This window comes from Noviherbaspirillum malthae (assembly GCF_015352985.1).
Taxonomy (GTDB): Bacteria; Pseudomonadota; Gammaproteobacteria; order Burkholderiales; family Burkholderiaceae_D; genus Noviherbaspirillum; species Noviherbaspirillum malthae.
In genome coordinates this window covers 115074-171600 of sequence record NZ_JACYXF010000004.1, presented here as the reverse complement: position 1 = coordinate 171600, position 56527 = coordinate 115074, and the positions used below count along the sequence as shown (strand labels likewise).

The 56527-nt window shown below is 60.7% G+C and carries 54 protein-coding genes and 2 tRNA genes (2 of these 56 only partly in view); 44 read left to right on the top strand and 12 right to left on the bottom strand.

Annotated elements, in window-relative coordinates:
* The 4 genes from IGW03_RS08860 to IGW03_RS08845 all read left to right on the top strand — a co-directional run.
* Nucleotides 1-1531, top strand: the 3' portion of a protein-coding gene (locus IGW03_RS08860; protein ID WP_194722175.1) for an AMP-dependent synthetase/ligase. It extends 281 nt beyond the left edge of the window; the window shows 1531 of its 1812 coding nt (coding positions 282-1812); its start codon lies beyond the left edge, outside the window; the stop codon is at nucleotides 1529-1531.
* Between the two features lie 26 nt (nucleotides 1532-1557).
* Complete coding sequence (locus tag IGW03_RS08855; protein ID WP_194722174.1) at nucleotides 1558-2310, top strand: TetR/AcrR family transcriptional regulator; 753 nt, start codon at nucleotides 1558-1560, stop codon at nucleotides 2308-2310.
* Nucleotides 2311-2336: 26 nt separating this feature from the next.
* Nucleotides 2337-3122: an enoyl-CoA hydratase/isomerase family protein gene (locus IGW03_RS08850; RefSeq protein WP_194722173.1), complete on the top strand. Its 786-nt coding sequence runs from the start codon at nucleotides 2337-2339 to the stop codon at nucleotides 3120-3122.
* A 290-nt stretch (nucleotides 3123-3412) separates the two neighbouring features.
* Entirely contained in the window at nucleotides 3413-4594 is a 1182-nt protein-coding gene (locus IGW03_RS08845) for an acetyl-CoA C-acetyltransferase (protein ID WP_194722172.1), read from the top strand.
* 44 nt (nucleotides 4595-4638) lie between these two features.
* On the opposite strand, the gene IGW03_RS08840 is transcribed toward IGW03_RS08845, so the two are convergent.
* Nucleotides 4639-5556 carry a LysR family transcriptional regulator gene (locus IGW03_RS08840; RefSeq protein WP_228535253.1) on the bottom strand — a complete coding sequence of 306 codons (918 nt, stop codon included), beginning with the start codon at nucleotides 5554-5556 and terminating at the stop codon, nucleotides 4639-4641.
* 187 nt (nucleotides 5557-5743) lie between these two features.
* Between IGW03_RS08840 and IGW03_RS08835 the strand changes: the two genes are divergently transcribed.
* The 12 genes from IGW03_RS08835 to IGW03_RS08780 all read left to right on the top strand — a co-directional run bounded on the left by IGW03_RS08835 (nucleotide 5744) and on the right by IGW03_RS08780 (nucleotide 18897).
* Entirely contained in the window at nucleotides 5744-6715 is a 972-nt protein-coding gene (locus tag IGW03_RS08835) for a Bug family tripartite tricarboxylate transporter substrate binding protein (protein WP_194722171.1), read from the top strand.
* A gap of 58 nt (nucleotides 6716-6773) precedes the next feature.
* The gene (locus tag IGW03_RS08830) at nucleotides 6774-7475 is read left to right on the top strand and encodes an RraA family protein (protein WP_194722170.1); all 702 of its coding nucleotides are present in this window, start codon (nucleotides 6774-6776) and stop codon (nucleotides 7473-7475) included.
* A complete protein-coding gene (locus IGW03_RS08825; protein WP_194722169.1) occupies nucleotides 7472-8410 on the top strand; it encodes a hydroxyacid dehydrogenase in 939 nt (312 codons plus the stop codon). The genes IGW03_RS08830 and IGW03_RS08825 overlap by 4 nt, the downstream gene beginning before the upstream one ends.
* Nucleotides 8411-8483: 73 nt before the next feature.
* A complete protein-coding gene (locus tag IGW03_RS08820; protein WP_194722168.1) occupies nucleotides 8484-9446 on the top strand; it encodes a Bug family tripartite tricarboxylate transporter substrate binding protein in 963 nt (320 codons plus the stop codon).
* 9 nt (nucleotides 9447-9455) lie between these two features.
* On the top strand, nucleotides 9456-10385 hold the full coding sequence (locus IGW03_RS08815) for an SMP-30/gluconolactonase/LRE family protein (RefSeq protein ID WP_194722167.1): 930 nt from the start codon (nucleotides 9456-9458) through the stop codon (nucleotides 10383-10385).
* Nucleotides 10386-10556: 171 nt separating this feature from the next.
* Nucleotides 10557-11627, top strand: a complete 1071-nt coding sequence (locus tag IGW03_RS08810) for a porin (protein WP_194722166.1) — start codon at nucleotides 10557-10559, stop codon at nucleotides 11625-11627.
* Nucleotides 11628-11750: 123 nt separating this feature from the next.
* Nucleotides 11751-12650, top strand: a complete 900-nt coding sequence (locus IGW03_RS08805; protein WP_194722165.1) for an amidohydrolase family protein — start codon at nucleotides 11751-11753, stop codon at nucleotides 12648-12650.
* 87 nt (nucleotides 12651-12737) lie between these two features.
* The gene (locus IGW03_RS08800) at nucleotides 12738-13724 is read left to right on the top strand and encodes a Bug family tripartite tricarboxylate transporter substrate binding protein (protein WP_194722164.1); all 987 of its coding nucleotides are present in this window, start codon (nucleotides 12738-12740) and stop codon (nucleotides 13722-13724) included.
* 232 nt (nucleotides 13725-13956) lie between these two features.
* On the top strand, nucleotides 13957-15285 hold the full coding sequence (gene fahA / locus IGW03_RS08795) for a fumarylacetoacetase (protein ID WP_194722337.1): 1329 nt from the start codon (nucleotides 13957-13959) through the stop codon (nucleotides 15283-15285).
* Between the two features lie 153 nt (nucleotides 15286-15438).
* Entirely contained in the window at nucleotides 15439-16365 is a 927-nt protein-coding gene (locus IGW03_RS08790; RefSeq protein ID WP_194722163.1) for a LysR family transcriptional regulator, read from the top strand.
* A 324-nt stretch (nucleotides 16366-16689) separates the two neighbouring features.
* On the top strand, nucleotides 16690-17661 hold the full coding sequence (locus tag IGW03_RS08785) for a Bug family tripartite tricarboxylate transporter substrate binding protein (protein ID WP_194722162.1): 972 nt from the start codon (nucleotides 16690-16692) through the stop codon (nucleotides 17659-17661).
* 78 nt (nucleotides 17662-17739) lie between these two features.
* Nucleotides 17740-18897 (top strand): L-talarate/galactarate dehydratase, encoded by a 1158-nt coding sequence (locus IGW03_RS08780; RefSeq protein ID WP_194722161.1) that lies wholly within the window; start codon nucleotides 17740-17742, stop codon nucleotides 18895-18897.
* Between the two features lie 135 nt (nucleotides 18898-19032).
* Here the strand turns inward: IGW03_RS08780 and IGW03_RS08775 are convergent, their stop codons facing one another.
* Nucleotides 19033-19596, bottom strand: a complete 564-nt coding sequence (locus IGW03_RS08775) for a hypothetical protein (protein ID WP_194722160.1) — start codon at nucleotides 19594-19596, stop codon at nucleotides 19033-19035.
* Nucleotides 19597-19669: 73 nt separating this feature from the next.
* The gene (locus IGW03_RS08770) at nucleotides 19670-19975 is read right to left on the bottom strand and encodes a hypothetical protein (RefSeq protein ID WP_228535251.1); all 306 of its coding nucleotides are present in this window, start codon (nucleotides 19973-19975) and stop codon (nucleotides 19670-19672) included.
* Nucleotides 19976-20381: 406 nt separating this feature from the next.
* Between IGW03_RS08770 and IGW03_RS08765 the strand changes: the two genes are divergently transcribed.
* From IGW03_RS08765 to IGW03_RS08755, 3 genes are all read left to right on the top strand, one after another.
* Nucleotides 20382-20675, top strand: coding sequence for a hypothetical protein (locus IGW03_RS08765; protein WP_194722158.1), 294 nt, complete (start codon nucleotides 20382-20384; stop codon nucleotides 20673-20675).
* Nucleotides 20676-20767: 92 nt separating this feature from the next.
* Nucleotides 20768-20843: transfer RNA gene (locus tag IGW03_RS08760), tRNA-Asn, on the top strand.
* 3 nt (nucleotides 20844-20846) lie between these two features.
* Nucleotides 20847-20922: transfer RNA gene (locus IGW03_RS08755), tRNA-Thr, on the top strand.
* A gap of 198 nt (nucleotides 20923-21120) precedes the next feature.
* Here the strand turns inward: IGW03_RS08755 and IGW03_RS08750 are convergent.
* The gene (locus tag IGW03_RS08750) at nucleotides 21121-21312 is read right to left on the bottom strand and encodes a hypothetical protein (RefSeq protein WP_194722157.1); all 192 of its coding nucleotides are present in this window, start codon (nucleotides 21310-21312) and stop codon (nucleotides 21121-21123) included.
* Between the two features lie 77 nt (nucleotides 21313-21389).
* Nucleotides 21390-22901 (bottom strand): alpha/beta hydrolase, encoded by a 1512-nt coding sequence (locus tag IGW03_RS08745; RefSeq protein WP_228535249.1) that lies wholly within the window; start codon nucleotides 22899-22901, stop codon nucleotides 21390-21392.
* A 356-nt stretch (nucleotides 22902-23257) separates the two neighbouring features.
* Between IGW03_RS08745 and IGW03_RS08740 the strand changes: the two genes are divergently transcribed.
* The 9 genes from IGW03_RS08740 to IGW03_RS08700 all read left to right on the top strand — a co-directional run bounded on the left by IGW03_RS08740 (nucleotide 23258) and on the right by IGW03_RS08700 (nucleotide 32871).
* Nucleotides 23258-23863, top strand: coding sequence for a TetR/AcrR family transcriptional regulator (locus IGW03_RS08740; RefSeq protein WP_194722156.1), 606 nt, complete (start codon nucleotides 23258-23260; stop codon nucleotides 23861-23863).
* Between the two features lie 138 nt (nucleotides 23864-24001).
* Nucleotides 24002-24697 (top strand): SDR family oxidoreductase, encoded by a 696-nt coding sequence (locus IGW03_RS08735; RefSeq protein ID WP_194722155.1) that lies wholly within the window; start codon nucleotides 24002-24004, stop codon nucleotides 24695-24697.
* A 19-nt stretch (nucleotides 24698-24716) separates the two neighbouring features.
* Nucleotides 24717-26168: an MFS transporter gene (locus tag IGW03_RS08730; RefSeq protein ID WP_194722154.1), complete on the top strand. Its 1452-nt coding sequence runs from the start codon at nucleotides 24717-24719 to the stop codon at nucleotides 26166-26168.
* 815 nt (nucleotides 26169-26983) lie between these two features.
* Entirely contained in the window at nucleotides 26984-27163 is a 180-nt protein-coding gene (locus IGW03_RS08725) for a hypothetical protein (protein ID WP_194722153.1), read from the top strand.
* A 379-nt stretch (nucleotides 27164-27542) separates the two neighbouring features.
* Nucleotides 27543-28532, top strand: a complete 990-nt coding sequence (locus IGW03_RS08720) for a tripartite tricarboxylate transporter substrate binding protein (protein ID WP_228535247.1) — start codon at nucleotides 27543-27545, stop codon at nucleotides 28530-28532.
* A gap of 48 nt (nucleotides 28533-28580) precedes the next feature.
* Nucleotides 28581-29744, top strand: coding sequence for a Gfo/Idh/MocA family protein (locus tag IGW03_RS08715; RefSeq protein WP_194722152.1), 1164 nt, complete (start codon nucleotides 28581-28583; stop codon nucleotides 29742-29744).
* A 224-nt stretch (nucleotides 29745-29968) separates the two neighbouring features.
* A complete protein-coding gene (locus IGW03_RS08710) occupies nucleotides 29969-31156 on the top strand; it encodes a dihydrodipicolinate synthase family protein (RefSeq protein WP_194722151.1) in 1188 nt (395 codons plus the stop codon).
* Between the two features lies 1 nt (nucleotide 31157).
* Nucleotides 31158-32024: a sugar phosphate isomerase/epimerase family protein gene (locus IGW03_RS08705; protein ID WP_194722150.1), complete on the top strand. Its 867-nt coding sequence runs from the start codon at nucleotides 31158-31160 to the stop codon at nucleotides 32022-32024.
* A gap of 157 nt (nucleotides 32025-32181) precedes the next feature.
* Nucleotides 32182-32871, top strand: a complete 690-nt coding sequence (locus IGW03_RS08700; protein WP_438943629.1) for a TetR/AcrR family transcriptional regulator — start codon at nucleotides 32182-32184, stop codon at nucleotides 32869-32871.
* Nucleotides 32872-32945: 74 nt separating this feature from the next.
* On the opposite strand, the gene IGW03_RS08695 is transcribed toward IGW03_RS08700, so the two are convergent.
* From IGW03_RS08695 to IGW03_RS08685, 3 genes are all read right to left on the bottom strand, one after another.
* Complete coding sequence (locus tag IGW03_RS08695) at nucleotides 32946-33305, bottom strand: DUF4148 domain-containing protein (RefSeq protein WP_194722149.1); 360 nt, start codon at nucleotides 33303-33305, stop codon at nucleotides 32946-32948.
* 394 nt (nucleotides 33306-33699) lie between these two features.
* Nucleotides 33700-34668, bottom strand: coding sequence for a hypothetical protein (locus tag IGW03_RS08690; RefSeq protein WP_194722148.1), 969 nt, complete (start codon nucleotides 34666-34668; stop codon nucleotides 33700-33702).
* A gap of 211 nt (nucleotides 34669-34879) precedes the next feature.
* Nucleotides 34880-35773 (bottom strand): LysR family transcriptional regulator, encoded by an 894-nt coding sequence (locus tag IGW03_RS08685; RefSeq protein ID WP_194722147.1) that lies wholly within the window; start codon nucleotides 35771-35773, stop codon nucleotides 34880-34882.
* 509 nt (nucleotides 35774-36282) lie between these two features.
* On the opposite strand from IGW03_RS08685, the gene paoA reads away from it, so the two are divergent.
* From paoA to IGW03_RS08660, 5 genes are all read left to right on the top strand, one after another.
* Complete coding sequence (paoA, locus tag IGW03_RS08680) at nucleotides 36283-36978, top strand: aldehyde dehydrogenase iron-sulfur subunit PaoA (protein WP_323744951.1); 696 nt, start codon at nucleotides 36283-36285, stop codon at nucleotides 36976-36978.
* A complete protein-coding gene (locus tag IGW03_RS08675; protein ID WP_194722145.1) occupies nucleotides 36975-37919 on the top strand; it encodes an FAD binding domain-containing protein in 945 nt (314 codons plus the stop codon). Before paoA ends, IGW03_RS08675 begins: the two co-directional genes overlap by 4 nt.
* Before the next feature lie 9 nt (nucleotides 37920-37928).
* Nucleotides 37929-40208, top strand: coding sequence for a xanthine dehydrogenase family protein molybdopterin-binding subunit (locus tag IGW03_RS08670; RefSeq protein WP_194722144.1), 2280 nt, complete (start codon nucleotides 37929-37931; stop codon nucleotides 40206-40208).
* A gap of 139 nt (nucleotides 40209-40347) precedes the next feature.
* Complete coding sequence (locus IGW03_RS08665; protein WP_194722143.1) at nucleotides 40348-40851, top strand: (R)-mandelonitrile lyase; 504 nt, start codon at nucleotides 40348-40350, stop codon at nucleotides 40849-40851.
* A gap of 43 nt (nucleotides 40852-40894) precedes the next feature.
* Nucleotides 40895-41677, top strand: a complete 783-nt coding sequence (locus IGW03_RS08660; RefSeq protein ID WP_194722142.1) for a carboxymuconolactone decarboxylase family protein — start codon at nucleotides 40895-40897, stop codon at nucleotides 41675-41677.
* 147 nt (nucleotides 41678-41824) lie between these two features.
* Here IGW03_RS08660 and IGW03_RS08655 read toward each other — a convergent pair whose 3' ends face one another.
* The gene (locus tag IGW03_RS08655) at nucleotides 41825-42904 is read right to left on the bottom strand and encodes a porin (protein ID WP_194722141.1); all 1080 of its coding nucleotides are present in this window, start codon (nucleotides 42902-42904) and stop codon (nucleotides 41825-41827) included.
* Between the two features lie 738 nt (nucleotides 42905-43642).
* On the opposite strand from IGW03_RS08655, the gene IGW03_RS08650 reads away from it, so the two are divergent.
* Together IGW03_RS08650 and IGW03_RS08645 are read left to right on the top strand one after the other, a co-directional pair.
* Entirely contained in the window at nucleotides 43643-44335 is a 693-nt protein-coding gene (locus IGW03_RS08650) for a hypothetical protein (RefSeq protein WP_194722140.1), read from the top strand.
* 468 nt (nucleotides 44336-44803) lie between these two features.
* Nucleotides 44804-45751, top strand: a complete 948-nt coding sequence (locus IGW03_RS08645; RefSeq protein WP_194722139.1) for a homocysteine S-methyltransferase family protein — start codon at nucleotides 44804-44806, stop codon at nucleotides 45749-45751.
* Between the two features lie 106 nt (nucleotides 45752-45857).
* Here the strand turns inward: IGW03_RS08645 and IGW03_RS08640 are convergent, their stop codons facing one another.
* A complete protein-coding gene (locus IGW03_RS08640) occupies nucleotides 45858-46187 on the bottom strand; it encodes a DMT family transporter (protein ID WP_194722138.1) in 330 nt (109 codons plus the stop codon).
* 61 nt (nucleotides 46188-46248) lie between these two features.
* Between IGW03_RS08640 and IGW03_RS08635 the strand changes: the two genes are divergently transcribed.
* The 5 genes from IGW03_RS08635 (at nucleotide 46249) to IGW03_RS08615 (ending at nucleotide 52192) form a co-directional block, all read left to right on the top strand.
* Complete coding sequence (locus tag IGW03_RS08635; protein WP_194722137.1) at nucleotides 46249-46623, top strand: hypothetical protein; 375 nt, start codon at nucleotides 46249-46251, stop codon at nucleotides 46621-46623.
* A 59-nt stretch (nucleotides 46624-46682) separates the two neighbouring features.
* Nucleotides 46683-47723, top strand: a complete 1041-nt coding sequence (locus IGW03_RS08630) for a methionine ABC transporter ATP-binding protein (protein ID WP_194722136.1) — start codon at nucleotides 46683-46685, stop codon at nucleotides 47721-47723.
* On the top strand, nucleotides 47716-48381 hold the full coding sequence (locus IGW03_RS08625) for a methionine ABC transporter permease (RefSeq protein ID WP_194722135.1): 666 nt from the start codon (nucleotides 47716-47718) through the stop codon (nucleotides 48379-48381). The genes IGW03_RS08630 and IGW03_RS08625 overlap by 8 nt, the downstream gene beginning before the upstream one ends.
* Before the next feature lie 39 nt (nucleotides 48382-48420).
* The gene (locus IGW03_RS08620; RefSeq protein WP_194722134.1) at nucleotides 48421-49212 is read left to right on the top strand and encodes a MetQ/NlpA family ABC transporter substrate-binding protein; all 792 of its coding nucleotides are present in this window, start codon (nucleotides 48421-48423) and stop codon (nucleotides 49210-49212) included.
* A gap of 304 nt (nucleotides 49213-49516) precedes the next feature.
* Nucleotides 49517-52192 (top strand): bifunctional diguanylate cyclase/phosphodiesterase, encoded by a 2676-nt coding sequence (locus IGW03_RS08615; protein WP_194722133.1) that lies wholly within the window; start codon nucleotides 49517-49519, stop codon nucleotides 52190-52192.
* Between the two features lie 39 nt (nucleotides 52193-52231).
* On the opposite strand, the gene IGW03_RS08610 is transcribed toward IGW03_RS08615, so the two are convergent.
* Nucleotides 52232-53221 carry an isopenicillin N synthase family dioxygenase gene (locus IGW03_RS08610; RefSeq protein WP_194722132.1) on the bottom strand — a complete coding sequence of 330 codons (990 nt, stop codon included), beginning with the start codon at nucleotides 53219-53221 and terminating at the stop codon, nucleotides 52232-52234.
* A 241-nt stretch (nucleotides 53222-53462) separates the two neighbouring features.
* On the opposite strand from IGW03_RS08610, the gene IGW03_RS08605 reads away from it, so the two are divergent.
* The 4 genes from IGW03_RS08605 to IGW03_RS08590 all read left to right on the top strand — a co-directional run bounded on the left by IGW03_RS08605 (nucleotide 53463) and on the right by IGW03_RS08590 (nucleotide 55178).
* Complete coding sequence (locus tag IGW03_RS08605) at nucleotides 53463-53654, top strand: hypothetical protein (protein WP_194722131.1); 192 nt, start codon at nucleotides 53463-53465, stop codon at nucleotides 53652-53654.
* A 303-nt stretch (nucleotides 53655-53957) separates the two neighbouring features.
* Nucleotides 53958-54167 carry a dodecin gene (locus IGW03_RS08600; RefSeq protein ID WP_194722130.1) on the top strand — a complete coding sequence of 70 codons (210 nt, stop codon included), beginning with the start codon at nucleotides 53958-53960 and terminating at the stop codon, nucleotides 54165-54167.
* Nucleotides 54168-54261: 94 nt separating this feature from the next.
* The gene (locus IGW03_RS08595; RefSeq protein WP_194722129.1) at nucleotides 54262-54660 is read left to right on the top strand and encodes a hypothetical protein; all 399 of its coding nucleotides are present in this window, start codon (nucleotides 54262-54264) and stop codon (nucleotides 54658-54660) included.
* Nucleotides 54661-54953: 293 nt separating this feature from the next.
* Nucleotides 54954-55178 carry a hypothetical protein gene (locus IGW03_RS08590; protein WP_194722128.1) on the top strand — a complete coding sequence of 75 codons (225 nt, stop codon included), beginning with the start codon at nucleotides 54954-54956 and terminating at the stop codon, nucleotides 55176-55178.
* Nucleotides 55179-55209: 31 nt separating this feature from the next.
* Here the strand turns inward: IGW03_RS08590 and IGW03_RS08585 are convergent, their stop codons facing one another.
* A protein-coding gene (locus tag IGW03_RS08585) for a methyl-accepting chemotaxis protein (RefSeq protein WP_194722127.1) crosses the window boundary here: on the bottom strand, nucleotides 55210-56527 show its 3' portion. 308 nt of this gene lie beyond the right edge of the window; 1318 of the gene's 1626 nt are visible here — the last part of the coding sequence; its start codon lies beyond the right edge, outside the window — the gene reads right to left on this strand; its stop codon occupies nucleotides 55210-55212.

Below are 56527 nucleotides of genomic sequence, written 5' to 3'. Positions count from 1 at the left end.
GACCAGCCCGGTCAACGAGATCGCCTATGTGCTGAACCATTCCGATGCGCAGATCATCATCTGCGAAGACCAGGAACAGGCCGACAAGGTGCTGGAAGCCAGCGACCAGCTGCCCATGCTGAAAACCATCGTGGTGATCGAGAAGAAAGGCTTCGCCGACACGCAGGCGCGCGATCCGCATCGAGTCATCAGCTTTGCCGAGCTGGAAAAGCGCGGCGCGGCCCATGAGCGCGAGCAGGTGGGTTTGGTCGATCAATGCCTGGACGGCCAAACCATGGAAGACACCGCGCTGATCATCTATACCTCGGGCTCGACCGGCAAGCCCAAGGGCGCGATGATCAGCTATGCCAACATCGCCGCGATGGCACCCGGCGTGATCGAACGTCTCGGACTTCGTCCGGATACCACCCATCTTTCCTATCTCCCGCTTTGCCATGTGGCGGAGCAGATGCTGACTGCCTTCGTGCCGCTGTATCTCGGTTCCAGGGTCGATTTCGGCGAGTCAATCCGCACGGTGCAGGAAGACTTGCGCGAAGTCGCGCCCAGCATGTTCCTCGGCGTGCCGCGCATTTGGGAAAAACTGCATTCGGCCATTTCCATCAAGATGCAGGAGTCCGGCGCCTTGCAGCAATGGCTGTTCACCCAGGCGATGCGTCATTGCATGCCCTTCGCGGAAAAGGCTGCACACCAGCGCACTGCAAGCGAACGCATGCTGTATGGCATGTATTACCTGCTGATCTTCCGCGCGCTGCAGAATTTCATCGGCCTGCGCCGGGCCCGCATTGCGCTCACTGGCGCCGCGCCGATTTCCCCCGCCATCGTGCAGTTCTTCCGCACCATGGGCGTGCCGCTGATCGAGGTGTACGGCATGACCGAGTCGAGCGGCATGGTGCTTGGACAAAAGTCGGATGCGGTGAAGGTGGGCAATGTCGGCGTGCCGACCGTGGGCGTCGAAGTCCGGCTGTCGGCGCAGGGCGAGTTGCAATTGCGCGGCCCGGTGGTCTTCAAGGGCTATTACAAGAACCCGGAAGCCACGGCTGCCGCCATCATCGACGGCTGGCTGCATACCGGCGACGTGGTGCGAGACGAAGGCGGCGTGCTTAAGATCGTCGACCGCCTGAAAGACATCATGATCACCGCCGGCGGCAAGAACCTGACGCCGTCCGAGATCGAGAACACCATGAAGGCTAGCCGCTACATCAAGGAATGCATCGTGGTCGCCGATGCCCGCAAGTTCGTCTCGGCGCTGATCCAGATCGATTATGATGCGGTGGCCCAGTGGGCGGAAGCACGCAATATTGCCTTCACCCATTTCCGTTCGCTGGCCGAGGCGCCGGAAGTGCGAGAGCTGATCCAGTCGGAAATCGATGCCGGCAATGCACGTCTGGCGCAGGTGTCGCATGTGCGGCGCTTTCATCTGCTGACCAAGGAACTCGACCACGACGACGGTGAAGTCACGGCCACCATGAAGGTGCGGCGCGCCAGCATCTACAAAACCTATGTGCAGGAGATCGAGGCGATGTACGCCTGATGCCTGCATCAAACGAAACGGGATTGATGGCTACAAGGAAAACAGCGGCCGCCAGAACCGGCACTGCAGCAACGGCAGGCGCAGCGGCGCCGGAGTCGCCATGGAAGAAGACCCGGGACATTGCAAAGGAGCGGGAGGCCAAGCGCGATGCCGTACTGCGTACGGCCGCGCAGATGTTCAACGAGAAAGGCTTCCATGCGACGTCACTGGACGACGTGGCCGAGCGCCTGCATATCACCAAGCCGACGCTCTACTACTACGTGAAGAACAAGGACGACATCCTGTTCCAGTGCGTCAGCCGCGGGCTGGTTCTGCTGCAGGAAGCGATACGCGGAGTCGGGCAATCCGGCGGCACCGCGAAGGACAAGCTGTTTGCCGCGATGCGCCAGTATGCCGAAATCGTGACCATGGATTTCGGCATGTGCGTCATCCGCGTCGGCGAGGATCCATTGCCGCTGGAGAGCCGCAAGAAGCTGCGCGCCATCAAGCGCGAGCTCGACATGGAATTCCGGCAGCTGATCCAGCAGGGCATCGAGGAGGGTTCGATGGCGCCCTGCGATCCGAAGATGGCGGCCTTCACCATCGCCGGCGCGCTCAGCTGGATAGGGCGCTGGTACTCCCCGGACGGACCGCTGAGCGCGGACGACATCGCGCGCCAGATGATAGAACTGCTGTCTCTCGGCGTCTGCCGCAACGAGGCGACGCAGACAGCCAGCAAAGAAAAGGGCAAGCAGGCTGCGCAGGCGCCGGTACGCAAGCGTGCGGGAAAGGCCGCCTGAAAATCAATTTCAATGAGGAGAAGATCATGGCTCATGCAGACAGTCCCGTGTTACTGCGGCGCGAAGGCGCTGTTGCCTGGCTGGTGCTGAACCGGCCGGGCAGCCACAACGCGCTGGACGTGCCCACGGCGCAAGCCTTCCATGCCTGCTGCAGCGAACTGTCCGCCGATCCGGGCGTGCGGGCGGTGGTCGTGAAAGGCGAGGGCAAGTCCTTCGGCGTCGGCGGCGACCTTGCCTCGATGCGCAGCGATGCACCCGCGACCGCCATGGCGCTGATCGAGCCCCTGCATGCATCGATCAGAATGCTCGCCGCGCTGGATGCACCCGTCATTGCCAGCCTGCGCGGCAATGTCGCCGGCGGCAGCATGAGCCTGGCGATGGCCTGCGATCTTGCCATTGCTGCCGACGATGCGCGTTTCAATCTTGCGTATATCAACGTTGGAGCCAGCTGCGATCTGTCCGGTTCCTGGCATCTGCCGCGCCTGGTCGGCCTGCGCAATGCGATGGCGATCTCGCTGCTGGGCGACAGTCTCGATGCGCAGGAAGCACTGCGGCTGGGACTGGTGAATCGCGTGGTGCCGGCTGCGGAGCTGGACGCGGCCACCGATGAACTGGCCAGCCGGCTTGCGGCCGGCCCGACGCTGGCGTACGGCAGGATGAAGCGGCTCATGCGGCAATCGTTCGATAATGAGTTGCCGGCGCAGCTGGATGCGGAACGCGACAACTTCCGCGCGAGCGCGGCGACTGAGGATTTTCGCGAGGCGCTGGAAGCGTTTTTCGGAAAACGGAAGCCGCGGTTTGTGGGGCGGTAATACTAAGGAATGACAGTATTGGCAAAAAGGAACCCCTCTCCCGCAGGCGGGAGAGGGGCAGGGGTGAGGGCGTTTGGCAAGACCGCATGAGGTGGTGCAATTGCCCTCATCCCCGACCCTCGCTCCGCGCCCCACGATTCGGCTTGCAAGCCGAATCGGCTACGGCAGCGCAAACCGATGGTTTGCGAAACCCTGCCTACGCCCCGCTTGCAGGAGAAGGGAGCGAGGCGCATCGGCCAAATACCGGAAAATTTGATTTCTTAAATTAACACACGAAACAAGGAACCAACATGCCCGAAGCCTACATCGTAGCCGCTGTCAGAACCGCCGGCGGAAAACGCGGCGGCCGACTCTCCGGCTGGCATCCCGTCGATCTCGCCGCCAAGGTGCTCGATGAACTCGTCGACCGCAGCGGCATCGACCCCGCGCAGATCGAGGACGTGATCATGGGCTGCGTCAGCCAGGTCGGCGAGCAGTCCACCAACGTCGCCCGCAATGCCGTGCTGGCATCGAAGCTGCCGGAATCGGTACCCGGCACCTCGGTCGACCGCCAATGCGGCTCCTCGCAGCAGGCGCTGCATTTCGCGGCGCAGGCAGTCATGTCGGGCACCATGGACGTCGTCATCGCCGCCGGCGTGGAAAGCATGAGCCGCGTGCCCATGGGTTCGCCGTCCATCCTGCCGAAGAAGAACGGCATGGGCTACTACATGAGCCCGAACATTCGCCAGCGCTATGCCGAAGTGCCGGATTTCAGCCAGTTCATGGGCGCGGAAATGGTGGCGAAGAAATACGGCCTGGCCAAGGACGTACTTGACGAATATGCATACCGCAGCCACCAGCGCGCCATTGCCGCCACCCGCGACGGCAATTTCAGCGACGAGATCCTGCCGGTGGAAGTGCGTGCCGCCGACGGCAGCGCCGGCGCAGACATGCATGCGGTCGACGAAGGCATCCGCTTCGATGCGACAATCGAGGGCATACAGGGCGTGAAACTGCTGCAGGAAGGCGGCGTGATCACTGCTGCCAATGCCAGCCAGATCTGCGACGGCGCCACCGGCGTGATGGTGGTCAGCGAGAAGGCATTGAAGACGCATGGCCTCAAACCGCTTGCGCGCATCCACCACTTGAGCCTGCTGGGGCATGATCCGGTGATCATGCTGGAAGCACCGATCCCGGCAACGCTGCGTGCGCTGCAGAAGGCCGGCATGAAGATCGACGACATCGACCTGTTCGAAGTCAATGAAGCCTTCGCGCCGATTCCCCTGGCTTGGCTGCAGGCGACAGGCGCCGATCCCGACAGGCTCAATGTCAATGGCGGCGCAATCGCACTCGGCCATCCGCTCGGTGCGTCCGGCACCAAGCTGATGACCACGCTGGTGCATGCGCTGAAGAAACGCAACAAACGCTACGGTTTGCAGACCATGTGCGAAGGCGGCGGCATGGCCAATGTGACGATTGTCGAACGACTGTAAATTCGAATCGGCCTGGCGCCTGGTTGACAGGCGCCAGGCCGATGTCATTCTCCCCACACGCTGTCCCGGCTCCTTGCCGTTTCCTCGAAGAGCTGGATCAATCTCTTCGCGGCCGGAGGCAGGTAGCCGTCCTTCCGGTATGTCACAACCAGCCGCCGGCGCATCGTCGTTTCCCTCAGCTCGACTTCTTTCAATGCCGTGTTGGTGCCGGCACTCAGATGATGCCGCGAGATAAAACTGAGCAGGCCCGTTTCCGCGATCAGCGCTGGCAAGGTCAGCAGCATGCTGGCTTCCACCTGGACATTCGGCCGCGGCAGGCGCTTTCGTTCAAAAGCGTAGTCAAGCCAGTCGCGTGTTGGCGCTCCGGGCGGCTGCAGTGCCCACCTGTATTTCGTGAGGTCGGCGAGCTTCGGCTTGGTTCGGAATAATTCATGCCTTGCATGCGCCGCGACCACAATCTGGTCTTCGGATAACACCTTGGAAACGAACTGCGGATCGGGGCTGCTTTCCGTGCCGACCACAACGTCAAGCTCTCCGGCGCGCAACAAGGGCTTCATGGTATCCACCAGGCCGACCACTGTTTTCAACGTCACCTCCGGTGCTTCCCCCAGCAGCTGCCTGGCGACGGCCGGGAGCAGGAATTGCGATGCGGTGGGAACGATGCCGATGCGCACCTGCCCGGAAAGCCCCTTGCCCAGGTCCGCAATCTCCCGCTGCGCATCTTCGATGTCGAAGCGCATGCGCTGAGCCCATCTCAAGAGAACTTCCCCGGCAGGCGCCAGGCGGATTCCGCGCCCCGACTTTTCAAACAGCGGCGCTCCGCACACGTCTTCAAGACGCCGCACCGCGCTCGTCAGGGCGGGTTGCGTCCGGTGCAGTTGCTGGGCTGCCCGGCCAACGTGCTGCAGCTTGGCAATGGTTTCGAAATAGCGCAGATCCCGCAGGTCGATATCAAAAGCCATATTTATCAATCTGAAAAAATTATCGATTAGATGTTTCGGATTATGTCACACATAATTCATTCCACTTGCTGCTTGTCGAACCGACTTCCCGCCCCTTACGTAGTTGCCTTTCGGCTCGGGAAGAAAGAGGTCCGGAGTCGAACAGACCGCGTCACCCGCAGCACATACAACATGGAGACACTTAGCGATGAAAACCCTTCCCCGCCTCTTGCTTGCCGCGACCCTCGGCGCCTGCGTCATGAGCGCATCGGCAGAGCAGCCCTATCCGAACAAGCCCATCCGCCTGATCGTCCCATTTCCCCCAGGCGGAGGCACCGACATCGTGGCGCGCCTTGTCGGCAACAAGCTGCAGGAAAACCTGAAGTGGACGGTTATCGTCGACAACCGGCCCGGAGCGGGCGGCAATATCGGCGTCGACCTTGCCGCGAAATCTCCGGCCGACGGCTATACCGTGGTAATGGGCCAGACCAGCAATCTTGCCGTCAATCCCACCCTGTACACGAAGCTGCCGTACAACCCGCTCAAGGATTTCGTGCCGGTCACGACCGTGGCGACCGCTCCGCTGGTACTGGTTGTCGCCGCGAACTCGCCGTATAAAACGCTTGCCGACGTGGTCAGCGCGGCGAAGGCGAAGCCGGGAGACCTTACCTTCGCATCGCCGGGAAATGGCACGGTCGCGCATCTGACCGGCGAACTGCTTCAGAAAGCAGCCGGCATCAAGCTGCAGCATGTGCCCTATAAAGGTTCGACGCAGGCCATCACCGACCTGATGGGCGGCTCGGTGCAGCTCTACATGTCGTCGGTGCCTTCGGCGATGTCCCAGATCAAGAGCGGCAAGCTGCGTCCGCTGGCGGTGACCTCCGACAAGCGCTCGGACGATCTGCCTCAGGTGCCGACGATCAACGAGTCGGGCTACAAGGGCTTCAACGCGATTACCTGGTTCGGATTGCTGGTGCCTGCCGGAACGCCTGCGCCAATCGTCGCCCGCCTCAACACCGAAGTCAACAAAGCCCTGCAGTCGAAGGACGTGCAGCAGAAGATCGGCGCCGAAGGCGGCGATGCCCACGGCAGCACGCCCGAGGAATTCGCCAGCCTGCTCAAGACCGACATCGTCAAGTGGGGCCAGATCGTCAAGGAGTCCGGCGCAAAGATCGATTAAACATTGCGCCGGCAACCTGCCCTCCTTATTTAGTTACTCAATCGCATAGAGAAGCAAAATGACTCAAGACACAAACCAGCTCCCGGATGTCATCCGCGACATCGAACGCGTTCCCGCAGACATCGCCGCGCAGGCCGGCAAATTCCAGGCTGCCATCCTGGCCGACGTCAACGGCCGCCGCGGCGCCTTGCACGGCCGCATTTCCCCGGTTGCGCCGACGATGAAGGTTGCAGGTCCGGCGATCACGGTCGACGTCCGTCCCGGCGACAACCTGATGATCCACGCCGCCATCGCAATCGCCCAGCCGGGCGACGTGCTGGTGATTGACGGCAAGGGCGATCAGACTTCCGCGCTGATGGGCGCCATCATGATGAACCAGTGCAAGGTCATGGGCCTGGCCGGTGTCATCGTGGATGGCGCCATTCGCGATGTGGAGGAACTGCGTGAACTCGGCTTCCCGGTATTCTCCTTCGGCACCAACCCGAATGGTCCGACCAAGGCCGTTTCCGGCCGCGTGAACTGGCCGGTGACTGTCGGCGGCGTGGCCGTCAAGCCGGGCGACCTGGTGGTCGGCGATGCAGATGGCGTGGTCGTCATCGAACGCGAAAAGGCAGCCTCCCTGCTTGCGCCGGCGGCCAAGAAGCTCGACGATGAAACCAAGCGCATCCAGGGCATCCTGGACCGCAAGCAGCTGCGCCCGAGCTGGCTCGATGGCGCGCTGCGCACTGCCGGCGTACTTAAGGAAGGTGAAACACTATGACGACCGCATCCAAAGACGTCATCCTCGTCACCGGAGCCGACCTCGCACCTGAAGCCGTTGCCATGCTTAAAGACTTCGAGCTGGTCTATGCGGGCAAGACGCCTGACGAAGACAGCCTGGTCGCATTGTGCGAGAAGCATCAGCCGGTCGGCATCATCGTGCGATACGGAAAAATTCCTGCGCGCGTCATGGATGCGAGCAAGAAGCTGCGCGTCATTTCCAAGCACGGCACCGGCATCGACACGATCGATTCCAAGGCGGCGCAGGAGCGCGGTATCGCAGTCAAGGCGGCCGTAGGGGCGAATGCCCCGGCCGTGGCTGAGCATACTTGGGCGCTGATCTTCGCCTGCGCCAAGGATGTCGTTCATCTCGACCAGCGCATGCATGCCGGGCATTGGGACAAGGCGACCCACAAGAGCCTCGAGCTGAAGGGAAAGACGCTTGGGCTGGTCGGCCTGGGAGCGATCGGATCGCGTGTCGCCGAGGCAGGAAACGTGTTCGGCATGAAGGTGATTGCCTATGATCCGTACGCGAAGGCTGCTCCTGCCGGCGTCACCCTGTGCTCGCTCGAAGAGCTCTACCGCGACGCGCATATCGTTTCGCTGCACTGCCCGCTCACCGCGGACAATAGGAACATGATCAACCGCGACAGCATCGCATTGATGCGCGACGGCGCCATCATCGTCAATACCGCCCGCGGCGGGCTGATCGACGAAGCGGCTCTTCTCGAAGCGCTGAACTCCGGCAAGCTGCGTTCCGCCGGCCTCGACAGCTTCCAGACCGAACCGCTGGCGGCCGGACATGTTTTCGCCAACGTGCGCAACGCCATCCTTTCGCCCCATATCGGCGGCGTGACGGGCGATGCCTATATCGGCATGGGCACAGGGGCCGCTGCCAACGTGCTCGCCGTGCTGGGTGCAGCCGCAACGGCCTGAGCCCGGATTCCCCTGATGAAGCGCGCACGAAAAGCGCGCTCAATTCCATCGATTCCTCACCGCAGGAGACATCATGTTCATTCGCACATTCGCCGCAGCCGCGCTGGCTGCGCTTGCATCACTCCATGCCCACGCCGCAGGCTACCCGGAAAAGCCGGTACGGATCATCGTTCCCTATTCGCCCGGCGGTGCGGTCGACGTGGTGGCGCGCAAGGTCGCGCAGAAGCTGCAGGAACAGATGGGGCAGCCGTTCGTCATCGAAAACAAGCCCGGCGCGACCGGCACCATCGGCACGCAACAGGTCGCCCGCTCCGACGCGGATGGCTACACCCTGCTCGCCATCGACAATACCTACTCGGTGCTGCCTTACGTATTCAAGAAGCTGCCCTGGGACCATGCGAAGGCGCTGACGCCCATTACTGTCGCAGCTTTCACGCCGGTAGTGATCGCAGTGCGCAGCGAGTCGCCCTACAAGGATCTGAAGTCGCTGGTAGCCGAAGCACGATCCAATCCAGACAAGCTCACCTACGGCACCGGCGGCAGCGGCAGCGCGCCGCACTTCTCCGCCGAAGCGTTCGCCATGGCGGCCAACGTGCAGCTCATGCATGTGCCGTACAAGGGCGCAGGTGAAGCGATGACCGGCCTGATCTCGAACCAGGTCGACATGCTGTTCGTTTCGACACCTTCCGCAAGCTCGCAGATCAAGGGCGGGAAGGTAAGAGCGCTTGCCGTCAGCGGCAGCAAGCGGCTGGAATCCTTCCCGGACATTCCCACATTCGCGGAAGCCGGGGTTCCCGCATTCGGCGTAGTCAACTGGTCGGGCCTTGCCGCGCCGGCAGGCACCCCGGATGCCGTCATCACGCGCCTGCATGCCGAAGTGAAGAAGGCGCTGAATACGCCCGACATGAAGCAGTTCCTCGCATCGATGAGCGCGGAACCGGGCGGCATGGAACCTGCGGCTTTCAGCAAGCTGATCAGGGAAGAGACGGCGCGCTGGGAACCGGTGTCGAAGAAGGCCAACGTCGAACGTCAATAAGAGGGCGCCATGTTTCTGCTGCAACAACCGATCGTCCGGACTGCGGAAATCTTCAGCCCGATGCCGGACGCGTTCCGGAAGAAAGATACGGCATCGGTGTGGGCCGATGCCAACCGCGGTGGCGTCCGCATCGATTCCTTTCTCGAAGGTCCGGTATTTGACAACGAGGGCAATCTCTTCGTCACCGACATACCTTTCGGACGCATCTTCCGCATCGATCCGCAAGGGCAGTGGACGCTGATCGCAGAGTATGACGGCGAACCCAACGGCATGAAGTTCCTGTCGCGTTCACATCTGCTGATCGCCGATTACAGGAACGGGCTGGTCAGGCTCGATATCGCAACCGGCAAGGTCGAACCTTTTCTTGAGCGGCGCAACACGGAGCGCTTCAAAGGCATCAACGATCTGGTCTTCGACTCAACGGGCAACCTGTACTTTACGGATCAGGGACAGACCGGAATGAGCGATCCGACCGGCAGGGTCTTTCGTCTCAGTCCTTCCGGACGGCTCGACGCATTGATTACCAACGGCCCCAGCCCCAACGGGCTCGTCCTGTCTCCCGATGAAAAAGTGCTGTATGTCGCCATGACGCGCGCCAACAGCGTCTGGCGCATTCCGCTCTTTGCGGACGGCTCGGTCGGAAAAGTGGGTCAGTTCTTCACTTCCTACGGCCCCAGCGGACCGGACGGGCTGGCGATGGATGCGGAGGGACGGCTCATCGTCGCCAATCCAGGGCTCGGCCATGCCTGGGTATTGAATCACCGGGGAGAACCGGTTGAAGTCATCCGCAGCCCACTGGGCGCATCGCTGACTAATGTCGCTTTCGGCGGCGCAAACCGCACGACCGCATTCTTTACCGAATCCGTTTCGGGCACCGTTTTGCGGGCAGACATGTCTGCGCCGGGCTGTCCGATTCATCGACTGAAGCAGGCTGCATAAGCAGGCGGCTTCGCACTACCGAACTTCTTGCATCGCAAGTCGTACCACGTCGTACATGCGGCTGGAGGCTTCTTCGTCTGCGAGACATCTATGACGACAGGAGCATCCGCCGCGTGCGTCGTGCCGTGACATCGGCACAACTTTTAATAATTTCAACAAGGGAGAGGCAATATGAAAAAGAATCTGGCCGCCGCAATCGGTGTAATCGGTGCATTTGGAGCAATGGCAGCAGCAAGTGCATCGGCGCAAACCAACGTGCAGATCTACGGCATCGCCGACGTCGGCATCGAATATCTAACCAATGCCGGCGGAACGCCGGCCAACAGCGAGAACCTAGTGCGCATGGCAAGCGGCAACCTGTCCGGTTCGCGTATCGGTTTCCGCGGCACTGAAGATCTGGGATCGGGACTCAAGGCGATTTTCACGCTGGAAAACGGATTCGAGATCGACACCGGTGCGCTGGCGCAGGGCGGCCGCCTGTTCGGACGCAATGCATTCGTCGGTCTGCAATCCGAGCTGGGCGCGCTGACCTTCGGCCGTCAGCAGAATGCGCTCTACGACCTGATGATCAAGTACGACCCGATGACGTTTTCCGCACGCTATTCGGCGCTCATGCATGATGCGAACTTCACCGGCCGCATCGACAACACCGTCAAGTACACCGGCAATGTCGGCGGCTTCACTGCAACCGCCCTGTACAGCTTCGGCCGCAACCAGGATGGCGAAGTTCCGGGCAACTCCAGGGTATCCCGCAACATCGGCGCCGGGCTGAACTATGCCGGCGGACCGATCGGCGTCGGCATCGCTTATGACCAGTTCCAGGGCAACACCATTGCCACCGCAGGGCAAAGCTCCAAGCGAATCATGGCCGGCGCCAGCTATGATCTCGGTGCCGTCAAGCTGTTCGGCGCCTATCGCTGGCTGAAGGATGAAATCGTTGCGGCGGGAACACCGGCAGTTCGTGCGGACGTCTACTGGCTCGGTGCATCCTACAAGGCTGCGCCGTCGGTCGTGATCAATGGCGCGGTGTACCGGACTGACCGCAAGGGGTCGCAGGCTGACCCGACAAGCTTCGTGCTGTCGACAGTCTATTCGCTGTCCAAGCGCACCGATGTGTATGGCAATCTCGGCCTGGCACGCAACAAGGCGGGCTCCAACCTCGGCTTGAGCGGCGTCGGCTCGTCTATCGTGGCGGGCGAGAACCAGACCGGCGTGCTCGTCGGCGTGCGCCACCGTTTCTGATAACCAGAAGGGTGAGGCGGGCATTCTGCCTGCAAGACCGTTCGATGCATGGACGGTAAGCTTGGCAGGATGCCCGCCGCGACATGCCGTCGCGGTGTGGGCACTTGAGTAAAAGGATGAAACATGTCACACCCTGTCCTGGCCGTTCAGGCAAATAACAATCCGTCGGCAGTGCCGTTCAGTGCCGGATCCGGACTGCCGACGCTCCTGGCGCCGGAGAATGCCTGCGACTGCCACATGCATGTGTACGATCGCCGCTGCCCGGTTGCCCCGGGCGCAACCCTGACGCCGCCGGATGCCTCAGTGGAAGATTACCGGCGCTTGCAGCGCCGCCTGGGAACCAGCCGCGTCGTCGTGGTGACGCCTTCCACCTACGGCACCGACAACAGCCTGATGCTGGACGCAGTGGCCCAGTTGGGCGAGTGCGCCCGGGGCATCGCGGTCGTCGATCAAACGGTTTCCGACAATGAACTTGCACGCCTGCATCAGGGCGGGGTTCGCGGTCTGCGCTTCAACCTTGCAAGAGGCAATTCATCCGCGGCGGCCGACATGGAGCCGCTGGCCGCGCGGATTGCGGCCCTGGGCTGGCATATCCAGCTCCTGATGCCTCCTGCCCGCCTGGTGGAGTGCGAAGCGTTGCTGAAGCGCCTGCCCGTTCACATCGTGTTCGATCACTTCGGGCGTATCGATGTCGCATCCGGCACCGCTCATCCCGCCTGCAACATCATTCGAGACCTGCTCGACTCCGGAAAGGCATGGGTAAAGCTGAGCGGCGCCTATCTCCTGAGCCAGGAAGGGGCGCCTGACTATGGCGACATCAAGGAGCTGGCCAAGGCATACATCCATGCGGCGCCGGACCGCATCGTCTGGGGCTCCGACTGGCCGCACGCCGTTGCCTCCATGGGCGAACGTCCGATGCCCGATGATGCACGTCTGCTTGATCTACTGCTTGACTGGACGGAGGGCGAGGCGGCAAGAACACGAATCCTCGTCGACAATCCCGCCGCGCTTTATGGATTTTAGGACGTATGGAACCTGTTGCATCGTCTGTCAGACGGAGGTGAAACGGGTTCCGCAACAGAAGCAACCTGTGCTTTAAAGGAGGACCCCATGTTCAGCACACGCTTTCTCAGGCCGGCCGCCTGTGTCGCCGCCGTACTCGCTCTTGCAGCGCAGATTCCCGCCGGTGCGCAGGACGCATGGCCGAGCAAGACCATCACCTACGTTGTTCCCTATCCGCCCGGCGGCACCACCGACATCGTCGGCCGCCTGATCGCGCAGCGCCTGGGTGCGATCCTGCCGGGCACGGTGATCATCGATAACAAGCCCGGTGCGACGGGCGCCATCGGGTCGGCCTTTGTCGCCCGCTCGGCGCCGGACGGCTACACCATTCTCGGCACTTCCATCGGGCCGCAGGCCATCGTTCCCAACCTGGTGCCGAAGCTGACCTACGATCCGGTCAAATCATTCCAGCCGGTGGCCCTTGTCGGCACGGTGCCGCATGTTGCGGTAGTCGCCGGCAGCAGCTCGTATCGCAGCCTGGGAGAATTGATCGCCGACGCGCGCAAGCGGCCGGGGCAACTCGTCTTCGCCTCCGGCGGAAACGGCACCATCCTGCAAATGCAGGGCGAACTCCTCAAGATGCAGGCCAGGATCGACATGCTGCATGTGCCCTACAAGGGAGATATTCCCGCATTGCAGGATGTGCTGGCAGGACACGCGACCATGATGTTCGCGCCGATTGCTGCGGCACTGCCTCATATTCAATCCGGCAAGCTGAAGGCGCTGGCAGTGACGTCGAAGGAGCGGCTCAAGCCCCTGCCTGCGGTACCGACCATGGCGGAGGCCGGGGTACCGGACTTCGTGGCGGAGCAGTGGCAGGCGGTCTATCTGCCCGCAGGCACTCCCGATGCAATCACGCGGCGCCTGTCCACCGAAGTCAAGCGCATTCTGGCCGAACCTGCGGTGACGGCCAAGCTGGAAGGGCTGGGCATCACGCCGGTGGCCGGCGGACCGCAGGAACTGGCTGAAATACAGAAGGCCGATACCCTCAAATGGGGCAAAGTCATCAAGGAAGCCGGAATCAAGGCGGAGTAACTTGCTGCTTCCCGGCTTGTGCAAATGCAATCGGCGGCATCGTGTGCATTATTGACATGCTAAATAGAGGGAATTTGCGTATTTGCATGTTAATCCATTCGCCAAACTCCTATAGTCTTGGCTGCCATAGTCTAACGTTATCTTCCCGCCGCTTGCCGTTTGCACCGGAGCAATGCCCGGCATATCCTGCTCTAATGGCAATCGGCGACAGTAACCAGTAAGGATATTGATGATGCATACGCTTAATGAGACACACGATCTGCAGCTGCGCAGTTGGGTTGCTTCGGCGAACACGGTCGGCACGGATTTCCCGATCCAGAACCTCCCTTTTGCGGTCTTCCGCCGCCGCAACACGGGTGAGCCGTTCCGCTGCGGCGTGGCGATCGGCGACCAGATCCTCGATCTTCGTCTCGCAGCCGAAGTGCCATCATTCAGCGAAGACATCAGAAAGCTGCTGCAGGCCGGTGCCCAGGACAAGCTGAATGCGCTCATGGCCCTGGGTGCGCAGGCGTGGAGCGCGCTTCGGCTGGCGCTGTCGAGGGCGCTGCGGGAAGGCGCGAAGGAAGAGAAGGACTTGCAGTCCTGCCTCGTCGCCCAGACCGACGTCGAATACGACGTGCCGGCGCGCATCGGTGATTACACCGACTTCTACACCTCCGTCTATCACGCAACCAACATCGGCAAGCAGTTCCGGCCGGACAATCCCCTGCTGCCGAATTACAAGTGGGTGCCGATTGGCTACCACGGCCGCTCGTCGAGCATCGTCGTTTCCGGCCGTGAATTCCACAGGCCGGTAGGTCAGACCATGCCGCCGGGCGCTTCCGCACCGTCTTTCGGCCCCAGCAAGCGGCTCGATATCGAGCTTGAGCTCGGCATCTTCGTCGGCACGGGCAATGCTCTCGGCGAGCCCATCGGCATACAGAACGCGGAAGACCATGTGTTCGGCATCGCATTGCTCAATGACTGGTCCGCGCGCGATATCCAGGGTTGGGAATATCAGCCGCTCGGCCCTTTCCTTTCCAAGAACTTCGCATCGACGATTTCGCCATGGATCGTGACCCTGGAAGCGCTGGCGCCCTACCGCGTGCCGTTCTCCCGCCCGAGCGAAGATCCGCAGCCCTTGCCTTACCTCGATTCTGAGCAGAACCGCCAGTCCGGTTCGCTCGACATTCAGCTGGAAGTCGGCCTGTCGACAGCGAAGATGCGCGAAGCGCAAGTGCAGGAAGCGACCATCTGCCGCACCAGCTACCGCCATGCTTACTGGACGGTGGCGCAGCTGGTTGCGCACCATACGGTCAACGGCTGCAACCTCCAGCCGGGCGATCTCTTCGGCAGCGGCACGCTGTCAGGCCCGAGCCTGGACCAGGCGGCCGCGCTGGTCGAACTGACGCAGGGCGGCAAGCAGCCCCTGCAGCTGCCGAACGGCGAGAGCAGGGCATTCCTTGAGGATGGCGATTCCGTGGTGCTGCGCGGCTGGTGCGAGAAGCCCGGTGCGGCACGTATCGGCTTCGGCGAGTGCAAAGGCACGGTGCTTCCCGCGCGCGAGTACAAGACGGCATAGAGGCTGTTCACGCTTCATCGCGCTGCGACATGACCCGGCGGCTGCAAAAGACAGCCCCGGGGCAATCCACCGGCCGGGGCACGGCGGCATTGGCATTGGCTGCAAAGGGAAAGGAAAGTAAGCTATGCGCTTTATTCCAGCCTTTCGTTCGCCATGAATTCTGAAGATCTTGAATGCTTCGTGCGGGTCGCCACATGCGGAAGCTTGTCCCGCGCTGCGATCGAGCTGGGAACGAATCAGTCCACCGTGAGCCGGCACATGATGCGGCTCCAGGCTGATGCGAAAACGCGGCTCTTTCACCGCGGCGGGCGCGGAATTCAGCTGACCGATGCCGGTCACGCGCTGCTTGCCTATGCCAGGCAAGTCACCATGACGATTGAAGAGGCGCAGCGCGCGCTCGGAGCCTTTTCCTCCCAGGGCCCATCGGAAGCGGTTATCGCCGCGCATCCCACGATTGCCAGCATTCTGTTCGGGGCAGTCGGCCTCAGGTTCCAGCGGCAGTATCCGAATACCAGGGTTCGCTTCATTGAAGGCGTCGGCGTTCACATGCTGTCGCTGCTGACCGCCGGCGAAGCCGATCTTGCGGTCTTGTATGCGCAGCCCAACGTCACCGGCGTTAAGGTGGAAACCCTGCTCACCGAGCCTGTATGGCTGATCGCGCCGCCTTCGCATACGCATATCGGCACGTCCATCCCCGTTCACGTCCTCGGGCAATTGCCGATGATCCTGCCGAGCGCGCCCCATGGCCTGCGCATGATGGCGGAGACATTCGCACAGGACAGCAATGTCTCCCTGAACGTGGTGATGGAATCCAATACCTCCATCTCCGTCACGAAACGCCTTGTCCAGATGGGATGCGGCTACACGCTATTGCCATTGGCCGCCGTGCGTGAGGAAGTCACGACCGGAAGGCTGCTTGCCGTGAAACTCGAAGGCGTGACTGCGGAACGCAAGGTGGTGCTGGCATTCTCCCAGAACCGGGCGCCGTTGAGCCATCTCCGGTCGATCACGCAAATCATCCGCGCGGAAGTCGAGGAACTGGTTCGCACGGGCGGATGGGCGGATGCAAGGCTGCATTGAATCCTTGGCTGGATACGAAAGCCGAGAGTCGCCGGCCTTCCTGCGAAATCATCGCGAATCATCATTCCCGAAACATGGTGGAACCGGAGTTGCTGCAATGGCAACTTATGCGAAATCCGCATAACAGGAATGCGCCGGCTGGCGAGTCATTCCGCTGAGCTGCTGCCAGAATAAATCAACCGAATGCCCGCTGTTCGCTGAAGCGATCAAGCATGAGGCGGACGCCATCGTTCCCGTTGCCCGAGCCCGGCCGCATCCGTTCATCGATGTGCAGAGACAGCTCGCATCTGCAGCGACATAACCACAACACCTACGGAGACATTCATGAATGCCCGGAAATTCCTGTCCGCATTAGTCGTCGGCGCCGTACTGACTGCGACGCTGACACACGCCGCCGACTATCCCGAAAAACCCGTCACGGCCATCGTTCCGTTCCTGCCGGGCGGATCGACCGACATGATCGCGCGCACGATAGGCGCAAGAATCCAGACCAAGCTCGGCCAGCCGATGATCGTGGAAAACAAGCCAGGCGCGACGGGTGCCATCGGCGCAGGTTTCGTAAAGAATGCGCCCGCAGACGGCTACACGATTCTTGTCGCATCCATCGGCGTTTATTCCGTCAATCCGCATCTGCAGAAGAAGCTGGCTTACGACCCCTCGAAAGACTTCGACCTGCTCACGGTTGCGGTTCGGGCGCCGAATGTGCTGGTCGTCAATCCCAGTCTTCCGGCCAACACGGTCGCCGAATTCATCGCGTATCTGAAGAAGAATCCGCAGAAGGTTTCGTTCGGCACGTCGGGCGCCGGCACATCGGATCATCTGACGACAGCGCTGTTCTGGCAGAAGACGGGCACGAACGGCGTTCATATTCCATACAAGGGCGGTGCGGCGGTCCTCGGCGATGTCATGGCCGGCCATGCGGAGGCGTCGTTCCAGAATCTGAATGTGGTCATCCCTCATGTGAAATCGGGGAAGCTGAAAGCACTGGCGATCACCAGCGACAAGCGATCTTCGTTGCTGCCCTCGGTGCCGACGATGAATGAAGCGGGGATCAAGGACCTCGAGGTCACATCCTGGCAAGCCGTCGCGGCGCCCCGCGGTCTGGCGCCGGAAGTGAAGGCCAAATTGCATGGCGCCATCGTCGGCATCCTGAACGAGCCGGACGTCAGGCAGCGCCTGACCGAGCAAGGTTTCGACGTGGTCGGCAACAGCCCTGAGGAATTCAGGAAATTCCAGTCCGCCGAGCTTGAGCGCTGGAAGAGGGTGATTCATGACGGAAACATCACCATCGATTAAGCGGGTAGCGTAATCAACGCTACCCAAGGCCAGGCATATCGCCGCTCCATTTTTATTGCATAAGGAAAGCATTTCATCATGTCTCACAATAGCGCCTTTTCTTCCGCCAGCGACGATGCGATCGCCTGGGTCCGCGTGGCTTCGGTGACGCTGCCATTGGCCAATCCGATCAGCGATGCCAAGGTTCTGACCGGCCGCCAGAAGCCGATGACCGAGATTGCCATGCTGTTCACGGAAATCGAAACGGGCAGCGGCCATCGCGGCATCGGATTCAGCTATTCCAAGCGTGCCGGCGGACCGGGACAGTTCGCCCATGCCAAGGAGATCGCGCCCGTTCTACTGGGGGAGGACGCAAGCGACATCGCGCGCCTGTGGGACAAGCTCGCATGGGCAGGCGCATCGGTCGGCCGCAGCGGATTGTCGACCCAGGCAATCGGCGCCTTCGACGTGGCGCTGTGGGATCTGAAGGCCAAGCGTGCCGGCCTGTCGCTTGCAAAGCTGCTGGGCGCCTATCGCGACTCGGTTCGCTGCTACAACACCTCGGGCGGCTTCCTGCATACGCCGCTGGATCAACTGGTGAAAAACACCGACATGTCGCGCGAGCGCGGGATAGGCGGCATCAAGCTCAAGGTCGGGCAGCCCGACTGCGCACTGGACATTCATCGCGTCCAAACGGTGCGCAAGCATTTGGGAGATGCCTTTCCCCTCATGGTCGACGCCAATCAGCAATGGGATCGTCCTACCGCGCAGCGGATGTGCCGCATCATGGAACAGTTCAACCTGGTGTGGATTGAAGAGCCGCTGGACTGTTACGACGCGGAGGGGCATGCCGCACTTGCCGCGCAGTTCGATACGCCGATTGCGACCGGCGAGATGCTGACGAGCGTGGCTGAACATTGGGAACTGATCAGGCAACGATCCGCGGATTACGTCATGCCGGATGCTCCACGCGTTGGAGGCATCACGCCGTTTCTGAAGGTGGCTTCGATGGCCGAGCATGCAGGACTGATGATCGCGCCCCATTTTGCGATGGAACTGCATGTGCATCTTGCCGCCGCTTATCCCCGCGAACCGTGGGTGGAGCATTTCGAATGGCTCGAACCGCTGTTCAATGAGCGGTTGGAGATCAAGGATGGCCGCATGCTCGTGCCGACCCGGCCGGGGCTCGGTGTCAGCCTGAGCGAGCAGGCCGTGCGGTGGACTGTGGCGGAAGCGGAATTCGGCAAGCGGGCGTAATGCAAGGCATCGCCAAAATCTTCTGACTGCGATTGAGCCAAGATTCTGGTACCTGTGATGGAAATGATGGATAAAGTGCCGCTTCACCAACGCCGTTCGGCGTTGGTGTGCAATGATGAGTTATGGATGTTTCATTCAACGTGCAAGCTTGAGCTCGGAAAAGACGCCAGATGCAACGGCATCAACTTGTTGTGGCGTCATTTTTCCGAAGACACCGTGCCAGGCGGATGACGTCGTGTTGTAGTTCTGGGCGCCAAACGACTTGCCGGTTTTCAGATCAATAAAATTTGCCTTGGAGTCAATGAAGGCGTTGCCTGTCATGACGCCGAAGAAGACTCGTGCACCGATGCCGACCATACGATAATCATTGACATAGACTGTCAACAAGGTGCCGGGCTCTCCGGTAGGACGGGCCTCGCCATCCTGCATCGAAAAGGCAATGCCGGCCTCTTTGGCGTGATCCGCAAAAGTGGCACGCCATTCTTCTTTGAAGCTTGACCAATCCTTTGCTTCCGTTACGTTCTTCGGCCCTGACATATTCAATACAAGCTTTTTAGCTGACGTAGCAGGCACGGGTACGGATTGCCGACTTGATGCCGATGCGGCTGCAGACTGAGGCGCATTTTGTTCTTGCCTGGTCGATGCGCAGCCGGTCAGAAAGACCACGGTCAACATCCCTACGAGTGCATAGTGCTTCATTCTTCCTCCTTTGTTTATGTTTGACTTGACGAAAATAATGCGCAAAACGTCCTTGCGATGCAAGAGTCAGGTATTACAGCACGCGCCACAGCGACAGCATGCCGTACAAGTGTACGAGCCCAATGAAGCCGCAGATACCGGATGACACCCGCCAGAAGGTATTTGAATTCCCGGGAAAAAGCGGTTTCAAAAACGGAAAGGCGACAGCTCTGGCGATATAGATGCTGCAGATAACAGATAGAGCGAGCTTGGTCATTGGAAGTCTCCCAATGATGCCTGCACCGGATAGCGCGTAGGCTGCCCAAAGCAGAAGAACTCCGGCGATTGTCAGGGTGACGAGTGTCGGGCGGAGCCTGCCTGCTTCGGCGACACGAATCATGCGTTCTCCGGCACCCATGAAGCGGTATGCGGGAGCGCCGATCAGGATGCACGTCAAGTGAGCCACGGCTGCGGCTCCACTGAGTGATGCTCCAACGATGAGAGCTTGAGCGCCTGTACTGAGCATGGGTATTTGATGATGCCTAACGGGTCGGTTCATGGGCGCGTTGCGTCACTCTGCAACCTTGGTTTATGTCGTGCGGCGTCGATGCGGTGGAACAGCACATTCCGGTAACCTTCGTGGAGATCAGGCTCGTCAGTATGGAAATCGAAAGGCGGACCAGGCAAGGCCCGGATTCCGCAAGACCCATGTCTAATACCAATCCTAAGGCATAACATGGAATGTTACATTCGATTCGGTGGCTTGCGCCATCCCAAGGAGATGGGATGGCGCGGGTACGGCTACCATGTCGCTTACGATCAACGTTCGCAATATTTTCGCATCGACCCTTACTCAACAAGCCCTCTGCGCGCTGTTGCTTCTTTTTACATCAGTATTGGAAAGTAATCTGCCGAGGATCGAAGCGATCCACTGCCTGAAACGGCCGTCTGAACGATCATTGGTTCTGATGTCCCGGGCAGTCAATCCGGCTCTTGCGCACACGGCAGGCGTGCATGGAGCGCTTTCAAAAATTCGAACTCAACCGGTTTCAAACCCGATGAAGTCATTATTGGAAGAACCATATTCATTTGATATGTAATGGTTATTCCAATAAGAAAAATCAACTTCATTGGCTTAAAGTGTTTCTGCATATTGACGCCGTGCCTGTGATCGCTATAATGCCGGCTCTATTCCCTGATAGCTCAGTCGGTAGAGCGACGGACTGTTAATCCGCAGGTCCCTGGTTCGAGTCCAGGTCGGGGAGCCACGTGCCGCCTTAGCTCATTTGGTAGAGCAGTTGACTTGTAATCATCAGGTGGTCTGTTCGAATCAGACAGGCGGCACCACCGAACACCGGGCAGTATGCTCGTAAAAGCCGCAAACCGTTGATATCAACGGTTTGCGGCTTTTTTCTTGCCCGAAGATTCGTAAATTGCAGTGACGGTGGAATTCCAAGTGCGGTTGGACCTTGTCAATACTGAACGATCAGGTTACCTCGCGACGATTCACTTTATTCCCTGAGGTGGCGCGGCGAATGCGATTCGCTAGGAATTTTCTGCAATCGCAGTCTCCAGTTTCTTCCTTGCCTCAGGCGACATCGTCGCCATCCCGCCGTCGACCTGCAGTAGCCAGCGAGACGCCTCCAGTTTCGCTTCGACGGCAGTTGCCAGACTGTTCTTGTTGCAGATCGTGCGAATCATCGATTCGACAGCGTTATCGTCGATTTCCTGTGCCATGGGCTCCTCCGTTCCTGAAACATTGAGAAGGTATTGTCGCGTCTCTGAACCGCAAACGCGGTTCAAGCCGGAAAGCATTACGGACACGACGGCATCAATCTCCTCGACACGTCAATTGCGGTGGAGTCATCCGGCCCCGCGTTGTTGCGGGTGAATGCGCAACCGTAAGCCGGATTGGCCACGACGGCCGGGGTCAGTACATCGTCGCCTGCCGGTTTCACGCCGGTCTGCTCCCAGGTCACCATGGCCTGGAAAGCTTCCACTTGTTCCGCGACCGTGAAGTCGCAATGGCCGGGCGCGCGCAGCGCGCGCTGCACCAGCCACTGGTCACTGCCGTTGGCCTGCGCGCGGCGCTTGTAGATCTGTTCCATGCTGAACGGCACGAACAGGTCGCCCAGTCCGTGAAGCGTTACCACCGGCACGCTGAACTGGCCGTTGACCTTAGGCACCCAGCGCAGGCCGTCGGTGCGCAGCGGGTTGGCATCAGGCGTCGGCGTCACGCGCAGGATGCTGGCATTCATTGCCTGCTCCGCCGGCGATTGCGCCGGGTCGTCGTCCAGCTGGTAGATGAAGCCTCGCGTATCGACCACATTCTTGTTGAGGATGCCGTCGAGCGTGCCGTTGTCGTTGAAGCGGCGCCATACGCCTTCCTGCAGCGGCTTGAGCTTGAAGCTGTCTTCCGCTATGGGGCGAGGGCCGCCGGTGAGGTTGATGAAGGCCGAGCGCAGCTGGCGGCCCTTGTCGGTGAGGATCGATGGATAGAGTATCCAAAGCTCGTCCTTGATGTCCTTTTCCTTGCTGTCGAAGTCGGTGACCGGATAGCTCGTCGCGGGCTGGCCGGCGATGTACTGTGCAGCGAGCTGGTAGGCGGTGGCGTAATTGAAGAGCTCGGTATCGCCGACCACGCCGCACATCGGTACCGCGCCGTGGTACGACACCTTGTTCCTTGCCGTCGCCAGGGTTTCGCGTTCCACCGCGGCGGCTGCGACATGGCCGCCCATCGAGGCGCCGACGATGTAGATGCGCAAAGGTGCGGCCAGGGGACGGTTGTTCTGCGCGGCAATGGTGGTGAAGGCCAGCGCCAGCGCATTGGTGTCTTCGATGCCGGAGCGAACGTCGTAGCTGTTCTTGCTGAAACTCGATGCCGCCCAGGCATAGCCGTTTTCGATCAGGTAGCGGCGGATCGGGATGTCGGATACCTTCAGTTCCGGATGAAGGCCTTCATAGCCGTGCGCATACATCACGAGGCGGCCGTTCCAGTTGCGGGGCACTTCGATCCGGTAGCCGCTGCCGTTGAGCACGCCTGCCCAGCGGTCGGTTTCCACGGTTGTGCCTGCGAGCGGCCCGAAGGGCAATGCCGCTTGGTCGAGCGTGAAGACCAGGGAATCGTGGAGGCGGGTGTCGCCGGCCGGCGGATTGGCTGCAGGAGCTGCCGGAGCGGATGCCGCAGGCGGCGGCGTTGTGCCGGAGCCTGCGGCGGTCGAGTTGTCGTCGCCGCCGCCGCAGCCGGCCAGCAGCAGGGCGGCGGGAACAGCCGCCTTGAGCAGGCCATGCGCCAAAGTCGAGGAAAGGATGGAAGTGTTGTTCATTGTCTTGCCTTTTTTGTTCATGCGAATCGATGGCAGCGACGCTTGCAAGGGCGGGCCAACGCCTGAATGGGCCCGGACACCATTGCAGCCTTGTGGCTGAAGCAGCTGAAGGAGAGGACCGGATCGCGACCGCTTGTTGTTTCTGTATGCCTATCTGGCTATTGAGCGGGCGCCTGCGATTTGTTTCCGTGTAACGGCGTTGCGCATGAGGACCATCAAATTCCGCATGGGCACTCTGGGTTGTCCGGCTGCAAGCCCGCAGGCAAGCAGTGTCTTTCGGTAGCTGCAGCATTTTCCGGTTGACTTTGAAATATGATGGTCATAATATGACGTTCATCATATCTGAGAGTCTTTCAATGCCAGACCCAGCCAAGCCCAGCCGCAAGGAGCTTTCCCATGACCGCATCCTCGAAGCCGCATCGCGCGCGATCCGGCGCAACGGATTCGATGGCGTCAGCGTGGCCGACGTCATGAAGGAAGCGGGACTGACGCACGGCGGCTTCTACGCGCATTTCGCAACGCGCGAGGACATGGTGGCGGAAGCGATCGAATACGGCGCAAGGCAAAGCGCCGAATCACTGGACCGCGGGGTCGCCGTGCGCTGCAAGCGCGGTGCGACGCCGTTACGGGGACTGATCGAGGCTTACCTGTCGGAACTGCATATCGAATCGAAGGAAGGCGGCTGCATGGTGGCGGCCCTGGGTTCGGAAATGTCGCGCCAGACGCCCAAGCTGCATGAAGCCTCGTCGGCCCGCATCATGGGACTCGTGAAGCGGGTGGAAGCGGCGCTGGCGCCCGAAGTCCCGAAAGAGCGGGCCATGGCGATCGCCGCTGCCATGGTCGGCGCGCTGCAGATGGCACGCGCATTGGGCGGCAAGCAGGGCAAGGAGCTGCTTGCCGTCAGCCGCGAGGCATTGCTCGAACAGTACGACACGGCGAATTCATCCGCCGCACAAAATTAAGACGCGGAGTGATTGCGGCCTGCCGCAGCACTCCATTTTTTTACGCCAAAAATATGATGCTCATCATATTTTGATCCGCGGTTGGCACCCGGGTCTGCCGCAGCGACACGCGGCAGCATCAACTCGAAAGGAAACGTCATGAAACTGCAAGGTGCAACCGTATTGATCACCGGTGCAAACCGCGGCCTCGGACTGGCATTTGCACGCGAGGCGCTGGCGCGCGGTGCGCGCAAGGTCTACGCGGCGTCGCGCGATCCCTCGCGCGTCACGCTGCCCGGCGTCACGCCGGTGCGCCTGGATGTGACGAAGCCGGACGAGGTCGAGCAGGCCGCCCGCGAGTGCGCAGACGTAACGGTGGTCATCAACAATGCCGGCATCGCCGGCTTCGACAGCGTGACCGGCCCCGACGCGGAAGCCGCGCTCACCCGCCACTTCGACACCAATGTACTGGGCGTATCGCGGGTCAGCCGCGCGTTCGCACCCGTGCTTAAGCGCAACGGCGGCGGCGCGCTGCTCAACGTGCTTTCCGTCGCGAGCTGGAGGAGTTCGTCGATGCTCGGCGTCTATTCGGTCTCGAAGGCCGCCGCATGGGGGCTCACCAATGCCTTGCGCAACGATCTCAAGTCACAGAACACGCAGGTGACTGCCTTGCATGTCGGCCTGATCGACACCGACCTGACGCGCGATATCGATGCGCCGAAGTCTTCGCCGGACACCATCGTCGCACGGTCCTTCGATGCGTTCGAGCAGGGCGCAAGCGAAGTGCTCGCCGATGACCTGACGCGCCAGGTGAAGCTGGGCCTGAGCCTCGAACCTGCCGTCTATCTCGGCTAATCCAACCTGCGAGACCGCCATGACCAATCCCATCCAAGCGGCCGTTCCGGCCAATGCGGCCAACGCCATCGAAGCCGCCGATGTCAAGCTCGCGGCCCAGGCGTGTCCTTCGCCCTGGCCCACTTTCTGGATCGCCAGCATCTCCGTGCTGCTCGTCTCCATCGACACCACGGTGCTCTACGCCGCCTTCGGCTCGCTGCGCCAGGCGTTTCCCGCCGATTCGCCGGCCGGCCTGTCGTGGGTGCTCAACGCCTACACCGTCATCTATGCAGCAATGCTGATTCCCGCCGGCGGGCTGGCCGACCTGCATGGCCGCAAGCGCATGTTCCTCATCGGCACGGCGGTCTTCCTGATTGCTTCGGCGGCCTGCGGCGCAGCCGGCAGCGTCGCCTCGCTGGTCGCCGCCCGCGTGCTGCAGGCGATCGGCGCGGCAATGCTGACGCCTGCATCGCTGTCGCTCATTCTTGACGCCTTTCCCAAGGAGAAAAGGGCGGTCGCGGTCAGCCTGTGGGGTGCGGTAGGCGGACTCGCCGCGGCCATCGGGCCCAGCGTCGGTTCGCTGATCGTCGACATGATGGGATGGTCATGGGCCTTCTACATCAATCTGCCCTTCGGGGCAATCTCGCTGGCGGCCGGCGTCTATGTGCTCAAGGAATCGCGCGGCACTGCCGGCGCCGCGGACAAGCGTTCGCTGGACCTGATGGGCATGCTGCTGCTGGTGTTGAGCGTGGGCGGCATCGCGCTCGCCATCACGCAGCTGGAATCGCGGACCTGGGCAAGGCGCGACGTGCTTGCCGTCGGCGCGGCATCCATCGTCGGGCTGCTGGCATTCATTGCCTGGGCCCGTGTCGCCGCAAGGCCGCTGGTGGACCTCGCTCTCTTCCGCAACCGGACCTACAGCGCGGTCAACCTCGCCACGCTGTCGTTTGCGATCGCATTCGCGATGATGTTCTTCGCCTTCTTTTCCTACATGATGGAAATATGGCATTACAGCCTGCCGCTGGCCGGCATTGCGGTGACGCCCGGGCCGCTGATGGTGGTGCCCACCGCCATCGTAACCGGCCGCATCGCCGGCAGGATCGGCCATCGCAAGCCGCTCGTGATCGGTTCCCTGATCTATGCGCTCAGCGGCCTGTGGCTGGCGCTGGTGCCCGGCGTCGAGCCGCAATACCTGACCCACTGGCTGCCGGCGCTGATCCTGAGCGGCATCGGCGTCGGCATGGTGCTACCTTCGCTGGCGGGCGCCGCGGCAGCCGGCCTGCCGCCCGATCAGTATGCGGTCGGCAGCGCCGTGAACCAGGCCGTGCGGCAGATCGGCTCGGTGCTGGGCGTCGCGCTCACCGTCATGTTCCTCGGCCATGAAGGGTTGGTGCGCGCCGACTTCGTTACGCTCTATGGCATGCATGTGGGCCTGGCGCTGCTCACTGGCGTCCTCTGCCTGGGCGTCAATACCCGGCCGAAGGCATCCTGATTGAAGCGGGATGGCGGCGCGGGCCTGCGTGTTGCCGCTGTCATCGGTAGCTTGCATCGAGGGCCGCAGCCGCTCTCGATGAAGTCGTAGGCGGTGTGCAGCTTTTCAGCGCCTCATCTGCAACCGTCTGCTGTCGCCTGCATGCGCACGCAAAGCCAGCGCATGCAGGCGCGGAAGACAGCCATGGCCGCGGCAGCCGATGATGCCGATGCAACGCATTAGAAATTCATTCAGCGGTTCATCGCTTCCCGTTGCAACCACCCCATGTTTCCATCAGCCTTGAACGGAATGGATAAGCATGCAGTCGCAGCGCCGACAGCGTGTGCATACGCTTCGTCAAGCGTCTTTCGCCAACCTGCGTTCGCAAGTTGCCGACAAAAGATGAGCGTGCATGTCGAGATGCGCAATCGCTTCGCGCGGGATGAAAAGCGCTCCGATCAGTATCAATCCGATGCAAACCTTCGACATGGAAGAGCTGCAACTTTCGCTCCGACATGTGCTGCGGATCGTTCCGATATTTGAATAAAGAAGTCAGAAATTCCGACTTCTTTATGCGGCCGTCCTGTGATACCGTTTCATCGCATGAGGGATCCCGCATGCCTGACAAACATTCTCTTCCGCATGCCTGCCGAGTCTTGATTCTTCAATGGAATAGCGGCGCCGATACATGGATGACCGCTTCATGAGCAAGAGCCGCACGCCATGACTGGCCGTGGGCTCAACGGTTCATCAGATCATCGTTTCTGCATTTCAGCTTGAGGGTTTGCATGGAAGACCGGATCAGATCTCTATTCCCGCATGAGCAGGCGGCACTCATGGATGCCTTGCGCCGCGATCTCAGCAGCGAGACGGAAAAGGCCATGATGGGCGGCGAATGGACCGACTATCATCAGCGCAACGTCAAGATGGTGACGCGTATCCTGCGGCACCTGCAGGATGACGGCGTCGTGCGCGAAGCCGCACTTCTTTTTCCTTCCACCAACTATTACGGCTAGGCGCCTGGTCAGGGCGTTGCATCTGCCTGCGCCTGCAAGACGGAGCGCAGGCTATTTCTCCATTGCTTCTGCAAGCTTGTTCCGTGTACCGGAGGAATCCGACCGCACATTGCCGTCCGCTGCATGCCATGACGGCGAATACCGAAACTGCGTCTTCCAGTCTTTTTCTTTAATTACCTAATTGGTGAATTGATCGGCAATCTATTCCTGTGGATAGGCCATCCGTTCATTCAAAATGAGCGGAAGTTGACTATGAAACGGGGTTGACGGCAAAAACTCGATCGTCTAGCATGTCCTTTATTCACCAAATAGTGAATAAAAATTCGATCCGACCAGTGTTTCGTGCAATATTCCCCGACAACAATTATCTGGAGACATCATGAAATCCGTTCGAATGCTTGGGTTGAGCGCCTTGACGGCCATTGCGGCTGCGACAGCCCTTGTCCACCTGCCTGCCGCGGCGCAGAACGGTGCCTATCCCACCAAGCCTATTCGTGTAGTCGTCCCTTTCACCGCAGGCAGCTCAACGGACGTCATCGCGCGCGCCATTACCGACAAACTCGGCGCCAGTCTCGGCCAGCAGATCATCGTGGATAACCGGGGCGGCGCCGGAGGCACGCTCGGGGCCGCTCAGGTCGCGCATGCCGCGCCCGACGGCTATACCATCCTGATCCATTCCTCATCACATACCGTCAGCCCCTCGACCTATTTGAAATTGCCCTACGACACGCTCAACGACTTCGCCGCCGTTACGCCGATTGCCGCCTTGCCCAACGCGCTGGTAGTCGCACCGTCCAAGAACATGAAAACGCTCAAGGATCTGCTCGACCAGGCCAAGGCCAGACCGGGGCAGCTGAATTACGCATCGGCGGGGCAGGGCAGCGCCACGCATCTGAACGCGGAAAAATTCAGGACCCAGGCCAGGATCGATGCGATGCACATTCCCTTCAAGGGATCGCCGGAAGCAGTGACGGAAGTGATGTCCGGCCGCGTGGATTATTACTTCTCGCCAGTTGCGCCGGTGCTGTCGCACATCAAGGAAGGCCGCCTGGTGGCGCTTGCAGTAGGCTCGCCGAAGCGCGCGACCGCTCTGCCCAATGTTCCCACCACCAACGAAGCCGGCGTGCCGAACTCGGAATTCAATTTCTGGATCGGCATGCTGGTGCCGGCCAAGACGCCGAAGGACATCGTCAACAAGCTCAATGCCGAAGTGCAGAAGGCGCTTGCCTCGGAGGATGTCAAGGAGCGCTTCGCCAAGATGGGCGCCGAACCCTGGACCATGGCGCCCGAGCAGTTCGACCGCTACATCAAGGACGATATCGCCGCCAACGCCAGGCTGGTCAAGGAAGCCGGCATCTCGCCGCAGTAAGACACGCCATTCTGCAAATCCAATTCAAGCAAGCCAAGGAAACAAGCCATGACAACGCAAAGACTCGGACTCATCATGCACGGCGTCACCGGACGCATGGGCATGAACCAGCACCTGATCCGCTCCATCGTCGCCATCCGCAAGCAGGGCGGCGTGGTCCTGTCCAACGGCGACAAGGTGATGCCCGATCCCATCCTGATCGGACGCAACGCGGAAAAGATCGAGGCCTTGGCCAGGGCGCATGACATCGCACGCTGGGGCACCAATCTCGAAGAGGTGCTGGCCAGCAAGGAAGACAGCGTCTTCTTCGATGCCGGCACCACGCAGATGCGTCCGACCCTGCTGGCACAGGCCATCCGCGCCGGCAAGCATGTCTATTGCGAAAAGCCGATCGCTACCAATCTCAACGAAGCGGTGGAAATCTGCCGACTTGCCCAGAGCTCCGGCCTCAAGCACGGCGCGGTGCAGGACAAGCTGTTCCTGCCCGGCCTGCGCAAGCTCGACATGCTGCGCCGCTCCGGCTTCTTCGGCCGCATGCTCGCGGTTCGCATCGAGTTCGGCTATTGGGTATTCGAAGGCGACCTGCAGCCCATCCAGCGCCCGTCCTGGAACTACCGCAAGGAAGACGGCGGCGGCATGATTCTCGACATGATGTGCCACTGGCGCTATGTGCTGGACAACCTGTTCGGCGAAGTGAAATCGGTCTCCTGCCTCGGCGCCACTCACATCCCGAAGCGCTGGGACGAGAGCGGCAAGCCCTATGAGGCCACCGCCGACGACGCCGCCTATGCGACGCTGGAGCTGAAGGGACACAACGGCGAACCGGTCATCGCCCAGGTCAACAGCTCATGGGTTACCCGCGTCAAGCGCGACGACCTGGTCACCTTCCATATCGACGGCACCCACGGCTCGGCGGTCGCCACGCTGACCGAATGCCGTTCGCAGTCGCGCGTGAACACGCCGCGCCCGGTGTGGAATCCCGACCAGAAGCAGACCATGGATTTTGCTGACCAATGGCAGGAGGTGCCGGATACCCAGGTCTACGACAACGGCTTCAAGGTGCAGTGGGAACAGTTCATCCGCCATGTGGCGGAAGATGCGCCGTACCGCTACACGCTGCCGGAGGGCGCCAAGGGCGTGCAGCTGGTCGAGAATGCGCTGCAGAGCTGGAAGGAGAGGCGATGGGTGGATGTGGCACCGCTGCCGGTTTGAGGTTGCAAGGTGTCGTTTCAATGGCGTTCAGCTGAAGCAGGCTGAAGGCTTAAGAACGAGCTCCTCCCCCTTCAAGGGGGAGGTAGGGTGGGGGATGGGTTTTAACGGCACGTCGTACGGCATCGAAACCCATCCCCACCCCAACCCTCCCCTTGAAGGGGAGGGAGCGCCCAGCCAAAAGAGACGATTAAACAGGGCCAACCCAAACCCACCCAAGGACCAACATGAGCCTGACCCTGCAACTCCCCCTCGAAAACGGACGCCTGCAAAGCTACACGCTAAGCCAGCGCACACCCATCGATCCGCCGGCCAAGCCGGCATTCAACCGCATCGCCTATTCCGCCGCGCACGTGGTCGCCGATCCGCTCGCGCCCCTCGATCCCTGGCTGCAAGCCGCGATCGACTGGGACGCCACGATTGCCTACCGCCGCCGCCTCTGGTCCATGGGCCTGGGCGTGGCCGAGGCCATGGATACCGCACAGCGCGGCATGGGCCTGGACTGGAACACCTCGCTCGAACTGATACGCCGGTCGCTGGACGCGGCGAGCGATTATCCCGGTGCGATGGTCGCCTCCGGCTGCGGCACCGACCATCTGCCGCCGGAAGCCGCGCAGAACGTCGACGACGTGATCCGCGCCTATGAAGAGCAGATGGCCGCGATCGAAGCGCTGGGCGGCAAGCTGATCCTGATGGCCAGCCGCGCACTGGTGCGCGTGGCGCGCGGGCCCGCAGATTACGAACGCGTCTACAGCCGGCTCCTGCAGCAGGCGAAGCAGCCGGTGATCCTGCACTGGCTGGGCGACATGTTCGATCCCGCGCTTGCCGGCTACTGGGGCACGGCCGACCTGGACCGCGCAATGGATACTGCGCTCGGCATCATCGCCGCCAATGCAAGTAAGGTGGACGGCATCAAGATCTCGCTGCTCGACAAGGACAAGGAAATCGCCATGCGGCGGCGCCTGCCCGCGGGCGTGCGCATGTACACGGGCGACGATTTCAATTATGCGGAACTGATTGCGGGCGACGGCGAGGGCGCGCAGCCCAACCATCAGCAGAGCGATGCGCTGCTCGGCATCTTCGATGCGATCGCGCCCGCAGCGAGCGCTGCGCTGGCCGAACTCGCGCAAGGCAACGTCAGCCGCTTTCATGAAATCCTGGCACCGACGGTTCCGCTGTCGCGCCATATTTTCAAGGCGCCGACGCGCTTCTACAAGACCGGCGTGGTGTTCATGGCATGGATCAACGGCCATCAGGACCATTTCACGATGGTGGGCGGCCAGCAGAGCACACGCTCGCTGCCGCATTTCGCGGAGCTGTTCCGCCTGGCCGATGCGGCGGGACTCATCGAGCAGCCCGAACTGGCGGCGCGGCGCATGAAGCATCTGCTTGCACTGCATGGAATCGAGGGCTGACATGCGCGACTTCTCCCGGGATCACCGCTGGCTCTCGATCAACACCGCGACTGTGCGCGCACAGTGGAAGCTGGACGGCATCATCGACGAATGCGCACGGCGAGGCATCCGCGCCATTTCGCCCTGGCGCGACCAGGTCGCCGCCGTCGGCCTGGAGCGCATCGCGGCGCAGGTCAAAAGCACGGGCATGGAATTGTCGGGCTACTGCCGCGGCGGCATGTTTCCCGCTTCCACGCCGGAAGGCCGCCGGCTCGCGCTGGACGACAACCGCAGGGCGGTGGACGAGGCGAAGACCCTCGATGCCGCCTGCCTGGTGCTGGTCGTCGGCGGCCTGCCCGGCGCCTTGCAGGGCCGTGCCGAGCACAAGGACATTGCCGCCGCGCGCAGCGACGTGCAGGACGGCATCGCCGCCACGCTCGACTATGCGCGTAAGGTCGGCATGCCGCTCGCCATCGAGCCGCTGCATCCGATGTACGCTGGCGACCGCGCCTGCGTCAATACGATGGAGCAGGCGCTCGACCTGTGCGACCTGCTCGATCCGCAGCGCTCGGGTGCGCTCGGCGTGGCGGTCGACGTCTATCACGTCTGGTGGGACCCGAAGCTTGAGGAGCAGATCCGCCGTGCCGGCAGGGAAAGGCTGCTCGCCTTCCATGTCTGCGACTGGCTGCTGCCTACCCGCGACCTGCTCAACGATCGCGGCATGATGGGCGACGGCGTCATCGATATTCCGCGCATACGCGGCTGGGTGGAACAGGCGGGATTCGCGGGTTACAGCGAAGTGGAAATCTTTTCTTCCGAAAACTGGTGGAAGCGCGACGGTGGCGAAGTGCTCGATACCTGCATCGAACGCCATCGCAGCGCAGTCTGATCCGGCCGCCACGACACCGGATGCGTTGCCGTGGCGGCTTTGCCGGAGTGTGCCGATGCAGAACGGCAAGCCCCTATCTTCATGCCCGACATTGTTCGGAAGGTGCCGATGAAGGGATAATGCCGTAAGTCGAAAGGTCGAGAATCGGAACAATGCCATGACAGACAAGGAAATCCACGCCGGCATGCCGGAACAGGCGCCCAAGGACCTGCCTCAGGAACCTGCCGCGATCGTCGGGCGCAATCCGGTCCGGACGCGCCAGGCCATCATCGAAGCCGCGACCGAGGAATTTTCCACGCTCGGCCTGGGCGGCGCACGCATTGATGCCATCGCGGCCCGCGCCGGTCTTAACAAGCGGCTGCTGTACTATTATTTCGGCAACAAGGAAGCCTTGTTCCAGGCGGTGCTGGAACGCGCCTATGAGAATATCCGCTCGGCCGAGCAGGGCCTCCAGCTTGATGAGGTGGATCCGGTCGAGGCGATACGGCGTCTGGTCTCCTTTACCTGGCATTACTACATCCAGCATCCCGAATTCATTACGCTGCTCAACAGCGAGAACCTGCATCAGGCGGCCCACCTGAAAAAATCGGAACGCATCCGGGAATTGAATTCCCCGCTGATCGATACCCTGCACCGCGTGCTCGAGCGCGGCCGCGCCGAGGGGCTGTTCCGGTCCGGCGTCGATGCCCTTCAGCTTTATATTTCAATCGCAGGCCTGTCCTTCTTCTACCTGTCCAACCGGCACACGCTGTCCACTGTTTTCGGTCGCGACCTCAGGCAGCCCAAGGCCGAAGCGGAGCGCCTGTCGCACATGACCGACCTCGTGCTCGGTTATCTGCTGCGTTGACTGCGTAGAGTCGGCAGCCCACCTGAAACGATGACCGGCTCGGTGACAAGGACCTGAGCCGGAAAGGTTTGAAGCTATTCTCCGAAATAGATGCTGTTGGTATCTGCCGGATTGTGTGCCTGCCTGTATTCACGCAGTTCGTCCATCACTTCCTCGCGTGTGCGCGCCTGGTAGCGAGAGCCAGCCGGCCCGCGGGCACCGATATCCATGCCGGATATGTCCGGTCCCGAAAATTCGGCATTGCCGCTGTTGCGCAGCAGGCCCTGTGATCTCGCATCCAGATACTCTTGCTGTACTTCAGCTCTGGTTCTGGTGGATTGGAAATTGGCAAACGAATCGCTGCCATCCATGATTCCTATATCCGCAAAACACGTTCCACTTGCCGCGAATATGGCGGCGGCAGCAAGCCCATGGTTCCAATTTGAGGCTTTCATGCTTATCTCCTGCGAGTTTGACGGCCGCAATCCAGCGTCAGGTGACATGCACCTGCTGTCGACGCGCTTGAAAGGCGGCCGCGTTATGGTCAGATTGAATCGCTGATCGCAACATCGCCCGTCGCGGGCGCATGAACTCGCGTGCTACGTCAAGCGAGGAAATCATCCCTGCCCGATGTGGAAACAGACAGGAACGCAAGGCGTGGTCTACTATCTTGGTCGCAGCCCCGTCTGCGCAGATATAGTATGGCCGGCCGGATTTCGAAAATTGAGGTAGCCCTGGCGGCGCAATGACCCGGTAAGGCAACGGGTAGCTCAGTATAGGCAGGGCACCATCCCTATACAACGTGGGATTCGCAGCGCACTCGCTCGCGTTTGGGCAAGCGCAAACTTCTTACCTGCCGCGTTTGCCTGCGGCACCTTCATCAGGCATGGAGACTTCGGCTTGAACCGCCGCTTGCATGCCTGCCGCTGCGGGGCCGGCATCTTCTGCAGGCAGGTTGAAATGAAAAACGCCGAACGTGTTTTTGACCAGCTGTCGCTGTGCGACCGGTGTCTTTCGGTACCAGCGCGCCAGATAATCCTGCAGCGTCGGATCTCCTTCGCGGTTGTCCAGGTTCAGGTAACCAATCGCCCGCCAGTCCTGAATCTGCTCCAGCAGCGGAAGAAACATCATGGCGACCAGTTCGTTCTTCTCGCGCAAGTAGGGCTTGGTGGCGAGACTCTGGCCATTTTCCTGATACCAGTCTTCGAAGGTGACATTGACAGGCAGACGACGGTGTTTCTCGGAAAAGGCACGATTCGTGAAGCGCTGCAATTCCGCCGTGTAGCCTTTCCATTCAGTCCGGGGCGCCAGCACATCCCATGACAATGCATAGCGTTTCAGCATGTACAGCGAAGCGGTCTCGCAGAGCATCTCTTCAAACCACTGGTGCCTTGCCGTGCGCGTCGGCGCACGCAGATCGTAGCCGGCAAGAATATGGAGCAGTTCATGGCTGAACTCGTACACATATTCGGCCCAGTGCGTATCCTTCGCTGCGAGCAAGACCTGGTACTCGTTGCTCGGCCCCTTCTGGTACATGACCAGCGGTCCGTTGCGCGATGGCGAGACAATAATGGGAGGAACCTGACTTCCGGGGAAGTGCTTCAGCATCTCGTTGCCGACGGAGTTCAGCAGCGCCTCGATTTCGGCGGGATTGGCATTTCCCCAATCGCCGGGCGCAACCCGAATCAGCAGGCTGGCTTTCCTTTCCCGTGCAACGTCCCTTGCTTGCAGACTACCGCTTTTCGCCTCGGCGGCACCTGTTCCGTGGAAACCGACCAACGTGAGAACGATGGAAGTCATCAGGGTGGCTCTTCTCATCGCACACCTCCCTCAAGCCGTGTTGTCATCATGTCTGGTATGTCAGAGAGTTCAATGAAAGGGAAGGTTCCGAAGGCCAAGGCGGGTGAGTGCGAAGGACCCAATGACTATCGGATGAATGACGAATCCAAGCTTGTTCAAGCGAACGATTCTGGCTGGGTCCGTTGCCGTCATTCGCTATTCGGCCTGATCGAAATGCGCAAATTCCGCATCAACGCTTGTATCTGATCGCTTCGATCACAATCTGCAGCGCGCGCGAGGAATGCCGGCGGCTTGGATAATAAGCATGCAGGCCGGGAAACGCCGGACACCAGTCAGGCATTACGCTGAGCAGGCGTCCTTCCCGGACATGGATTTCCGGCATGTCTGCCGGAACGAAGGCCAGGCCGCAGCCGCTGAGCGCGGCATGCAGCATCTGGTAAGCGCTGTTGAACGTGGCCTGGCCGCTGACTCGGACTTCCAGCTGCTCGTCGCCGTTCCTTAATTCCCACGCGTAAATGCCGCCGCTGCTGGACAGCCGCAGGCAGATGCAGTTGTGCTTCAATAAATCCTGAGGCGTTGCCGGCATCCGGCGCGTTTCGAAGTAGGCCGGCGATCCGACGATCGCCATGCGGACGTCAGGTGTCAGGCGTACCGCGACCATGTCCTTGTCGACCTGGTCGCCGAAGCGTACGCCGATATCGAAGCGTTCCGCCGCGACATCGACCATCCGGTAATCGGAACTGATCTCTATCTTCAGATCCGGGTACTGCGGAAGTATCTTTGCCAGGCGCGGCCACAGCACGCTGTCGATGACATGATCGATCGCGGTGATGCGCACCGTTCCTGCCGGTTTGTCGCTGAGCTCGCTGATGGCGGCGATTTCGGCTTCGATTTCCTCCAGCCGCGGACCCACCGTCTGCATCAGCCGCTCGCCCGCTTCGGTTGGCGCGACGCTGCGCGTCGTCCGGGTCAGCAGGCGTACGCCCAGCCGTGTCTCGAGGCCGCGCATGATATGGCTGAGCGCCGACTGGGTAATGCCGAGCTTTGCAGCGGCCCTTGTGAAATTCCGCTCCCGGGCAAGCACCAGAAAGGCAAGGATGTCATTGATGTTGTCGCGTGCCATCTGGCGGGATCGGAGAAGTTGAGGAGCGGGAAGAGCGTTGCATTTTAACAGCGGCGAGCGCTGTGCCTCGGTGTGGGCCATTCGAGCGTGCGGCACGTTCGGCTTTCCATCATCTGCGCTTTAACAGCGGCGGATAGCAGCACCTGATCAATGGCGCAGCTATTTTAATGGCGACTGATTCATGACTTCCATTCATAAGGCCTAGCAATTTTGCACGCTCTTCCTGTCCAGGTTAACGGCTACCATTTTTGCGGACCGCTGCGGCGCATGTTGCGCCGACGCGGCGGCATACCCTATGGAAAGTGGGCGGTGCGGCTCTTATGCTTCTTGCCTCGATCACCATCGGCAACGGCGACGTCTCAGAGCCCGAAAACGATAGCGCAGGCAATAGTGCAGCCATTCAATGAAGCAGGTAAACAAAGCGTTGGCAATTGAGTCGTAATTTGCCTTTGTTGTGAGGCTCGCTAAAGTCGCCGGCCGTCAATGCAGTTACGGTTTGCATCACGGCGATTTACAGCGCCTTCCTTCGACGAACCCAGGAGCACACAATGACCGAATTCGATCCGTCTCGACGGAAATTACTCAAAGCCACCGCGCTGGCAACCAGCGGCGCGGTGATCACGGCACGGCTGGCGCCCGAGGCGGAAGCCGCGCAAACTGCGCAGTCCGCTCCCCCGCAGACGGCCGCGCCGGCAACCATGAGCGTGCTGCTGCGTGTCAACGGCACCGAACACCAATTGATGATCGATCCGCGCACCACGCTGCTCGATGCGCTGCGCGAGCGGCTGCATCTGACCGGCAGCAAGAAAGGCTGCGACCAGGGCCAGTGCGGCGCCTGCACCGTCATTGTCGACGGCCGCCGCATCACGTCCTGCCTCACGCTGGCGGTAATGCAGGAAGGGCATGACATTACCACGATCGAAGGCCTGGGCACGCCGGCCAACTTGCATCCCATGCAGGCGGCCTTCATCAAGCATGACGGCTATCAATGCGGCTTCTGCACGCCCGGCCAGATCTGTTCGGCCGTGGCGATGCTCGACGAAGTCAAGGCCGGCATCCCCAGCCATGTCACCGCCGACCTGACCCAGCGTCCCTCGGCAACGAACGAAGAGTTTCGCGAGCGCATGAGCGGCAACATCTGCCGCTGCGGCGCCTATTCCAATATTCAGGAGGCGATCGCCGAGGTTGCGGGGGTGAAAGCATGAAGGCGTTTACCTACGAGAGGGCTGCCTCGCCTGCGGAAGCGGCGGCTGCAGCGGCACGGACCAAGGGAGCGAAATTCATTGCCGGTGGCACCAACCTGCTCGACCTGATGAAGCTGCAGATCGAAACGCCGCCGCATCTGATCGATGTGAACAATCTCGGTCTGGACAGGATCGAGCAGACCACGGAAGGCGGATTGCGGATCGGTGCGCTGGTGCGCAATACCGATCTGGCCGCGGATGAAAGGGTGAGGCGCGATTACGGCGTGCTGTCGCGAGCGCTGCTGGCCGGTGCATCGGGCCAATTGCGCAACCAGGCCACCACGGCAGGCAACCTGCTGCAGCGTACCCGCTGTCCCTATTTCTACGACACCAACCAGCCGTGCAACAAGCGCCAGCCGGGAAGCGGCTGCAGCGCCATCGGCGGCTACAACCGGCACCATGCCATCGTCGGCGCAAGCAATGCCTGCATCGCCACCCACCCGAGCGATATGGCGGTAGCCATGCGCGTGCTCGATGCGGGCGTCGAGACGATACGTCCTGACGGATCGACGCGCATCATTCCGATTGCCGATTTTCACCGCCTGCCGCGTGATACGCCTCACATAGAGAACGCCCTTGAGCCCGGCGAACTGATTACGGCCGTCACGCTGCCGCGGCCGGCGGGCGGAACGCATGTCTATCGCAAGGTGCGCGACCGCGCTTCCTATGCCTTCGCGCTGGTGTCCGTGGCTGCGATCGTGCAGCGGGACGGCACCGGCAGGGTGGCGCTTGGGGGCGTTGCGCACAAGCCCTGGCGCGTCGAAGCCGCGGAGAGCGACATGCCGCGCGGAGCGAAGGTGGTCACAAGCCGGCTTCTCGCCGATGCGCGCACGACGCACCACAATGAATTCAAGGTGCTCCTGGTGGAACGCACGCTTGCCTCCATCCTCAACAAAGCATAGGGCCGATCCATGAAATTCGACACTCCTGCCGGAAACAATCCGATCGATCAGCTCAAGGTGGTCGGCCAGCCCGTCGACCGCATCGACGGCCCGCTCAAGACCACCGGAACGGCTGCCTATGCCTATGACCGCTACGACGTCGTGCCGAACCAGGCCTACGGCTATGTCCTGGGCTCGGCCATCGCCAAGGGCCGCATCCTGTCAATGGACCTGTCCGCCGCAAAGGCAGCGCCGGGCGTCATCACCATCGTGAACGCGCAGAACGCCGGCAAGCTCGCGAAAGGGGACCTGAACACGGCCAAGCTGCTCGGCGGGCCCGAGATCCAGCACTACCATCAGGCCATTGCCGTTGTCGTTGCCGAAACCTTCGAGCAGGCGCGCGCCGCGGCCCAGCTCATCCGCGTCGACTATGCGCGCGGGAAGGGATCGTATGATCTCGCCGAGGTGAAAAACAAGGCAAGCCCCGCGGACGTCTTCAACTCCGCCGGAGAAACTGCGGTCGGCAACTTCACCGGCGCCTTCTCCTCGGCGCCCGTGCAGCTGGACGCCAGCTACAGGACCGCGCACGAATCCCATTCCATGCTGGAGCCGCATGCATCGGTTGCCGCCTGGGACGGCGACAGGCTGAGCCTGTGGACTTCCAACCAGATGATCGCCTGGGCCGTGAGCGACATGGCCAAGACGCTGGGCATTTCCAAGGAAAAGATCCGCGTCATGTCGCCCTATGTCGGCGGCGGCTTCGGCGCCAAGCTCTTCCTGCGCTCCGATGCCCTGATGGCTGCGCTGGCCGCCCGCGCAGCCAAGCGTCCGGTAAAGGTGGCGTTGCAGCGCGCGCTCATTCCCAACAACACGGTTCACCGCTCGGCAACGATACAGCGCGTGCGGATCGGCGCCGCCAAGGATGGCAAGATTACGGCCATCGGGCATGAAAGCTGGTCCGGCAACCTGGCCGGCGGCGGCGTCGAAGCGGGCGCCGTGCAGACGCGAGCGCTTTATGCCGGCGCCAACCGCATGACTTCGAACCGGCTCGCGCCGCTCGACCTGCCCGAAGCGAATGCGATGCGGGCACCGAACGAAGCCCCCGGCCTCGCGGTGCTGGAAATCGCAATGGACGAGATGGCTGAAAAACTGGGACTGGACCCCATCGAATTCCGCATCAGGAACGATACCCAGGTGGTACCCGATTTTCCCGCCAAGCCCGGCTCCAGCGATCCGCAATCCAAGAAGGGCGAGCAGAAAGAGAAGGAGGCGGAAAGGCCGAATCCACATCCGCCGTTCTCGAAGCGGCAGCTGGTGCAGTGCTTCCAGATCGGCGCGCAGCGCTTCGGCTGGGACAAGCGCAGCTCAAGTCCCGGCCAGGTGCGCGACGGACGCTGGCTGATCGGCATGGGCGTGGCATCGGCCTTCCGCGACAACCTCGTCACCAAGTCGGCGGCGAGGGTGCGTCTGGACGGACGAGGCGGCGTGACCGTGGAAACCGACATGACCGATATCGGGACCGGCAGCTACACGATCATCGCGCAGACGGCGGCCGAGATGCTGGGCGTACCGCTGAACAAGGTGAAGGTGCGGCTGGGCGATTCCAGCTTTCCGGTGTCTTGCGGCTCGGGCGGCCAATGGGGCGGCAACAGCTCGACCTCCGGCGTCTATGCCGCCTGCATGAAGCTGCGCGAAGCGGTGGCGCAGAAGGCCGGATTCAGTGCGAATGATGCGGTCTTCGCCGATGGACAGATCCGCTCGGGAACGCAGAGCGTTGCGCTGGCCGAACTGGCGGGCGCCCGCGGAATCGTCGCCGAGGATGCGATCGAATTCGACAAGCTCAATGAGCAGTACCAGCAGTCGACCTTCGGTGCGCACTTCGTCGAAGTGGGCGTCGATGCAGTCACGGGGGAAACCCGCGTGCGGCGCATGCTGGCGGTGTGCGCGGCCGGCCGCATCCTCAATCCCAAGACGGCACGCAGCCAGGTGATCGGCGCCATGACCATGGGCGTGGGAGCGGCGCTGATGGAAGAGCTGGCGGTGGATACGCGGATCGGCTTCTTCGTCAACCATGATCTTGCGGGATATGAAGTGCCGGTGCATGCCGACATTCCGCACCAGGAGGTGATCTTCCTGGACGAAACCGACCCCATTTCATCGCCGATGAAAGCAAAAGGCGTCGGCGAACTCGGCATCTGCGGTATTGCGGCGGCCGTCGCGAATGCGGTCTACAACGCCACCGGAGTGCGGGTAAGGGATTACCCCATCACGCTCGACAAGCTGATCGGAAAGATGCCGTCAGCAGTCTGACCTGCGTTTCATCCGGCAGCACTTCGCTTGCTGCCGGGTCCTTCATTGAAGCTTCGCAGATTGAAAACGGAAGGCACCGTACCCGGTGCCTTCCGCAGGTACCGCTTTTTCATTTGAAACCATCCATCAGGAGAACAACATGAACCGTCTCAGCAGCCGGATATTGCCATTCGTCCTGCTTGCCTCGGCGAGCCTGTCCGCTGGTGCGGCCGGCGAGTCTGCCAAGCCGGAAGCGGGCAGGCAGCCACAGGTCATCACCCGGCCGGGTGCGCAGCCTTCTGCCAGGGGGCCTGCCGAATACTTCACCGGCAGCGTGCGCGTCGATCCGATGTTCGCGGCAAAGGAGTCTGCCCCGTACTCCGGCGCGATGGTGACCTTCGAACCCGGCGCCCGGTCCGCATGGCATACGCATCCCGCAGGCCAGCATCTGGTCGTTACTTACGGCGTGGGCTGGACGCAGGAATGGGGCGGACCGGTGACGGAAATCCGCGCGGGCGATGTGGTCTGGTGCCCGCCGGGCGTGAAACACTGGCATGGAGCGTCGCCTGCTACGCCCATGTCGCATATCGCACTGACAAACACGCTCAACGGCAAGAATGTTGAATGGCTGGAAAAGGTCAGCGACGAGCAATACCGTAAATGACGTTGGCGGATACGAAGTTTTTTAAAGAATCAAGGAGTTGGAAATGAAAAAGCTTGTCGCAGCCATCGCGCCGCTCATGCTGTTTGCAGCAGCATACGCACAGGGACAATCTGCAAATGCACGGAAAGGGACGGACGCTGCGCAGTCGCCGGATAGTATCCGGTCAGTCTCGCCGGCGCTGGAAAAGTATGCGCAGGACCGCCTTTTCGGCGAGGTATGGAAACGTCCCGATCTGTCCTTGCGCGACCGCAGCGTCGTCACATTGGCAGCACTGATCGCACGCAACCAGACCGGCGGCATGCAGCGCCATATCAATCTGGCACTCGATCACGGCGTCAAGCCGGCGGAAGTTTCCGAGATCATCACGCATCTCGCTTTTTACTCCGGCTGGGAAAACGCAATGGCAGCCGCCGATGCAGCGAAGGCGGTCTTCGCCAGACGCAATATCAAACCGGAGCAGCTGCCACCGGCTATCGACAAGCCGCTTCCGCTTGACGAGGTCGCCGAAGCACAGCGCGCGACGCGGGTGGAACAAGACTACGGAAAGACAGCACCGGGCGTCGTCAAGTACACGACCGAAATCCTGTTTCGCGATCTTTGGCTGCGCCCAGGTCTTGCGCCGCGAGATCGCAGCCTGGTCACGGTCAGCGCACTCGTTGCAGCCGGACAGGTGGCGCAGATTCCGTATCATCTCAACCGCGCCATGGATAATGGACTGACCCAGGCGCAGGCATCGGAGGCGCTGACGCACCTGGCGTTCTATGCCGGCTGGCCGAACGTTTTCTCCGCGCTTCCGGTTGCCAAGGGCGTGTTCGAAAAACGCTGACTTGAAGTTCATGCAGTCCCGATATCTTTCATCGGCGACCGGGCTTGAAAGGTAATTGAGCTTGAAAACAGAAAAGGCACCCGAAGGTGCCTTTTCTTTTCGCATTGCTGCTACTGATGACTGCGATGATTTTTCAAATCATCAGAATCAGAACAGGTGACGAACGCCTGCGTTGAAGATGTTTGCCTTCACGTCGGCTGCGCCGGCACGCTCAGTCTTCTGCCATGCTGCCGATGTGTACAGGTTGGTACGCTTGGACAGCGGGTGGGTATAGCCCAGAGCGATCTGGTCGGACTTGGCGTCGATGTTCTTCACATCAGCGCGGATCCACGATGCGAGGATGTTACCCGGGCCGACAGGAACGGTTGTACCGAGCAGGAATGTGCGGCTTTCAAACGTAGTTGCGCCTGCATCGATCTCGTTGTCCTGGAAACCAGCATGCAACTTCGCTACGTTGAAGTTGTATGTGCCGCCCAGCAAGTACGATTTCTGGTCGACGCCGCCTGCTACTGCACGACCGGTGTTGTAAGTCGCCACTGCAGCGACCGGACCGTTTGCGTAAGTAGCGGATGCGCTGATCTGGCGACCGTTCGGGAAGGCTGTTTGTTCGCCGAAGCCGTACTGCAGGGCGCCGGTGAAGCCACCGATGTTGTTGGTCTGGTAGACGACGGAATTGTCTACGCGGATATCAGCCGGTGTGGCGCCGATCGGCAGTGCAGCACCGGTAGGAGCTGCTGCGAGAGGCAGCACGTTGCCCGCGAAGAAGTAGGGGAGGCCGGGAAGACCGAGGCCTGCTGCACCGGGAATGGAGTTCTCGGTATTGCCTGCGAGGTTGGTCGCGAACGGGTCAAATACGTTGAGTGCATCGTGGTTCAGTGTGTACTGGCGGCCGAGCTTGACAGTACCGAAGCCCTTGCTCGACAGACCGACGAATGCCTGGCGACCGAACAGACGACCACCCTGACCCAGCGCGCCTGTATCGACGTTGAAGCCGTTTTCCAGAGTGAAGATTGCGGACAGGCCGCCACCCAGATCTTCGGTGCCGCGGAAGCCGATGCGGCTGCCGTTCTGCTGGCCGCTGGTCAGACCCCAGATCGGTTCAGTCACGTTGGTGTCGGTACGGGAAACGCCGACGTCGACGACACCGTAGATTGTCACACTGGTCTGTGCGGACGCGGCGCCTGCGAATGCGCCGAGAACTGCGAGAGCGAAAAGCGATTTTTTCATGGTTGCACCCCAAGTAGGTTGTTTTTGTACTGGAAATCTCCCATTGCGAAACTGATGGGAATCTGAACTCGCGTTGCTTTCATTGCGAACTGCCCAAAAAACAGGCACGCAAGAACTCTGTGCAAATAGATCAATTTCCAGACGCCAGTTTACATGACTTGCAAATCGCAAGCGACATTTTCGTTGTCTTTTTTCGCATTTTTACAACGCTATTCGCTAATTTTCTTCGCGCGTACGTAGTACTACTGGGGCTCGCATCGTTTTGAAGCAGAGATTTTGATACGGACAGGAAGAATGATGCGCCTCTCGGCACTGATGGTCCGGGCTTGCAATTCGGACTTCGTGTTTCCGTTTTGCAAAACAACGATGCGCGTCACATTACTGTTTATCTTTTGTGGAATCAAAGGGGCCAGAGAAGTAGAGGCGGCGGTTGTCTTCGATCAGATATTTGAAAGGGGCTGCATGGCTTCTCAAGCACCTACCGTCGGCGGCCATGAAGTCACGCTTGCTTGCAGGCCGACTCGATGATGAAGTCGGTAGACAAGTACATGTCATCTTTGCAGCCGATCAGCGGCGCGTATCGATGCTTGAGTTGGCGATGATGAAATCTTCAAGCTGCGGTCTCGTTAGTACCAATGGTCTGCTCAGCCGAAAGCGACATGTTCCATAAATTTGCTTCGCGGTACCTGAACCATTTGCTCCGTTCACGCACTAATGTGTCTGATTAAGGCAGGGACCATGGAACTGAGCAAAACCGACATTAAAAAATTAACATCCGCATTGGACATCCGGCGCATCCGCCGCAACCGGCAGCGCAAATTCCCCAACACAGAGTACGTAAAGACAGTTGATAAATTTTTAGCCAGCAAGCCTGTCACGCTGGCGGAAATGAATGACATCTGCGCAAGCGAAGCTTCCCGCTGGGCGTATGTCGAATCTCTTCTGCAGATTTTTCCGGCACATGCTGCGCTGGCGCTCGAAGGCACATGGAATGGCGAAACCATCGCCAACGGCATGATCCTGGCGCACATGGTCACCAAGGCAACGGTGTTTTTGCCGACGGACGACTTCATTTATGTATTCGCCAGCCTGATGCGGCATGCCGATGACGGCGGCATATCCTTCCTGGAAGTGGCCCAGTCGCCGCAGAAAGCGAAGAATCTCGATGACAGGTGTTACGAGATTTTCACCGGCTGGATCGAGGATGTGATCAGTTCGAGGGAAGCTACGCTGGACTTGGCCATGCACACCGCAGGCGAAAGGTTTTTCGCACTGGGGACTGTGCTGAGCGAGCATGGTGCCAAAGCCAATCTGCCTGATGACGTTCGCAGCTGCATCGATACGGTCAAGGAGGCTTTGCTCGGCGATCGAGAGATCCGGGTAACCCAGACGAAGACGCGCAGTGCCGCCGCCGCTGGCGTCAGCGCATAAGCACTGGTTACAAGCATTCAAGCGCCTGCGCATGGAGTTCGTCACAGACTCTGGCTGCGCGGCTCCGCGATTCGTTGCTCCCTCATCAAAAGGCACGGCAAGGTTTCGACCTTGCCGTGCCTTTTTTTTGCATCGATACGATGTCGCACTGTTCGTCTTTAATCGACGACACTCGTCTGACCGCCGTGCAGCGCTTGGCCGGAAACAACGTGCCTGTCTTTTTTGAATCATGTGCCGAACCGAAAGGCATGACCCGGCTTTGGCATGATATGACTTGGGATTGGTATAAGGCTTGACGCTGCGACACGCCAAGGAGACGCAACGCTCTTTTGCCAATAAAAGCACTGGTGCTTGCAGCACGGTTGGGCTAAAACTGTTCTAGTACCGAAGGACGTCATTGCATCGGCCATTGACGTCCGTCATGCCGTTTCGTAATGCTCGATGCAGGAATCCTCAAGGAGAAACATCATGAGCAAATACCGTAGCCGCCTGCCGCAAGTCGATGGCGAACAGCTGTTCATGACCGACGGAGGCCTTGAAACGACGCTGATTTTTCACGAAGGCGTATCGTTACCCTATTTTGCGGCATTCGATCTGCTAAAGGATGCAGACGGCACGCAGCTCCTGGAGCAGTACTACCGCCGCTATATCGGTATCGCCTTGCAGCATGGAGTGGGTCTGGTGCTGGAAGCGCCAACCTGGCGCGCCAATCGTGACTGGGCGAGCTTGTTGGGATATGGAACCGAAGAACTTGCCGACGCCAACCGCAAGGCGATTTCAATGCTGCTGCGCATGCGTGCAGAGAATGAGAGCCCGACGAGCCCGATGGTCATCAGCGGCAATCTCGGTCCGCGCGGTGACGGCTTCCGTGCCGATGCCAAAATGAATGCCGCGGATGCGCAGCGTTATCATGCCGAGCAGATCGAAACCTTTGCCCGAACCGATGCCGACATGGTGGCAGCCTTTACAATGAACTATGCCGAGGAAGCTATCGGAATCGTCCATGCGGCCAAGGCATGCGCAATGCCTGTTGCAATTTCGTTCACCGTGGAGACCGACGGCAAGCTGCCGTCGGGAGAATCGCTGCGGTCCGCCATCGAACGTACGGACGACGATACCGGCGGCTATGCCGCCTACCACATGATCAATTGCGCTCACCCGCTGCATTTTCAAAACACCCTGCACGACGAAGGAGCGTGGCTGCGAAGGATCCGCGGCATCAGAGCCAATGCCTCGCAGCTCAGCCATGCGGAACTGGATGAAGCGAGCGAACTGGATGACGGCAATCCCGAGGAGCTGGGCAAGCTGTATGGAAAAATCCGCACAGCTCTGCCGGCCATGAACGTAGTCGGCGGCTGCTGCGGCACCGATCACCGCCACGTCGATGCGATTTGCCGCAACCTGGCGCCTGGTTGACTTCACCCAATGCCGAATACCGGCGCATCGGCTGCTGCGCGGTCAACAGGCGCAATTCCATGATGCTTGTGCGCCAGCATGCCGGCATGGCTGCGGCGGCACGTATTCAATGCGTGACCGATCTCGAGAACACATTCAATACAATGACTCCCGCAATGATCAATCCGATGCCGAACAGCGCAGGCGCGTCCAGCTTTTGTCCATATAGGAGCCAGGCAATCAGGGTAATCAGTACGATGCCGACACCTGACCATACCGCATATACAATACCTACCGGGATGGTGCGAAGGGTCAGAGACAGGCAGTAGAAGGCAATGCCATATCCGGCAACAACCAGTACGGAAGGTCCCAACCTGCTGAAGCCGTCGCTGGCCTTGAGTGCGGTCGTTGCAATCACTTCGGCAATGATCGCGACGGAGAGAAAAATCCAGTTCATGTTCAAGCCGCCTGTCGGTTTGTCTGTTTGAGAACAAGACAGGGACTTTACAGGAATTTATTTGTACTCATCCGGAATAACCCGCCGGTCGGGTGGCTTCTCTTCTGATGCGCCGCATTTTCCACTTGCGGATTTTGACATGACAGGCCGCGGGCCGCAGTACGATACCGCGGGCAGTCAGGCCGATCATCAGGGAACCAGTCTCACCGTGGCTGGCGCAGCAGGGTATGCGGTTATTACCGTTTGCAGGCAGCCGAAGCTGAAAGTGGGGAAGATATTTTTTCTCGCCGCCAAAAAAAATTTAATGCCGGCTTTCAGCAGATTTCTTATTGAAAATTCGACGCGCATCCTATATGAACGCGGGCGACCGTCGAATGTTTTGTTGGAGCATGCAGTATTACCATTCGTCATATCACACAAAAAACATGTTATTTGATATATGGCGAAGTCTTAACTACAGTGCTGCCTTTTTAATCGGTCTTGGCCGAGGGCGCCGTGGTACTGCTAGAACACGTTTCAAAGACATTCCAATCGAACAAGAAAGAGATCAGCGCGCTTCGCGACGTCAAACTGCATGTGCGCGCCGGAGAAATCTACGGCATCATCGGCCGTTCCGGGGCGGGCAAGAGTACGCTGCTGCGCACGATCAACCTGCTTGAACGGCCGACCGCCGGCAGGGTCTGCATCGATGGCCTCGATATCACCACGCTGGACGGCAGCAAGCTGGCTGACCTGCGCCAGAGCATCGGCATGGTGTTCCAGAGCTTCAACCTGCTCAATGCGAAGACCGTCGCACAGAACATCGAGTTTCCGCTGAAGCTGGCAGGACGGCTCAGCCGTGCCGAGCGCGAAGCGCGCGTCACCGAACTGCTGGACCTGGTCGGCCTGCAGGATCAGCGTGAGAAATATCCGTCGCAGCTGTCGGGAGGCCAGAAGCAGCGCGTCGGCATTGCGCGCGCGATTGCCCATCATCCCAAGCTGCTGCTGTGCGATGAAGCGACGTCGGCGCTGGATCCCGAAACGACGCAATCCATCCTCGATCTTCTTGCCGACATCAACCGACGTCTCGGCCTGACCATCGTGCTGATCACGCATGAGATGAGCGTCATACGCCGGCTCTGCGACCGGGTCGCGGTGATCGACAAGGGAGAGATCGTCGAGCAGGGCGATGTTGCGGATGTCTTTCTCCATCCTGTCCATCCGGTTACCCAGGGCCTGGTCAACGAAAGCAACGAAAGCCTCGCCGCGGAAGGCGGCGTGCATGCCGTGCAGCGCAAGGCGGCCGGTGCAACGCGAGCCCGCATCACGTATCGCGGCGATGCGGTGTACCAGCCGCTGATCGGCGAGATCGAAGCCCGCAGCGGCAAGCGTGTGGCGATTCTGCAGGGCGTCGTCTCCAGCATGAAGGACACGCCCTATGCGCAGCTGCTGGTGGAGCTGTCCGACAACGGTGCAGCCGGTAATCCGGCGACCGGCGAATCGGTGGCCGACGTGATGCAGGCGCTCGGCATCCGCTATGAGGTACTCCATGATTGAACTATTGAACGACATCGACTGGACCGACATCGGCCAGGCCACGATAGAAACGCTGATAATGACCGGCGTCTCGCTGAGCTTCACCATCCTGCTCGGGCTGCCGCTCGGCGTGCTGCTGTTCTTGACCGGACGCCGGCAGCTGCTCGAACAGCCGCAGGTGTATGCCTTGCTTTCATTCGTCGTGAACCTGCTGCGCTCGGTGCCCTTCCTTATCCTGCTGATCGTCATGATCCCGGTGACCCTGGTGCTGATGGGCACTTCGCTGGGCATCGAAGGCACCATTCCGCCGCTGGTCGCCGGCGCCACGCCGTTCTACGCAAGGCTGGTGGAAAACACGCTGCGCGAAGTCGACCGCGGCATCATCGAAGCCTGCCAGGCCATGGGCGCGCGCACCTGGCAGATCGTGCTGCAGGCCCTGCTGCCCGAAGCGCTGCCCGGCCTGATCGCCGGCGCAACCGTGACCACCATCGCGCTGGTGTCCTACGCGGCGATGTCGGGCGTGATCGGCGGCGGCGGATTGGGCGATCTTGCCCTGCGTTTCGGTTATCAACGCTTCAGGACGGACGTGATGTTTATCACGGTCGCCATTCTCGTGGCGCTGGTCCAGTTGCTGCAATTGCTCGGCGACCGGATGGTGCTGCGCTTCACCCGCAAGTGACGCGTGATTCGTCCGCTTGCAATAACAACAGGAGTTCACATGCTACGTTCGCTTTTGCCCAAACTGGGCGCGCTGCTTGCAGCCGCCGCCATCCTGCCGGCGCATGCCGCCGATGTGCTGACCATCGCCGCAACCCCGGTGCCGCACGCCGAGATTCTCGAATTCATCAAGCCGAAGCTGGCAAAGGAAGGCCTGGACCTGCGGGTCAAGGTATTCACGGATTACGTGCAGCCTGCGGTACAGGTCAATGAAAAGCGCCTGGACGGCAACTTCTTCCTGCATCAGCCTTACCTCAACGAATTCAAGAAGAGCCACAAGAACGATATCGAAGTGCCGGTGGCCAAGGTGCATGTCGAACCGTTCGCCGGCTACTCGCGCAAGCACAAGAGCGTGGCCGACCTGCCTGCCGGCGCGACGGTTGCCATTCCGAATGACCCGTCGAATTCCGGCCGTGCGCTGATCCTGCTGGCGCGCCAGGGGCTGCTCAAGCTGCGCGATTCTTCCAATGTCTCGGCGACCCGCAGCGACATCGTTGAAAATCCGAAGAAGCTCAAGTTCCGCGAACTGGAAGCGGCGATGCTGCCGCGCGTGCTGGACCAGGTCGACCTGGCGCTCATCAATACCAACTATGCGCTTGAAGCCAAGCTCAATCCGGTGAAGGATTCGCTGTTCATCGAAGACGGCAATTCGCCTTATGCCAACCTTCTCGTCGCTCGCGAGGACAACAAGGACAGTGCTGCATTCAAGAAACTGGCCAACGCGCTGAACTCGCCTGAAGTCAAGCAGTTCATCAGCGAGAAATACAAGGGCGCGATCATCCCTGCGTTCTGACCGGAACCATTTCACCGTTTCCCGCCGCCGGCGACAGCATGCCGGCAGCCTCTCTCCTCTGCAGCAAGCGCCTTGCCGAAGTAAAACATGGCAAACCTACCAACACACGCTTGACTTTCCGCAGAGACTAAACTTCCTGTCGCCACACAATCGGACTGATTGAATCAAGCCGGCGTACCGGAAGTTTTTCCTGCAGGCAGTTCGGAACCCGTCTCATTCATCGCGATTCGTGGCGGACTTGTCCGTTCTCAACGCAGCAACTGCACTGGGGAAATGCATGTCGTCCAAGTCATCCAGTTCAGTCATGGACAGCTCCGCCTTGCCGCCCGGGCTGGAAGGCGAACGCTTTATGCGATTCAGCCTGCCCTTTCTCGCCCTGTGGCTCATTTCCGTCGTCGTGATCGGCGCTATCGCCTGGCATTATCTGCTTGGAGGCATTGAACAGGACAGAAAGAGCGCAGAGGCGGCCGCCGTACGCGAAGCGGAAATTCTTGCGCGGTCCTACGCAGGCCATCTCTCCCAAACCATCGATGCCATCGACCAGCTATCTCTCTATGTCCGCTATGGCTGGAAAATGTCGGGCAGCAAACTCGACCTGCAGACCCTGAGCGACACCGGGCCCTTTCCGGCCAGGCTCGGCCTGTATGTCACCATCGTCAACGCCGAAGGCGACATCCTGACCAGCACGCTCGGCATGAGCGAGCCGATCAACGTCAGCGAAGAAGCCTACTTTCTGGCGCAGTCCTCGTCAGGAAGCGACCAGCTCTACATCGGGCGTCCCAGATACGGCATTCTGAGCAAGCGCACGGTCACGCATTTCTCTAGAAAGCTCATGAATGGCGACGGCAGGTTCGGCGGCGTTGTCGTCATCTCGGTCGTGCCCGAGTATTTCATCGCCGGCTACGACCAGCTGACGTTGGGGCCGCACGGCCTGCTTGCCATCCTTGGCTCGGATAGACGGGTGCGTGTGGCAAGGATAGGCGATCAGGTGTACACGCCTCCGGCCGCCACGATCGTTGCACCGCCGGCCATTGACGGGCGGTCGGGTACGGTCATGCTGGACGGCGCCACCTACTTCAGCGACAAGCGCTCCCGATATCTGGGATGGCAGGCGACGGAGCGGCACGAGATGATCGCGGTGGCAGGCATAGACCAGCAGGATGCGCTGTCTGTCTTCACCAAGGATTCCGACGAAACGATCCTGCATGGCATCGTCGCCACGTCTGCGCTCGCGCTTTTCACCCTGCTCGCATCATTGAGCCTGGCGCGGCTGTCCTGGAGAAAGCAGCAGATCAAGCAGCTTCACGATACTTACAGGACAGCGACCGAGCGTGGGAACGATGGCTTCTTCATCATGCGGCCGCGGGCAGGCGATGACGGAAAGATCAGCGATTTCAAGGTGATCGACTGCAACGAGCAGGGCGCGCGCATCATGAAGTACCGGCGATCGGAATTGATCGGACTGACCATTTCCGAGATCTACTCGCACTCGGAGGCGAAGGAGCTGAACCGATTGCTGCGTGCCGCCTACGAAAAACGCCATCTGGAGCGGGAAATCGATGCGAGAAAGGTCCGCACGGTTGCGGCGGACTGGCTGCATGTATCGATCGGCCGGCCGGACGGCGACCTGGCGGTCACGATCCGCGACATCAGCCAGACCAAGGCGCATGTGGCCGAACTGGAAAGGATAGGAAGCGAGGATGCGCTGACGCGGCTGCCCAACCGGCACTGGCTGAAGCGGTATCTGCCGCAGGCGCTGGTATCGGCGCGCGCATCCAGGCAAATGCTCGCGCTGCTCTTCATCGATCTCGACGGCTTCAAGGCGGTCAACGACACGATGGGCCACGAGATAGGCGATGAACTTTTGCGCAACGCGGGCCGGCGGCTGAAGGAGGCGGTGCGGCCGCATGATATCGTGGCGCGCATCGGCGGTGACGAATTCATCGTCGTGACGGAAAACCTGGCGCACAGGACCGACGCCGGCCAGGTCGCGCAGCGCATTCTGCATTCCTTCGAAGCGCCTTTTCGCCTTTCGCAGGGAACGCACTCGGTCGGAACTTCCATCGGCATCAGCGTGTTTCCCAACGACGGTCTGGACGCCGATACGCTGATGAGCCATGCCGACATGGCCATGTATGCGGTGAAGATGAGCGGCAAGCGGAATTATTGCTATTTCGACGCACAGTTCTCCGAATCCGTGCAGCGCAGGCATCAGAATGAAGTCGAGTTCCGTCACGCGCTGGAGCAGAACCAGTTCGTCATTTACTACCAGCCGCGCATCGATCTGGCGACCTGCCGGATGTCGAGCATGGAAGCCCTGGTGCGATGGGCGCACCCGGAGCGCGGCATCATCGAGCCGCAAGCCTTCATTCCGCTGGCCGAAGAAACGGGGCTGATCATTCAGCTGGGCGAGCAGGTCATCGACAAGGTATGTGCCCAGCTGGCGTTCTGGCTCAGGCACGGCCGGGAAATCGTGCCCGTTTCGATCAACGTGTCGGCGCGCCAGTTCACGCAGTCGGACGTCGCTGCCACGCTCGCGGACGCGCTCAAGCGATATCAGCTGGATGCGCATCTGGTGGAGATCGAACTCACCGAATCCTCGATGATGTCCAGCGGTCAGGATGTGAGCGAGGTACTGGCCGTCATGCAGCACATGGGCGTCAAGCTGCTGGTCGACGATTTCGGTACCGGATACTCATCGCTGGCGCAATTGCAGGAGCTCGACTTCGATACGCTGAAAGTCGACAGGGCCTTCACCGCCCGCCTGGGATCGAACGATGCAAGCAATGTGTTCTATACCGCCATCATTACGATGGCGCACTCATTGGGGATGAAGGTAGTGGCGGAGGGTGTCGAGACCGAGGAACAGGTCAGGCGTCTTGCCGCGCTGCGCTGCGACGAGATACAGGGTTACTTCGTGGCGCCCCCGCTTCCGCCGGCTGAACAGCAAACCGCATACGCGCTGAACCTGCCGGATTGAGCTTCTTTCCGAGAAGATTCGATGTCTTGTACCCGTGTATCAAGGCTCGACGGCTTTTTTCAGATCAGGAAATACCTTGCCGATTTTTCCGAGCAGGTATTCGCCGTAGGTGCCGGAAAACGCATGCACGTTTGCGCTATCCCAGCGTGCGGCGCTGTCGTCGGCCGCTTCAGGCAGGTCTTCGATCGGATACACCGCCGCATCGAAGCCGGGATCGAAAAAGAAAGGAAACGACAGGCGATCGCGTCCCGATGTATTGAGCCGCACGCGATGCGGCGTGGACTTGTAGAGGCCGCCGGTGACCCGGTCGAGCATGTCGCCGATATTGCACACGAAGGTGCCGGCCAGGGGTGGCGCTTCAATCCACCCTTCGCGGCTTTTTACCTGCAGTCCGCCGACATCGTCCTGGAACAGGATGGTCAGAAAGCCATAGTCGGTATGTTCGCCCACGCCCCACTGGACGCCCAGCCCTTCGGGAGCAGGCCGGCTGGGGTAGTTGAAAATGCGGAACAGGACCAGCGGATCGGCAAGGTAGCGGGTCACGAAATAATCGCGCGGCAGATTGAGGCTGAGCGCGACGCCTTCCATCAGGCGATGGCCGAGCGCGGTCAGCGCATCCAGATATTGCAATATGGTCTCGCGGAACCCGGGCAGATCGGGAAACAGGTTGGCTCCGTGCAGCGGAGTGCCGGCGGCCACCCTGGCATCGTCGGCGCCGAGCTCGCTGCCCAGGTACAGGCCTTCCTTCCAGTCGGGTATGTTCGACGTCAGCTCATTGCCTGCGGAAAAATATCCCCGCCATGCCCTGCCGCCCAGTTCCATCCGCAGGCGCAGTTTGGCAGCGTCGTCGAGGGCGAAGAACTGCCGGCTGAGTTGGTCAAGGCGGGAGATCAGTGCGGGATCGATGCCATGGCCGGAGATGTAAAAAAAGCCATGTTCACGGCATGCGGCGCCGATCTGTTCGGCGACTTCCTGGCAGCTGCCGCTTTCCTGGACCAGCGGAGCGACATCAATGACCGGAACATGCATGCTTACCTCCTTGTCTGCGCAGAGACACTGATTCTATCCCGATTCTCCCGGCGGCTTTCAGCAGCCCAACTTGCCAGCGGACAGCCTGCCGCGGAACTGATCAAACGCAGAGCAGGGAATATCGAAGTGCGAAGAAATTCGTTAGCGGCTGCGGCAGCGGGTAATACACTTCCGTCATGCTTTCCGCTCGATCTGGCCGGAAAATGCGTGAATCGGAAATCCCAGCTTCAAAGGTCCAGACATGTCACTCGATTTCTCACCCCAATTCCACAGGCAAATCTCGCGTCCCGACGGGAGCATCTGGGTCGCGTCGCCGCGCCCCGAATCCCTGATTCCCGCCAAGCAAGGCTATTACCGCAAATGGCAATTCGAGGAATACCAGCGCCTGTGCGCCGCAGGCGAAGTGGTCGTGGCGCTGGCCATCAGCTTCTGAAAACCTGCCTGAAAACCGTAGCGAGCAGCTTGGGGCCGGTCTGAGGAATGCACACGTACTCGAGAGTCGCCTGGCCACCGCAGTAGCGCGATTACGCTGCGCAGCAAGTCCTCAAACAGGCTCCTGGGGAGGAGAAAGTAAGCAGGTGCGGGGCGCTTTGTGGCCGCCGTGCAATTCGCCTGTCCCATCGAGCCCGATTTGATCTAGCTCTGAATCTCCTGCGGTTCGCATTTGCCGTAAGGCCAAATGCGTCAGAATTGGATTCGCTTTCTTGTTCCATTGCCGAAGATCCAAGGAGACCGCATGTCTGCTCATACCTATAAATTGATTGAACTTGTCGGGTCCTCCCCGAACAGTTCGGACGAAGCCGTTCGCAATGCCATCGAGAAGGCATCGAAATCGGTCAAGCATCTGGACTGGTTCGAGGTCACCCAGACGCGGGGCCATATCGTCGATGGCAAGGTTGCGCATTTCCAGGTCGTTCTCAAGGCGGGCTTCCGCATCGAGGAATAGACACGTCAAGCCTGAGCAGATGCGCTGCCTCAAGCGCTCGGGCGCCGGCATCCCAGGCCAAACCATGCGGCCAAGCCGGCCTGTGCAGCGTTCCATGAAAAGGACAATCACCGCGATGCTGCTCGCCTGCTGCGGTCTGCAGGCCTGCGGGCTTGCCGGAACCGAAGGCCGGCAAACCATCGCCGGCGGACTCCAGTCGGAGATGCGGGATATCCGGCTTCAGATGGTGCGGGAAATCGGGGATGCATCGGCCCGGCGGCCCGAACAGTGCCATGTCGTCCCGCTCGGAGTCAGAGCCTGCGGCGGCCCTCGGGACTATCTCATCTATTCAAGCGCGATATCCGACGAGAGGAAATTGGAGGAACTCGCGCGGCAGTACGCCGAGGCCGAAGAAAAATACAACCGCGTCACCGGTGCGGCAAGCACATGCACCCATGTGATGCCGCCCCAGGTTCGCCTCGACAAAGGCAAGTGCACTGGCGGTGAGCGGTAAACGTTTGCCGGTCAAGTGATGGAAGACAATCGTGCCGATGTCGTTTCGACAGTCCGCACAAGACCTTGTCCTTGCTGTGCTTTTTCTTGTCTTGTCCCGACGGAATGGATAACCAAGGCGGAAGTCCAATGACGATGGCTGGCAGATTCGCAGCCGCCCGTCGTCGCCCATTGTCAATTAGTCAGGCAGCGCATGGAGGGCTTCATGCTGGAAGAGGTCGTGCGTTTTTGAGGACACCCTGCAATGCAGCGCCGGATGTTAGAATCCGAAGCTTTTTCGAAGGCTGATTTCTGATGTTGGCAGCACTCTGGTTCCTGTTGGCCTCGGCCATTCTGACTGGCGCGGGTTATTCCCACTATCGGTATCGGGTGAAGAACAACCGGTATTACGCAAAGTTGTATTCGCAGCATCCGGCCGAGCGGGAAAGCGCCACGCTGCCGCGTTTCAACCGCTATGCGCTGCCCGCCGTGGCCGCGATCATTCTTGTTGTTCTTGTGCCTATCCTGTTCGTCATCTGAAGCTGCGGCAGGCCTCCATTCACGCCTGCCTTCACAGCATCTGCTTCAGCCGCGGCACGCCCGCCACTGACAGCGCGGGTGCCTGTGCAGCGCGAGCAGCCAGGGCGGGTGCGGCACGGGATGCGTCAACCTTGAATACGCTCACCACCTGCGCCAGCTGGGTAGCCTGATCCTGCATCGCTTCCGATGCCGCCGCAGCCTGTTCCACCAGCGCCGCATTCTGCTGGGTGACCTGGTCCATCTGCGCGATGGCGGCATTGACTTCTTCGATGCCCGAAGTCTGCTCCCGGCTCGCTGCGGTGATCTCGCCGATGATGTCGGTGACCCGCTTGACGCCGTCGACGATATTGCTCATCGTTGCGCCGGCCTGATCCACCAGCTTGCTGCCGTTTTCCACTTTCTCGACCGAGTCGTCGATCAGCGTCTTGATTTCCCTGGCCGCCGCCGCCGAGCGCTGCGCGAGATTGCGCACCTCGCTCGCGACCACCGCGAATCCTCGGCCCTCCTCGCCGGCACGGGCCGCTTCCACCGCCGCATTGAGCGCCAGGATATTGGTCTGGAATGCTATGCCGTCGATCACGGAAATGATGTCCACCACCTTCCTCGACGATTCATTGATCGCGCCCATGGTATCGACGACCCGGGCAATCACCATGCCGCCCTCGCTTGCCACCTGGGCGGCGGAGACGGCAAGCGTATTGGCCTGCTGCGCATTGTCGGCGTTCTGCTTCACGGTCGAGGTAATCTCCTCCATCGAGGAAGCCGTTTTCCCGAGCGATGCCGCCTGCTGTTCGGTACGCGAAGACAGGTCCTGATTGCCTGACGCGATCTGCGTGGAACCGGTGGCGATCTGTTCGGTTCCGGTACGCACTTCAGCCACGATGCGCGCAAGGTTTTCGTTCATTTCCTTCAAAGCCGTCATCAGCTGCCCGGTCTCGGATTTCGATGTCGTCTCGATATGGCCGGTCAGATCGCCGGTGGTCACGCGCCGGGCAAAACTGACCGCTTCCGTCAGCGGAGCCGTAATGCTGCGAGACAAAACGACGGCCAGCACGACACCGATCGCAAGAGCAAGGGCCGACACTGCTATGAGCAGCATGCGCGAAAAGCTGATGCTGCCATGCACGGCAGTCGTGGCGTTGGCCATCTCCGCTTCGGCCTTGCGGATCACGACATCCATATCCTGGACGATCTGCCGGCGCAGCGGGCTGCATTCCTTCACGAGAAATTCGCCGAATTCCTGCATCTGGTTGGCTTCGCGGTACTTGCGCGGACGATTCAGCTCTGCCGCCATCTGCGTCAGGCCCTGGCTTACCTTCGCGAAGTCCGCATCGCCTGCATAATGCGGC

Coding starts and splice junctions, on each gene's coding strand:
- IGW03_RS08740 (WP_194722156.1), top strand. CDS start 23,258: ATGCCAGACCCAGCCAAGCCCAGCCGCAAGGAGCTTTCCCATGACCGC.
- IGW03_RS08695 (WP_194722149.1), bottom strand. CDS start 33,305: ATGAAAGCCTCAAATTGGAACCATGGGCTTGCTGCCGCCGCCATATTC.
- IGW03_RS08775 (WP_194722160.1), bottom strand. CDS start 19,596: ATGAAGCACTATGCACTCGTAGGGATGTTGACCGTGGTCTTTCTGACC.
- IGW03_RS08685 (WP_194722147.1), bottom strand. CDS start 35,773: ATGGCACGCGACAACATCAATGACATCCTTGCCTTTCTGGTGCTTGCC.
- IGW03_RS08590 (WP_194722128.1), top strand. CDS start 54,954: ATGTTGGCAGCACTCTGGTTCCTGTTGGCCTCGGCCATTCTGACTGGC.
- IGW03_RS08800 (WP_194722164.1), top strand. CDS start 12,738: ATGTTCAGCACACGCTTTCTCAGGCCGGCCGCCTGTGTCGCCGCCGTA.
- IGW03_RS08670 (WP_194722144.1), top strand. CDS start 37,929: ATGAAATTCGACACTCCTGCCGGAAACAATCCGATCGATCAGCTCAAG.
- IGW03_RS08710 (WP_194722151.1), top strand. CDS start 29,969: ATGAGCCTGACCCTGCAACTCCCCCTCGAAAACGGACGCCTGCAAAGC.
- IGW03_RS08720 (WP_228535247.1), top strand. CDS start 27,543: ATGAAATCCGTTCGAATGCTTGGGTTGAGCGCCTTGACGGCCATTGCG.
- IGW03_RS08765 (WP_194722158.1), top strand. CDS start 20,382: ATGTCGCTTACGATCAACGTTCGCAATATTTTCGCATCGACCCTTACT.
- IGW03_RS08835 (WP_194722171.1), top strand. CDS start 5,744: ATGAAAACCCTTCCCCGCCTCTTGCTTGCCGCGACCCTCGGCGCCTGC.
- IGW03_RS08690 (WP_194722148.1), bottom strand. CDS start 34,668: ATGAGAAGAGCCACCCTGATGACTTCCATCGTTCTCACGTTGGTCGGT.
- IGW03_RS08715 (WP_194722152.1), top strand. CDS start 28,581: ATGACAACGCAAAGACTCGGACTCATCATGCACGGCGTCACCGGACGC.
- IGW03_RS08605 (WP_194722131.1), top strand. CDS start 53,463: ATGTCACTCGATTTCTCACCCCAATTCCACAGGCAAATCTCGCGTCCC.
- IGW03_RS08625 (WP_194722135.1), top strand. CDS start 47,716: ATGATTGAACTATTGAACGACATCGACTGGACCGACATCGGCCAGGCC.
- IGW03_RS08850 (WP_194722173.1), top strand. CDS start 2,337: ATGGCTCATGCAGACAGTCCCGTGTTACTGCGGCGCGAAGGCGCTGTT.
- IGW03_RS08660 (WP_194722142.1), top strand. CDS start 40,895: ATGAAAAAGCTTGTCGCAGCCATCGCGCCGCTCATGCTGTTTGCAGCA.
- IGW03_RS08595 (WP_194722129.1), top strand. CDS start 54,262: ATGAAAAGGACAATCACCGCGATGCTGCTCGCCTGCTGCGGTCTGCAG.
- IGW03_RS08610 (WP_194722132.1), bottom strand. CDS start 53,221: ATGCATGTTCCGGTCATTGATGTCGCTCCGCTGGTCCAGGAAAGCGGC.
- IGW03_RS08725 (WP_194722153.1), top strand. CDS start 26,984: ATGGATGCCTTGCGCCGCGATCTCAGCAGCGAGACGGAAAAGGCCATG.
- IGW03_RS08730 (WP_194722154.1), top strand. CDS start 24,717: ATGACCAATCCCATCCAAGCGGCCGTTCCGGCCAATGCGGCCAACGCC.
- IGW03_RS08810 (WP_194722166.1), top strand. CDS start 10,557: ATGAAAAAGAATCTGGCCGCCGCAATCGGTGTAATCGGTGCATTTGGA.
- IGW03_RS08830 (WP_194722170.1), top strand. CDS start 6,774: ATGACTCAAGACACAAACCAGCTCCCGGATGTCATCCGCGACATCGAA.
- IGW03_RS08615 (WP_194722133.1), top strand. CDS start 49,517: ATGGACAGCTCCGCCTTGCCGCCCGGGCTGGAAGGCGAACGCTTTATG.
- IGW03_RS08785 (WP_194722162.1), top strand. CDS start 16,690: ATGAATGCCCGGAAATTCCTGTCCGCATTAGTCGTCGGCGCCGTACTG.
- IGW03_RS08790 (WP_194722163.1), top strand. CDS start 15,439: ATGAATTCTGAAGATCTTGAATGCTTCGTGCGGGTCGCCACATGCGGA.
- IGW03_RS08840 (WP_228535253.1), bottom strand. CDS start 5,556: ATGGCTTTTGATATCGACCTGCGGGATCTGCGCTATTTCGAAACCATT.
- IGW03_RS08640 (WP_194722138.1), bottom strand. CDS start 46,187: ATGAACTGGATTTTTCTCTCCGTCGCGATCATTGCCGAAGTGATTGCA.
- IGW03_RS08675 (WP_194722145.1), top strand. CDS start 36,975: ATGAAGGCGTTTACCTACGAGAGGGCTGCCTCGCCTGCGGAAGCGGCG.
- IGW03_RS08780 (WP_194722161.1), top strand. CDS start 17,740: ATGTCTCACAATAGCGCCTTTTCTTCCGCCAGCGACGATGCGATCGCC.
- IGW03_RS08665 (WP_194722143.1), top strand. CDS start 40,348: ATGAACCGTCTCAGCAGCCGGATATTGCCATTCGTCCTGCTTGCCTCG.
- IGW03_RS08820 (WP_194722168.1), top strand. CDS start 8,484: ATGTTCATTCGCACATTCGCCGCAGCCGCGCTGGCTGCGCTTGCATCA.
- IGW03_RS08845 (WP_194722172.1), top strand. CDS start 3,413: ATGCCCGAAGCCTACATCGTAGCCGCTGTCAGAACCGCCGGCGGAAAA.
- IGW03_RS08855 (WP_194722174.1), top strand. CDS start 1,558: ATGGCTACAAGGAAAACAGCGGCCGCCAGAACCGGCACTGCAGCAACG.
- IGW03_RS08620 (WP_194722134.1), top strand. CDS start 48,421: ATGCTACGTTCGCTTTTGCCCAAACTGGGCGCGCTGCTTGCAGCCGCC.
- IGW03_RS08770 (WP_228535251.1), bottom strand. CDS start 19,975: ATGATTCGTGTCGCCGAAGCAGGCAGGCTCCGCCCGACACTCGTCACC.
- fahA (WP_194722337.1), top strand. CDS start 13,957: ATGCATACGCTTAATGAGACACACGATCTGCAGCTGCGCAGTTGGGTT.
- IGW03_RS08750 (WP_194722157.1), bottom strand. CDS start 21,312: ATGGCACAGGAAATCGACGATAACGCTGTCGAATCGATGATTCGCACG.
- IGW03_RS08815 (WP_194722167.1), top strand. CDS start 9,456: ATGTTTCTGCTGCAACAACCGATCGTCCGGACTGCGGAAATCTTCAGC.
- IGW03_RS08650 (WP_194722140.1), top strand. CDS start 43,643: ATGGAACTGAGCAAAACCGACATTAAAAAATTAACATCCGCATTGGAC.
- IGW03_RS08655 (WP_194722141.1), bottom strand. CDS start 42,904: ATGAAAAAATCGCTTTTCGCTCTCGCAGTTCTCGGCGCATTCGCAGGC.
- IGW03_RS08700 (WP_438943629.1), top strand. CDS start 32,182: ATGACAGACAAGGAAATCCACGCCGGCATGCCGGAACAGGCGCCCAAG.
- IGW03_RS08745 (WP_228535249.1), bottom strand. CDS start 22,901: ATGAACAACACTTCCATCCTTTCCTCGACTTTGGCGCATGGCCTGCTC.
- IGW03_RS08645 (WP_194722139.1), top strand. CDS start 44,804: ATGAGCAAATACCGTAGCCGCCTGCCGCAAGTCGATGGCGAACAGCTG.
- IGW03_RS08705 (WP_194722150.1), top strand. CDS start 31,158: ATGCGCGACTTCTCCCGGGATCACCGCTGGCTCTCGATCAACACCGCG.
- IGW03_RS08805 (WP_194722165.1), top strand. CDS start 11,751: ATGTCACACCCTGTCCTGGCCGTTCAGGCAAATAACAATCCGTCGGCA.
- IGW03_RS08825 (WP_194722169.1), top strand. CDS start 7,472: ATGACGACCGCATCCAAAGACGTCATCCTCGTCACCGGAGCCGACCTC.
- IGW03_RS08735 (WP_194722155.1), top strand. CDS start 24,002: ATGAAACTGCAAGGTGCAACCGTATTGATCACCGGTGCAAACCGCGGC.
- IGW03_RS08600 (WP_194722130.1), top strand. CDS start 53,958: ATGTCTGCTCATACCTATAAATTGATTGAACTTGTCGGGTCCTCCCCG.